Below are 57,671 nucleotides of genomic sequence, written 5' to 3'. Positions count from 1 at the left end.
TGATTTTTAACAAGATTTTATTTTTTCACTACTCTCTTTGTTTCGACCTTATAATTGCATCATCATGTGGAAAATATTAAATTAAATGAAAGTAATTTATAAAAAAAATAATCACCTATCCATTTTCATCTTTTAAAATTCATGTTTGGATAGGTGATAAATTAAACACTAAAGCTATAGTTTAAAACACTTTAATATTTTAAGGTATTTGTAATTTAAATGGCCCTTCAAAGTAAGTCTGATAAGAATCAATTAATTTCCCATTCAAATCATATACACCTATGGTAATATTCTGTTTAGATAGATTCATTTGTGATTCTGGAAAGCTAATGTTGATGGTTCCTTTCGATATTTTATCACGATCCACAATTATTTTACTAGAAGCACTATAATTAATTTCAGCGTGCGCCGGTTCGATAACCTTTATGGTAACAATTTTTTTATTATTTGTTTTATTGAGAAACGTGTAATTATATGTGTTGATAATTTTTCCTTCTTTTACAAAGAATGTACTACCCGCTGGCTTGATAAACTTCGCTTCCATTTCTCCTCGGCTTGATAGAAGAAAACCTAAAAAACCGATCAATAATATCAAAATTGCTGCAAAACCTTTCATTCGACCAGTAAACTTATAAGGAGCTCCTGTCTCAATCTCTTTTTCTGATGCGTATCTGATCAACCCTTTTGGTAGACCTACTTTTTCCATTATTTCATCACATGCATCTATACACGCTGTGCAATTTACGCATTCCAATTGCTGACCGTCTCTAATATCGATTCCTGTAGGGCAAACTGCTACACATTGATAACAATCGATACAGTCACCTTTTCCTGTAGCTCTTCTGTCTTCCCCATTCCTCCATTTGGAACGGTTTTCACCTCTTTTGAAATCGTAAAAAACATTAATAGTTTCCTTATCAATTAATACACCTTGTAATCTTCCATATGGACAAACCAATGTACAAACTTGTTCTCGAAACCATGCAAACACAAAATAAAAAGTGGCTGTAAAAAGAATCATAACAATAAAGTTGGTGATATGCGCAAACGGCCCTTCTGAGATGATTTTAAACACCTTTTCATAACCAACAATATACATAAACATAATGTGGGTGATGATGAGAGAAATGACAATATAAATAGACCATTTTAGAGCCCTTTTCCAAATTTTTTCAGTATTCCATTCTTGTCGATCAAGTCTCATTTGTTTATTGCGATCACCCTCAATCCAAAACTCTATTTTTCGAAAGACCGATTCCATAAAAATTGTCTGGGGGCATATCCAACCACAAAAAATTCTTCCAAAGGCAATAGTGAAAACAATAATGAAAATAAGAGAAGCAATAGCACCTAGAGTAAGAATAAAAAAATCCTGTGGATAGAAAGGCTGTCCCGCAATAAAATATTCTCCATTAATGACATTTAACAAAAAGAAAGGGTTTCCATTAATTTTAATAAATGGAATAGCAAAGTATATAATCAAGAGAATATAGCTTACTAGCTCTCTGTAATTGGTGTATTTACCCTTTGGTTTTTTTGGGAAAACCCATTTTCTCTTTCCTGATTGTTCCATTGTCCCTATAGAATCTCTATAAGTCTCAGGGTTTAAAACTTGTCCCTGTCCGCCGCGAGCGACTTCTTGATTTATTTCTAACATTTCAGTTTAGTATATATAAATTGTAATTTTATTGATCATCACGGAGAGGAGCATGCTCTGCTTCATGATAGAATTTTTTTGGTCTAGTAAAAATATAAAGTATGATAGTAACGAAAAATAATAAAAAAATAATCGTAGATAACGCTTGATAAAATCCTGCATAATCAGTATTTGATAATATGTCTTTAAAGTTTTGAGGAATCATTTCATGTATATTTAATTGTTATCAGCTGTTTTTATATCAGTTGTTTTTATGTCCGTACCTAATCTTTGAAGATAGGCTATAAGTGCAATAATTTCTTTCTTTTCTAATTCACCTTGTGGTCTTTTAGTATAGGCTTCTTTTAAGTCTGTAGCCTCTGAAAAAATGTCTTTTACTATTTTAGATGCTTGATTATCTGCCCATTTGTCAGCTGAATCAATTTCGGCTTTTCTGTAAGGTACATCAAATGTATTTTTCATGAATTTTAGTTTATCGATCATTTTAGAACGATCTAAATTATTTGCTATTAACCATGGATAACGAGGCATAATAGAGCCTGCCGATGTGGACCTAGGATTATACATATGTTTATAATGCCAAGAACTTGGGTTTTTACCACCTTCTCTATGTAAATCTGGTCCTGTCCTTTTTGAACCCCAAAGAAATGGTCTGTCATAAACAAATTCCCCTGCCTTAGAGTACTGGCCATTTTTGCCGTTAAATCTTACAATCTCATCTCGAAATGGTCTTACAATTTGGGAATGACAGGCATTACAACCTTCGCGGATGTATAAATCTCTGCCTTCTAATTCTAAAGGAGAATATGGTTTGACGGCTGAAATTGTCGGTACATTTTGTTTAAGCATCAAGGTTGGTATTATTTCCACAGCTCCTCCAATCGATACTGCTATAAATGATAATACTGTGAATAAGATAGGTAATCTTTCCAGCCAAAGGTGTATACCCTCTCCTTCTTTTCTTTTCTTACTGATATTTGCCAAAGTTGGTGCTACTGCCAGAACTTCTTTTTGGAATGATCCTTTTCTAACAGTAGCCACGAGATTGATAACCATTAAAATAGCACCTGAAAAGTAAAATAACCCACCTAAAAATCTCATTTTAAAATAGGGGATAATTGCCGTTACTGTATCTAACCAATTTTTCCACAATAATGTCCCGTCCGGGTTAAATTGTTTCCACATTAAGCCTTGTGTAAATCCTGAAATATACATTGGTACTGCGTAGAAAATAATTCCTAAAGTTCCTAACCAGAAATGCCAGTTCGCCAACTTAACAGACCATATTTTTGTTCTCCATAGAATTGGAATAAGATAGTAGATCATACCAAAAGCCATAAAACCATTCCAGCCTAATGCTCCGAGGTGAACATGACCTATCACCCAGTCGGTAAAGTGACCGATTTTGTTGATGTTTTTAGTTGCCAATAATGGCCCTTCAAAAGTTGCCATACCATAACAAGTAACTGCAACGACAAAAAATTTTAAAATAGGATTTTCTCGTACTTTATCCCAAGATCCCCTCAGTGTCAATAATCCATTAAGCATTCCTCCCCATGAGGGAGCAATTAGCATAATTGAGAAACCAGTACCTACAGCTTGTGCCCATGCTGGTATTGCTGTATATTGAAGATGGTGTGGTCCCGCCCAGATATATACAAAAATTAATGACCAGAAATGAATAATTGAGAGTTTATATGAAAAAACAGGTCTTTCGGCTGCTTTTGGTAAAAAATAATACATTAACCCCAAAATTGGAGTGGTTAAAATAAATGCAACTGCATTATGACCATACCACCATTGCACAATGGCATCTTTTACTCCAGCATAAGCAGAATATGATTTCCATCCTGTAAATGATAAAGGGACTTCAAGGTTATTGAATATATAAAGCATTGCTACTGCAATCCAAGTTCCCAAATAAAACCAAATTGCAACATATAGATGCCTAACCCTTCTTCTTGAAATGGTTCCAAACATATTAATTCCAAAAATGACCCATGAAAAAGTAAGAAGTATATCGATGGGCCATTCATGTTCAGCATATTCCTTTGATGTATTGATTCCCATGAAAAAAGTAATAAAGGTCACTACTACCATTAACTGCCATGTCCAAAAATGAATCCAACTTAATGTTTTGTTAAACATTTCGGTTTTTAAAAGTCGGGGTATAGAGTAATATACACCAATAAAAAAGCTGTTACAAACAAATGCAAAAATTACAGTATTTGTATGTAACATTCTTATTCGGCCAAATCCGAAGGCGCCATTAGTATCTATTAATGCTTGAATACCTCCATTTCTTAGGATATTAATAGATTCATCATCTGTTCCAAAAATAAATTCGGGTAGTTCAGGGTAAAACAAAAGCAGAGCTGCAGTCAGTCCAAAAACGAATCCTATTAAGGCAAAAACTATTGTTGCATATAGAAATGCGCGCACTATGGTATTATCATAGTAAAATTTCTGTGTTTCCATTACGTCAAAGTTAATATACCACTATTATTTATTTATGGTGTTAATCATCGAAAAAATAGTTATTTTTATGATGATTAAAATATTATAATTAATAAGGTATGAAGGAGGTTTATCCTACATTTGAAATTGAAGGCCTGTCGACGTGTAATTCGATTAATGAAGTATTTACCATTGATAGATTTTCAGAGTTTTTAGACCGAAATCCTGGAACAACAAAAGTTCACCGACATTCTTTTTATCATGTTACCTATTTTGTAAAAGGATATGGTGAAAATCTAATCGATTTCAAAACATATGAAGTAACTCCTGAAAAGATTTTTTTTATGCGGCCAGATCAGGTTCATAGTTGGAGATTGGATGAAAATACAGAAGGTTATGTAATTAACTTTTCAACCACCTTTTTTGATCAACTTAAGATTAATTCTTCGTTAATTGATCAGTTTCCATTTTTTAATCTATTTGAAAGTGATCAAATGGTAAGTATTTCCATACAAAATCAGCTTAAGTTGAAACTTTGTTTTGAAGATATTATTGAAGAAATGACCGATACTCAACCTTGGTCGCAAATTATGATTGCATCCTTAATACTCCAAATTTGTGCACTTGCAGGGAAGGATATTACCTCCAAAACTATCTTTATTAACACGAATTATAATTCTTTAATATTAAAGCAATTTATCGAGATTGTAGAAAGTAATTTTCATCAATATAAATTACCCAAAGATTATGCTACTTTTTTAAATATAACCCCTAACCAATTGAATTTCATTTGTAAGCAGCAAATTAATTTATCGGCGGGTGAAATTATTAGAAATAGAATTATTCTGGAAGCGAAAAGACTTTTGGTAAATTTTGATTTATCAATTACAAGTATTGCTGAAACATTAAATTATTCAGACCCGTCCTACTTTGTTAAATTTTTTAAGAAATATACATTATTTACTCCCGATGCTTTTCGAAAGCAGTATTATAATAAGTTTTAAAAGTGATTCAATAATATTATAAATTTAATAATTTACCATTAATAAAAATGATTTCTGAAAAACATATAAAAAAATATAGTTATAATATCGCACAGTATAATAGTGGGGATTTTATCTATGAGGAAAACTCGACTTGTAACAGTTATTTTCAAATTATATCAGGAATAGTTAAACTTAATAATTACAGTGAAGATGGAAAAGAATTCATTCAGAATATTATTAATGCACCACAAGGATTTGGCGAAGTCTTATTATTTATTAATGAAAAGTATCCAACTAATGCTGTAGCCTTAACAGACTGTAAGATTATACAGATTTCTTCTAAAGAATTTTTTAAGCTGTTGGCCGAACATCCTGAATATGCGATAGAAATTAACAAAAGTCTTTCACGCAGACTATATTATAAAATGATTATGTCGCAACATATATTTTCTAATGATCCTAGTATGAGACTTAAAACGTTAATGAATTATTTTAAGAATATCTATTGCATAGAGAATGATCTAGATTCGGAATATATTATTCCATTAACACGCCAACAAATGGCTAATCTAACCGGATTGCGGGTAGAAACTGTTATACGAGTAATTAAATTAATGGAAAAAAACAATTTACTTAGGATAAAAAAAGGATTAATTTACTATTAAATAAATTAAACAGTTGTGATTGAAATCATAATTAAAATATAAATATTCGGGATAATTTTAAGTAGATAAAAGTTATTTTTAAAACTTATACTATGGACGAACTTCTTAATGAGCCTGGTTTACAAATTACAATTGTTCTTTTTTTACTTCCTATCATTTTTGCACTTATTCTTATTTTAATAAGAGTAAATCGGATGATTTCTGATACGTTGAAAAAAAAAGAACTTAAAAGAATTTATGAATACGTCAATCATCTTCAACCTGGAGAGATTTCTACATTGGAAGAACGTAAAAAAGAACTCGAATTTCAACTTTCAGGGAATGAACTATCATCTAATAAAATAGTAAAAGACCCACGAGGCTTAGTAAATCAAGCAAATGAAATACATGATATTCGTTTTCTACAAACTAAAAGAGAAGAGGGACGAAATATTAAAATTCTTGATGATGAAAAAAAATTAATCCTTTGGTTTCTTGGCTGTAGTGTATTTTGGCTTTTTATGGGGACCACTGTGGGAGAATATCTTGGAGTTAAGTTTGTTGCTCCAGATGCAGACCACGTTAGCTGGCTCAGTTTTGGAAGACTTAGACCTGTACATACCAATATGGTTTTTTGGGGGTGGGCATCTATGGCAATGATAGGTTTCTCATATTATGTCATTCCAAGAGTGGGTAATACAAAGATTTTTAATCTTAAGATTGGATATGCTACTTTAGTATTAATGAATTCTGCTGTATTTCTTGGTAGTATTTTTTTAATGGCGGGGATTAATAATAGTGGTGGAGAATATAGAGAATATATTTGGCCCATTATGCTCCTTTTTGCCACAGGAATTATTATTAGTATTTATAATCATATCAATACTATTGCGTTCCGAAAAACAGAAGAAATTTATGTTTCCAATTGGTACATAGTTTCGGCGATGATGTTCGTGGTAGTTATATTATTGGTTGCTTATTTTCCATTTTGGCAAGATGGTTTAGGCGAAACTATTACACAGGGATATTTTATGCATCAAGGTGTAGGGATGTGGTTTATGTTTTTTAATTTGGGGTTGATGTATTATTTTCTTCCACAAGAACTAAATAGTCCAGTGTATTCTTATAGTTTAAGCATACTTGCGTTTTGGACACAAATTTTATTTTATACTCTTATTGGAACTCATCACTTTATTTTTAGCGCTATCCCTTGGTGGATGCAGACTATTGCTATTGTTGCGAGTGTGGGAATGGTGATTCCCGTAGCTGCAGGAAGCATTAATTTTATGATGACTATTAGAGGATCTTGGCATCGTTTGAAATTGAGTTATGTGTTACCTTTTTATGTAGTTTCTATTATTTTTTATTTTACAGGTTCACTACAAGGTACAGCAGAGGCGTTTAGAGCTACCAACTTGTTATGGCATTTTACGGATTTTACAGTAGCTCATTCGCATTTAACAATGTATGGGATTATTACATTCATGCTATGGTCTTTCACTTATACCTTAGTGCCGAGACTTACTTCTTATGAACCACCAAGTATTACCGTAGGATTACATTTTTGGTTAGCTTTAGTTGGGGTTTTAGTATATACCGTTTCATTAATGGTAGGTTCTACAGAAAAAGGAATGATGTGGATGGAGAAAAAACCATTTATTGAAGGAGTTGTACATATGATGCCTTTCTGGCTGTGGAGAGCAATCGGAGGAACAATGATGTGGTTGTCACATATCATCTTCGCCTATAATTTTTACAGAATGATAAAGCCCAAAAAAGAAATAAAACTTCCTCAGACACCAGACGAGATTTTAGAAATCATTCACAATAAACAAGTAAAAGCATAATGGATTTTTTTAGTGACCATAAGAAACTTTTTTCTTCAGCATTGGCATTTTTCCTTTTTCTGACCCTGTTTATATGCATATTTCCTGCATTGAACAACCAAAAAGTATATCAACCTTTACAGGGAAGTAAACCACTTACAGAAGAAGAAAGTCGGGGAAAATCAATTTATATTCGTGAAGGCTGTGTAGCATGTCATACCCAGCAGGTTCGTAATGTAGATATGGATCAGGTGTTTGGTAATCGTCCAAGCTTGGCTGTAGATTATGCCAGAAACAAGAGGCTCAATCTTTTCCAGAATACTGCTACTCTCATGGGAACGGAAAGAACAGGTCCTGATCTTACCAATATTGGAGCTCGACAATCTAGTAAAGACTGGCAATATTCTCACCTATTCAATCCTAGATCTGTAGTTCCCCAATCTATTATGCCTTCTTATAAATGGCTATTTTTAGTTAAAGACCAGCTTGATCCCGGAGATAAGGAAATCAGTCTTCCTGACGCATTCAGAAAAGGAATTAAAGGAAAAATTGTGCCGTCAAAAGATGCCAGTGATCTCGTTGCATATCTACTCAGCCTTAAACAGACTGAACTTCCGAAGAGTATTCCGGCAAGAGAATTTCTGTATAAAAAAGAAGAGAAAAAAGCAGAAGGAAATGCTGGAGGAGATAACCTTCCTGATGGAGAGGCTTTATTCATAGCCAATTGCGCTACCTGTCATCAAGCAACTGGAGAAGGAGTTCCAGGAGCATTCCCACCATTGAAAGGCGACAAAGTGGTATTAGGAGATAATCTGGAACTGTATGTTACTATTATTATGAAAGGATATAATGGTCTGGCTCCTCAATTTGGAGAAATGCCAGCGGTAGGAACCAATGCTAATTTCAAACCTGAAGATGTGGCTGCCCTCATTAATCATGAAAGAACAAGCTGGGGAAATAATGGCAAGAAAGTAACAGTTGAGGAAGTAAAAATAATCATGGATAAAATAAAATAAAATAAAATAAAATGAAATGAAAAAATTAAAGTTTATAATTCCTGTTTTTGTCTTTTGGACTGGATATGTTCAGGCTTGCGATGCGTGTAAGCTTCAGCAACCCAAAATAACACAGGATTTTACGCATGGTACTGGCCCGGAATCAAACTGGGATTGGGCTATTGTGGCAATTATTGCAATAATTACCCTTGGAACATTGTTTTATTCTTTCAAATTTTTAATCAAACCAAACGAGAATAACAAAAAGCATATCAAAAATAATATATTGGATTTTTAAATCTTAGAAAATGTCAAAACATAATGCCATAGTCTTTTTATATATTGATGGGGAATCGAATCCTATTGCAGAACTTCAGACTCCTATTGTTTTCAATCTCGACACTACAAAGTTGGCGGACGGAGAACATACTTTAAAAATTGTCAGCAAATTTGATAATAAAGAAGGTCTGAAAATCATACGTTTTAATGTGCGCAATGGACCGATTATTCATATGGAGGGGTTATCTGACAATGAAACTGTCAACGGGACATTGCCATTAATGCTCAATGCATATGATACAGGTAGGAATCAAAGTTTCATTATAAAAGGAAGTGAAAATCCACGAACGATTCCAGTTTGGGTTTGGGTTATTGCTTTAGTATTTATAGCTTGGGCAGCTTTTTATATTGTTACGAATTTTAGTCTTTAGATTATATATGTTCAATTTTATTAGCCTTCTCAAGAAAGAAATTTGATGATATTTTTAGAATCTATCTAACATTAATAATACAATGAATGAAAATAAAACTTAAAAGAATCTATGAAGCTTATTCTCCCACAGATGGATACCGCGTATTAGTTGATAGGTTATGGCCTCGAGGAATTTCTAGAGAAAATGCCCATATAGAAGAATGGAATAAAGAGCTTGCTCCTTCTTCTGAACTTCGAAAGTGGTTTCATCACGATCCAAAACTTTGGAAGAGCTTTTCAGAAAAATACGAAATCGAGCTCAAAGAAAAAGATCCTGGAAAAGAATTTCTAGATCGAAATAAAAAACAAGATCTCATCACATTGGTCTATGGTGCAAAAGATGAACAACATTGTCATCCATTGATACTAAAAAAATATTTAGAAAATTTGATTTTAGATGATAAAATATCATAAAGCTTTTTTTTGAATCTATTTATCCAATACTTAATTTTGTGAAAATTTGAATTTATATTGGTAATGAAAAGAAAAAGTATACAAAGACATCATTATTTCAGATTAGTGTTAATTTCTATGTTAATAAGTATCTGCGCCTCTTTTTTAGGGTATTCATTAAAGTTAATTACTGAATATTTTCAAAAACTCATATTTCATTTTGCGGAAAGAGAAAATACCTTAAGTTTTGTATTTTTGCCGACGATTGGAATTACAGCAATCTATTTTTTAAGAAAATACCTTTTCTTGAATAGAAAAAATAAAGGAATCACCGAAATTTATAAAACTATTGATCAAAGAAAAGATCATTTACCTTTTTTCAAAATTCCATCACATTATTTTAATGGATTTCTTACTGTAATCTTCGGAGGCTCCACAGGAATTGAAGTATCGACTGTCGTTGCAACAGCAACTTTAGGAAACTCAGTATATGAAAAACATTTTACTGCCAATATTTACAAATTGGAACTTATTAGCGCAGGAGTTGTTGCCGGAGTAAGTATATTATTTGGAAGTCCAATTGCAGGGTGGCTTTTTGCTATGGAAGTAATTGCAAGAAAGTTTAATAAAACCCTTTTTATAAGCTGTACTGCGTCAGCTATTATTTCCGCTATTTTTCTTTATTTTATAAAGAGTGAACCATTACTCTCTTTTGAAATTATTGGATGGAAATGGTCTGCACTTCCTTTTTTTGTAATCTTAAGTTTATTTGGAGGTGTTTTATCCGTTTATTTTACAACTTTAGTTATTAAGATTAAGGATTTTTTTTCAGGAATTTCCAATAATTTTTTGAGGGTAAATTTGGGAGCTTTAATTGTAGGGGGACTAATATTTTGTTTTCCGTTTTTGTATGGAGATAGTTATCATTCTTTATCGGAAATTCTAAACCATCCCAAAAGTTATTCTTTTCTTTTTCTTCTTTTTCTAATCTTACTAAAACCATTGGCTTCTTCTCTAACTCTTGGAGCTGGAGGAGATGGTGGTGTCTTTGCACCTAGTATTGTGGCAGGCGCATTTTTAGGATTTACCTTTGCGCTTTTTTGCAATACTTTTTTTGGAACCTCTTTAATTTATGTAAATTTTGTGTTAGTTGGAGCTGCTGCTACTTTATCGGCATCTATTTATGCTCCTTTAACTGCACTTTTTCTGGTGTGTAATCTAGTGCCTAATGGATACGTGTTGTTCTTTCCAATATTATTAGGATGTTTGATTTCGAAAAACTTAGCTAAGAGAATTATACCTTACAATGTATATACATATAATATTAAAAGTTAACAATAATACCAGTGAGTATATTCCATTCTAAAAAGTGTTTAAACTAAGTCACTAAGGTCAACCTTTCAAAATTTTATAAAGTTAAAAGATGGTTTCGAAAACTATAAAAATCAAAATTGATTAACTAAATTTTGGTTGTTAATAAAAATAAAAAGCCCCAAAAGTATGAGGTTTCACACCAAATCACGTAATAATTCTTGTTAATTATTATTACTCAAGTTTACGATTAATTTTCTTAAATAGTAAAACTTTTGTATTTTAAAATAGAAACTTAGACTTTTATCGGATAACATTAAGAGAAAATTAACAAAAAATCCCCCAAAATTTATTATTCAGGGAATTTATTTTGAGGTTTTTGACAGCCTCATAGCATTTTAAGCTTAAATTTAGATAAAGTTATGGATGGAAATAAAATTATTCTCTTGCAATTTACGTATTTTTTTAATTTTGGAGAGATTTGAACCGTCTTTTTAAATCTCTTTTTCTATAAAGTTGAAGTTTAGGCTACCCACTAAATTACTCACTTTGAAAATGTAGAATTTTGATTATCTCAGAAAATAGATGTAAATTCGTACCATTATGTTTTTAGAAAATAGAGTAGTCACTTTTGGAGAAAAATTTAACTATGAAAATTTTTTTTAGCATATGTAATGAACAATAGAGATTACTTGGAATAATAACTGAATATTTGTTAAATTCCCTCATATCTGAATTATTTGAATTGAACACATTAATAGCTTTAAGTAAAAGCTTTAATTTTAATGTTCAAATAAACGGGTTAAGACATCCTCGAACAGAAACTTTAAATGGTAGGTATATGCGATCGGGAGAAGATTTTAATGCTTCTTTCGTAATACCATATTTAGAGTTTCCCACAGGAAATCATTTTTTGATAGATAATAAGGGTTATGGTATTTGGCCTGATGAAAATTAAATATATAATGACTGAATATTATGTTGTTTTTGAAGTTCTAAAAATTGAACAGGAATTAGAACAAGGCTCTAAAATACGAATAGGAGAAAGATTCGTAGGGCTTTATTATCCTGATAATAAAGAAATTTATTTTACCGATGATAACGGTCAGGAGTGGATTTTTTATGATGGCGATACATGCAGTATTATCAGCAAGATTTAGCCGACCTTTAAGAAAGGGCATTGAAAGAGACGATTTATATTCATCAAAAACCAACTGAACACGGGTCAATTTTAACAGATTGTACAATTTATATTTTAGAAGAACTAGAGAGCAATTTGCTCTCTAATTCTTTTATCATTATTCCCATAAATTACTCGCAGTCTATTTATCTATTAACAAATAACAGAATGGTTGAAATATAATTATGGAATTTACTAACTTTTTTTAAGCATTTCTTCTCTGAATTTACTAACATCTCTTTCCGAAAGCTTATCATAAATTTCAGCAAAATCAATCATTGTATAACCCATTGACTCAACAATAAGAACAATAGTTGCCATAGTTGACCTTTTCTTTCCGCTAAAAGCACCGTTTACTGTAGCTTTGGTCAGTTCTGAATTAGAGTTTGCAGCTATTTTATCATAACTATTGACTATGTCCATACTACCATCCGATTTTGCTGAGTAACTCTTATTGTTACTTAGCATTTTACGCAAAGTAATCGCAGTTTTTATAATTATAATTTTTTCACTTTCTTTAATCATACATGCAATTAAGCACATAATGAAAAATATTTTGGTATAGTTTTGTATACCGAAATATTTTTTCTTATCTTTGTAAAAGAAGTTACTTAATTGTAATTTTGCGAAACTTCAAAAAATATTAGAAGCTATTCGCTTAGAATCTTGTATCAGAAAACTGGCACTTTTCATTTTACCACAAGACAATAAGCAGATTGCTCACGTTCTAAGCGTGGGCTCTCTTATTCGTGGTAAAGGGTATGCCAGTACCTCTGATACGGTAGGTAGAGTTCCACGCTGTTTTTTCAATGATGTCCGCCTTCTCTACATTTCTCTAAGCTGCTTTTACTATAAAGATTAGATAGGATACAATGGCAGCGCATCCATTGGAGCTTTACAGTTCACACTCGAGGTTAATTTCATTCATATTAATTCTTTATGATGTGTTTAGGTTGGAGGTTTTGTAATCTCCCAAAACTTCCTCCTAGACAATATTTAAAAACACAATGTAACCATAAAAGACCATCAAATGAAAATAAGCAACACCTATTATAATGATACTTAGTTATCTTTTTGTTACAGAACAATAAGAAATAAAAAAGCCCTTTCCGCAAAAGTTGACAGCTGAGGCAGGAAAGAGCATTAATAGTTATTAACCATTAACTTTTACAAAAGTATGAAAAAATCCTATACCAGCATTGGGGGCATCCCTTGTGTCCTTATGCTGACGGTAGCAGGAAGCTCTTTTCCGGCGCAGGTACAGAACAATTCGGATATGATCTCCCGAAAGAATACCTCTGAAGCTTCCATACTCAGGACAAAATCCGATACCTTATCACCTTCAAACAAGCTGGCTTTAGAAAAAGTAAGCCATATTGAAGAAGTGGTACTGAATGCAGGGTATTATAAAGTCAAAGATAAGGAGCGCACTGGAAGCATAGCAAAAGTATCGGCAAAAGATATCGAAAACCAGCCTGTATCTAATGTACTGTCTGCTGCCCAGGGAAGGATGTCGGGGGTAAGCATTACCCAGAATACCGGAACTCCGGGAGGTGGATTTGAGATCCAGATCAGGGGAAAGAACAGTATCCGACGTGAGGGTAATGAACCCTTATATATTATAGACGGGGTTCCACAGGCTTCCGAGACCCCTTCGCTATATTCTAATAAAATCCTTCCGTGGTCCTCGATAAATCCCCTGAACGCTATCAACCCAAACGTTATTGAAAGCTTTGAGATATTAAAAGATGCAGATGCCACAGCTATTTACGGATCAAGAGGAGCCAACGGAGTGATCATTGTAACCACTAAAAGAGGAAAGAAAGGACGATCTGAGCTCAAACTTAATACCTCGTATTCCTTAAGCAGGATTACTAGGCCTATGGAAATGATGAACACGGAGCAGTACATCAGTATGCGTCGCCATGCATTCCAGAATGATAATGTAGCCTATCCCGCTACCATGTATGACATCAACGGAACCTGGGACCAATCCCGATACACCGACTGGCAGAAAGAACTGATCGGAAACATGGCAGATGCCTACGGCGTTCAACTGTCGATGAGTGGCGGCTCTGAAAACTTTTCTTACCAGATCAGCTACGGCCATAATGAGCAGACCACTGTTTTGCCGGCTGACTTCAAATATAAAACCAATAACATCAATGCCAATTTCAGCTATTTCACCCCTGACAGAAAACTGGAATTTAACCTGGTAAATACCTTCTCTTTTCAGCAGAACAATGTGCAGAATGATGACCTTACGCTAAAGAGTATTATGCTGAGCCCCAATGCGCCGGCACTTTATACTGCAGACGGGAGCATCAACTGGGAGAACGGAACATTTAACAATCCGGTGGCTTCGCTTCTGAGCCAGTACTCCAATAAGACCGCCTTTTTTAATAACGGCCTTAATGTGTCCTATAAGCTGTTTCCTTTCCTTTCATTAAAAATGAATGCCGGAATCAGCTATCAGAATTTCGAAGAACGCTCGATAAAGCCCCATACAATAAATAATCCTTCTTTTGGACAGACCAGTATGAATTCCACCTCTTCCCGGAATAACCAGGTGAACTTTTCCTATATCCTCGAACCCCAACTGGTGGGCGCTTACAAAACCGGAAATCACCAGTTTGAATTTTTACTCGGAGCAACCCTGCAGAAAACACAATCGGAGCAGGGAGCTATTCAGGGAAAAGGCTTTGAGAGCAATGCTTTGATTGATAATATTGGAGCCGCTAGCGTAAAGACCATTTCTGATCAGGTTCGGAGCCAGTATAACTATACGGCAGTTTTTGCCCGTTTTAATTATCAACTGAAGAAAAGATATATTGTGAACCTTACCGGAAGGCGTGACGGTTCTAGCCGATTTGGTGCCAATAACCGTTTCGGGAACTTTGGAGCAATAGGCGCGGCATGGCTTTTCTCGGAAGAGCCCTTTCTGAAAGAGGTAAAATGGCTGAGCATGGGTAAACTCAGAGGAAGCATGGGAACTACAGGAAACGATAAGATAGGAGATTACCAATATCTCAATACCTATATTATTTCATCGGGTATATATAACGGGCAGACCGGTTTAAATCCGGCGCGGCTGTATAACCCTAATTTCAGCTGGGAGAAGACTCTGAAAAAAGAATTGGCCCTGGAAGTAGGACTCTGGAACGGACACTTTAATTTTTCAGGTGCCTACTATGAAAACACCTCTTCCAATCAGCTGGTAGGAATTCCCCTTCCATCCACCACGGGCTTTCCTTCCGTACAATCCAATCTTCCGGCAAAGATCAGGAATATAGGCTGGGAATTTGATACCTCGGTTCAGGTTTTAAGAAAAGGAAAATTCAGGTACGAAACCTCTTTTAACCTGAGCATTCCCAAGAATACGCTTGTAGAATTTCCGAACCTCGAAGGTTCTACCTATTCCAATCAGTATATGATCGGATACCCTACGACTATTGCTAAGGTGTACCAGTATGAAGGCATAGACCCTGCCACCGGATTGTATAAGTTTACAGATTTCAATGGTGACGGTAAAATTACCTCCCCTGACGATAATAAGGCAGTAGAAAAACTGGGCGTCCGATTTTTTGGCGGATGGTCAACTCAATTCAGGTGGGGAAACTGGTCAGCATCTTTCCTGTGGCAGTTTGTAAAACAGAGAAACTGGAATTACAACCGCCAGATGCTTCTGCCCGGAGCACTCAGCAATCAGCCTGTAGAAGTATTGGACGCATGGTCTCCATCTAACCCAGGAGGCAGCTATATGGAATATTCAGCAGGGTACAACCCCCAGAAGCTTTCCCTGCACGGGTTCTTTCAGAACTCAACAGCGGCAATAAGTGATGCTTCCTATATCAGGCTGAAGAATGTACAGCTTAACTACCGCATTCCCATGCAAAAGCTGGGCATCAAAGAAGCTATGATCTATGTGCAGGGACAAAACCTTCTGACCATCACCAATTACTTTGGAATGGACCCGGAGTTTTATCTCGTAGGCTACCTTCCACCCCTAAAAACCTATTCCCTGGGATTCCAGGTGACTTTTTAACGATTAAGATTGATGATTAGTGATTAGTGATTAAAAATTAAAGATAAAGATTTGGGATCATTAACGATTGAGATAATTGATGATTTTATATGTAATAACTTTTAGCAACTAACAATGAAAAATATTATAAACGCTATAATAGCGCTTCTTTTGATGCTTTATGCTGCTTTAAGCGCAGTATCGTGTGAGAAATTTATAGAAACAGATTTTCCGAACAACCAGCTGGCCACAGAACAGGTATTTGAAGATGAGAAAACCGCAGATGCGGCGCTCGCTGGACTGTACTCGGGACTATGGACCGGTTCCGTGATCAGTGGCACGACAGACGGTTCCGGTGCTTTACTCGGAAATTATACCGATGATATTACTTGCGTTTTCACCAGCGCCGGAAACGGGATCCTGGATATCTACCATAACCAGCTGCTGGCAACCAATGCTACTGTGAGCCAGGTATGGACTACGGCTTATCAGCAGGTGTATATGGCCAACAGCATTATAGAAGGTGTGGAAAAATCCAAAAGCCTTTCGGTATCAGCAAAAAGCAGGATAAAGGGAGAGGCAATGCTGGTCCGCAGCCTTATTTACTATTACCTCTACCAGATGTATGGGGAGATTCCCTACACTACTACAACAGATTATGTCTATAACTCGACTTTAAGCAGAATACCTAAGAATGAATTCCTGCCAAGACTAGAAGCCGATATATCGGAAGCGGTGAACCTTCTGCCCTCAGCATACCGGAATGCAGAAAGGATTTATATTAATAAGGCAGCAGGCCTGGTTTTACAGGCTAAAATGAAAATGATGCTGGGAAAATGGCAGGAAACCGAAGTTTTATGCCAGACGATTATTCAGAATGCTGACTATGTTTTTCAAAATGACCCTTCTAAAGTATTTCAGAAAACAGGAAAGCATATTATCTGGCAGCTGAAACCTAAGAACAATACTGACCCGACAAGTGAAGCCGTGCTCTATAACTTTGTGGGCGCGCCTACTTCATTTATTTTGAATCCGGATCTTATAAGTTCTTTTTCAGCCACCGATCTTCGACGGCAAAACTATTTTACTCCGGTGGTATTTGGTTCACAGACCAATTATAAGCAGACCAAATATAAAATAACTACCGCTACCAATACGACAGAATATTCTATCATCTACAGGTTAGAGGATGTATGCCTGATGCTGGCAGAAGCTTTAACCATGCAGAACAAAACAACCCAAGCAGTTCCTTTCATCAATCAGACAAGACAAAGGGCGGGGTTAACACCACTCAGTACTTCCATTTCGCAGGCTCAGGCGATGGAAGAAATTAAAAATGAAAGAAGAAAAGAATTTTTTGCAGAACATGGAAGTCGGTTTATAGACCTGAAACGGTGGGGACAGCTGGATCTCTTACAACCGGTAAAGCCTAACTGGAAAGCGACCAATCAATATCTGCCGTTGCCGCAGAAAGAAATGCTTTTGAATAGTCACTTAACACCACAAAATGATGGATATTAAGGCGTCACATATTGATTGTATCACTTTCAAATCTTTCCTAAGGCGAAATTTCTCTGTAGTAGTATGGATATTATGGATATTTCTTCTCATTATTATACCACAAAACCTTTCTGCCCAGCGGTATGAGCATCTGGAAAAGCTGATTAAGGATATGGAAGAAATGAAATTTCCCGAGGCTTCTGATAACGGTAAATGGCTGGCATGGTATATATTCTCTGTTGACGGGACAAAGAATATGATGCTGCAAAGAACAGGAAATAAAGACCACAGAACGGAAAGAAAAAATATTGATTTTATCATTTGGGTGGGAAACGATCTCGCGATACAGACAAAAGATACATTGGAGTATCTTTATCCCGAAACCGGAAATTCCCGTTTTTTTCAACACGTAAAAAAGTTTATCTACAATAAACAGCAGCATGCCTTTATGGTGCTGTATACTGAAAAAGATGAAAGCAGGCTGGAAGTTTATGATACTGATCTTAGCCTTCGACAAAGTATTTCCGGTATTCAGCATATCTATTCTGAAGGGGATGAGACCATCGCCAGGAGAAAGACAGGTGATCTGATTGAAGCATTAATTTTAAAGAATGGAGTTTTTGAAACAATCTTTTCGACCCATGATGAGCTGAGCAATATTTTGCCTTCAGGAATGAACAAGAAAGGCTTTGTGATTCAGACCCGAAAGAAAGGCAAGACCAACCTCTATTATGTTTCTCAGGATAAAAAACAATATATTTTTGATGGAAGCGGGTATGATGGCTATGATCAGATGATGCTGAATCCTTCGCATTCTGATAATAGTATTGTCCTAAAATTGGGAAAGAGAATCCCGCCTGCAAAAGGAATGGTTGATATCTGGTACGGGACTGACTTCGATCTTAAAAAATACGTGAAGCCGGTATCCGAATTTATCCAGGTGGAATGGGAGCCGGTAAGCGGTAAACAGGTTCTGATAACCCGTCCCGGATATTTTGGGGAGACTGCTATCGGCAATTCACGCTACCTGATGTATGAAACTGACAAGCAGCAGGTGGATAAAATGGATAAAGCGGGAGGAAATAGCTTTGACAGGCTGTATTTGTGGAATGCGGTAACCGATACCTATACCCTGATTACGGATGTGCGGAAACAGATGGTAATCTCACCGTCAGGTCAGTACCTGCTAATTCAGAGGGAAAACAACTGGCAGCTGTACAATACGTTAACTCTGGTGATGGAAGATGTAAAGGTTTCTGCGGCTATGGTTCCTTATTTTACTTCTGAGAAAGAAGTTCTATGGGTAGGAGGAAACAGGATCTCTGAATATAATCTGGCCACTGAGAAAATGAAAGAAATGTTTACTGCAAATGATGATTCAGAAATCGAGCTGGTGGATTTTACAAGAACCAGTACGGAATTAGGATACGGTAGAGACTTCAGGACCGTAGATATCAAAAAGAGCTTGCTGTTAAAAATCACTGATCCGAAGACCAGTCATATCATTTATGCCGGTTTAAGAAACAGGAAGCTAAATATCATTCAACAACCGACCCCTGATGAGATCACGGCATTTAAAAGGCTGAATCAGGGTGAAAATTATTACTGGATTGAGGAAAACTATAATAAACGGCCAAGGCTTGTAGTAAAGAAAGAGAAGGAAAATCCAAAAGTTCTTTATGTTTCAGATCAGAAGAATCAGAAATTTGAACAGGCAGAGCTTATTAAAATTTGCTACAAAGGTTCGGACGGTGAAACCATAAGCGGAGCTTTGTATATGCCGCTGAATTATGACCGCTCAAAAAAATATCCCGTTGTTATCCATGTGTATGAGAAGCAGGATTATATGACCAAAAGATTCCTGCGACCTTCCTTCTCGAATCCCACAGGGCTGAATATCCCGCTGTTGATGGAGGAGGGCTTCGCCGTACTGCTTGCTGATATCTCGCAATCTGACAAAGGAGCAGGAATTTCAGCACTGGAAAGCATTAATAATGCCTTAGACGAATTACAGAAGATTAGGAATGTAGATATGACAAAGATTGGACTCATGGGACAGTCTTTTGGCGGTTATGAAACCAATTTTATTGCGGGTCATTCAAACCGTTTTGCAGCCTATGTCTCAGGATCAGCAGTTTCTGATGTGGTACGGACTTATTATGCGTACAATTATCATTTTAATGCTCCCGACTATTACAGGTATGAAGGGCGCCAGTACTGGTTTAAGGCTACGATGGCAGAAAATCCTGAAAAATATATCAAAAATAATCCGATAATGTTTGTTCAGAATGTCAGTGCACCCATGCTGTTGTGGACGGGGACTGATGATGGCAATGTAAGCCCGGAAGGAACCAAATCGATGTTTATTGCATTAAGAAAATACCGAAAGCCTGTTATTGCCCTGTTTTATGATAAGGAAGGCCACAGTTTAAGTAGGGCTGAAGCTCAGAAAGACCTTACCCTGAAAATTCTGGATTGGTTTAATTATCATTTAAAGGATGAAAGAAATATCCCCTGGATACAGAAATACATAAAGGGTGCTCAATAAAGTGCACCCTTCTTTTAGTAGTTAGTAATAGCTAACAGTTAAGGAATTCTGAATAATTCTGTTTCGCAACTGGATTCATACAGGTCATGGACACCAGAAGCGTCACTTACTGTACAGACAATACCAGTATTATCTGTCGTACAAAGCTGACTTGTCATGACACAAGGCTGTTCCGGATTTTCAAGATCAATTTTCCATCCAGGAATATCAGCTTTTTTAGTCTCTGATGCTACATTGGTAGCATACGCGCTGCCTGCTCCGATTAACAGGATAGCCAATGGCAATGCGATTTTTCTCATTTTTTTCATTGTTATAAATTTATTATTGGTGCCTACTCTTTGTACAGGTTTTCGGCTTCCCCTGAAATGAAATGTTGAGTGATGTTTTGCGCAAAACGATATCTGATCAGTTCATTTTCTATCATTACATACAATTTGTTTCCCTGTATGATAAATTGTACACGTTGCTCCTTATTCCTGTTGGGAATACTGATACTGCCAAGGTATTTCTGCTCTTGAATAGAATAAAGATCAAGTATAATGGCTTTATTACCCCTGTCTTTTTCCAGCTTTCCTTTGCGGTCCGACTCCACAAACAGAACCCCTTTATAGGCAATTGACCTTTTGTTGACCACCAGCGGATTGTTAAGCTTTCTGCTGCCATCGGCTAAGTGGGAAAGACCTAGCCGCGGGATGCTGACGGTATCAATAGTCCTGAATACATGTTTTGATTTCAGATTTCGATCAGTAACTACAAACATGTTCTTATAATGGTAAACATAAACAACCTTACCAGTGAAAGAATCATAATTTAATTGCCCATCGGGTTCAAAAAAACCTTCTTTATTCTTTTCCAAAAGCTCTGGATTAAACCTTACAGAATCCTTGCTTCCTTTACTGATAATCCCCAGACTCTGAATCTGCTTTTTGCGGTGGAAAGCACCTATGAGAAAGTTATTATGATCAATTCGTTTGATTTTCCTGAAATAGGTCTTTCCAATATTTTGCTCAGGGAGCTTATTGCTCCCGGTTGTTCCTTCAAAAATGATCGGGATTGTTCCGTCATACAACGTGATAAGACCGTCTGTAACTTCAAGCAGGGGAGACCTGAAACTAATGTCTGTACGGCTGAGTTGCAGATTTTTTCGTTCCATTCCCGTAAAATGGGTAATCTTTGTGAGTGAGAACGGTGCTGTGTAATTCCCAAGATATAGGGTATCGCCTGAAAAGCCGGCAAAATAATAGGAGTTCAGTTTTAAATCATACGTACCATTTTTAAGGATAGGATGCTGTAAAAATCTTCTTTGAAAACCATTATCTTTCTTAAGAATATATTCTGACTTTTGATACATGATGAGCATTCCGGTGATACAGAGCCCTGCTGTGATTAGAAGGCTGAAGAAGAGCTTCCCTTGTTTTTTGTGGTTTGCATACGTGTCAATACTAAGGGCAACTACAGCAACTAGGACACATATCAGATTAAAAATGAGATGTGTTTGCCAATCCATTTTTTCAAGAATCCCCCCGCAGGAACAGGGAATAAACTCACTATAATTGAGGATAAGATAAATATAGATACTAAAGAGAACCATCAGTATGTAGGAACCGTACAATCCAATGAATCTCATTTTATCAAATATCAAAAAGAAGCAGACCAAAAGTTCAAGGAAAAGTATTCCATAGGTAATTATTATAGCATAAGCGCTTAACAATGGAGACTGGGCAATTTGAACCTGAAAGTTTTCAAAATCAAATATTTTACTGATGGATGCGTAGCAAAACAACAGGATAAAAAAATAAGCAATCCATATGGCAAGTTGTGTCAGTTTCTTTTTCATAATAAGATTTTAACAATGGTATAACAATATCCAGCGTACTTTTACGCCACAATAGGTAGGCATAGCAGATTTTTCATTTACCGTGATGGTAGTAGTAAGAGGTCCTATGGTTTTCCATATTCCACTAACGGGACAGGCCGTTCCCGATTCAATGATGAGTGGCACCTGAGTCTCCATGTTGGTTCAAAATTTGGTTACTTACTGGTTTTCCAGTTGTCCCGGTCCTTTGGCGGATCTTTTTCACTGGGTTCCAATTCTTTTTCAAGTTGGGTAGTGTCTGCTTTTGAGACCATTCTTTCAGTCGTAATGACAGGCATCTCCGGATAAGGAATCTCCGGAAGGCTTTCTTCACGACAGGATAAAATAACAAATGAAAGTAAAATTCCTGCAACAATATGCAGTATTAATATTTTGGTTTTCATGATTTTGGGATTAAATAATTAACAATCCCGGCCGGTAGTTTTTTAGAATTCTGAAAGCGAATTTAGAGCATGAATTTTTCGAAAAAAAAGGTTGATGGAGCCCATTTATAAATTTTTAGGAGCCTATTTATAAATAGGCTCAATATGTAGTAATGATATAATTGATTGTAAATCAGGTGTTTTTATTGGATTTGTTAAGTGTAATTCCTAAAGTGCAGAAATAATTTTTTGCTTGGTTCATTTTGCTTAATTTTGAATTATATTTATAATATCATTGACATTATATGGTTAAATTGTTTTTATTTTGAAAATAATATTCTGTTTTTTCACGTTCTTTTGCTTTTTAGTTAATGGTCAGGAATATTCTGATTACAGAGTTCGTTATGATAATTTTGAAGAAAACGATGAACGTGCCCTGGAGTTTGTCAATGCATATATTAAAGAAGCGAAAGCATTTAAAAATTATAAGGAGCTAACCCAGGCGTATCGGGACGCTGTCAGCTTTTCGAGGAATAAAAAAATAGAATATGCAGATAGTGCTGTATGGGCCGCCTCCCAAGCAGGTGACCCCGATCTTATTGGAAATTCCTACCTAACAAAAGGAAGTGTTTACTACTTTACCTACAGAAAATATCAGAAGGCTCTTGATGAGTATCTGAGGGCTTGGCAATACTTAAGCAAAAGTAAGGATCCCTATCTGTATCATAAAAATATGTACCATATAGGAGTTGTCAAAAGTTATCTAGGATATTATGAAGAAGCCTTTACACTTTTTTCAAAGTGCCGATCTTATTATAGAGATACAAGTGTTTCCACAGATTTTCCCAATCTTCGATACAATATGAAGAAGGGATATTTGAACAGCCTTCATCAGATGGGTATCTGTCTGTTTTATCAATCAAAAATAAATGAGGTTTCCGATCTTATTAATGAAGGATTGGAGGCTTCGGCCGAGGATAAAAATTTTTATATAGAAAGAAGCTATTTTTATAAGCTGAGTGGGATTCTAGACTATCTAAGAGAAAATGACCGAGAGGCATTGTCGAATTTTAATATTGCTTTGGCAGGCATTGAAAAGAAAAGTGATTTTACCAATGCATCGCTGATCTATTTTTTAAAAGGTAAAATTCTATTAAGAAATCACAATGAAAATGAAGGTATTAATTATTTAGAAAAAGTAGATAGTATATTTCTGGGACGAAATTTTGCACATCCTTCAGTAAGGGAAGCGTTTGAGCTACTTATCATACATTACAAAGATAAAAATGATAACAAGAAAGAATTGTATTATACCAAACAATTACTGCGGTTTGACCGGATGATGCATAATGATTTTAAATACCTCTCAGGAAAAATCATTAAAGAATATGATACCAATGACTTGCTTACATCCAAAAAAAGATTGGAATCCTCAGCATTTTACGGATATATTGTGGCCGGGATTTCTTTCGGAGCTTTGCTTTTAATTTCTGTAAGATATTTCAAGGTGAAAAAAAGGGTTAAAAAGTACCAGATTGCAGGTGATCAGACTTTAGGAGAAGAGAACCATAAAGATACGGTTTCGACCAAACTATCCAAGTTGCCTGAGAATCTGACAAACGAAATATTGGAAAAGCTCAAAATAATGGAACAAAACAAATTTTATTTAGAAAAAGGGCTTACCCAAAATGAGCTTGCAAAAAGGCTAAAAACGAATACTGCTTATTTATCGGCGGTTATTAATGAATATAAAGGAACAAATTATAATACATATCTCAATAACTTGCGGATTGAGTATGTTAAGGAAATGCTAAGAACCAATGCACAATGGAGGAAGTATTCTGTTGATACGATAGCTGATGAATGCGGATTTGCCAACAGACCCAAATTTTCTAAATTTTTTATAGAATTAACTGCTTTAACTCCTTCAGAATTTATTCAAAAAATCAATGATGAGACAGGTGATCCGTAGACTTATTTATATTTAATAACAGCTTTATCATTTTTAATACTTAAAAATTTCTACTTTTTATTTAAAATATGGATGCTAACTTGTTTTTTAAAAAGTGTAAGCGATTACAACTGAGTTTAGAGAAAAGACTTGAACAGATCGGCTTTGAACAAAAAAATGATCCCATTGATTTATACGAGCGTTCCTTGATGGAGATAGATGTTGCAATAAGAGCCATTAAGCTGGATGTAAGCTCATACCAGTTTTCAACGGTTGCCGACGAAGTTTATTTCTTTAAGGAGATCAAGCCCGTTTTCATTTCGCAGTTTATTTATTTTTCGAAGCTTTTATCAATTGAAGCGGCTAAGCCTAATGCGGGAGAGTTAAGCCTCAAAGAATATTATGAATGCGAATTGGAATTGTTGAAAAACTATTATGAAAACCACACCGATTTTTACGAGTATTATAGGCGTAAGGCTACCTATCTTGATCAAAAATATTTCGTCCGGAATCAGTTTGACCTGAAAACCAAAATAGAAGCCGGCCTTTATGATTATGACGAAAAATTTGCCACTTCACATGACCACCTTATTTCCCAAATTATGGCTAATGACCGGTTGGAAAAATATCTTTTGAGATCCATTGCAGAAATTAATGTGTATGTATACGAAAAGATAACCGATAAATCCCCGCTCCAATGGTCGGCCTCAAAATCTGCTTTGGTGGAACTCCTATATGCGCTCCACAATACCCGTTCATTTAATGGCGGCAATATTGAGTTTAGCGAGATTATTAAATTTACTGAAAAATCACTCAATATTAACCTGGGAAACTTTTATAAGACACTTCATGAGATAAAAAGCAGGAAAACCAACCCGACTAAATTCCTTCAGTTGCTCAGTGACCATTTGAATCAATCATTCCAGGATGGTGATCAATAGGCATTTTTTCTTGTTTTTACACTATAAATCAAATTATTAGTGTTTTTTCAATAATTCCTTTATTGATGGAGAGTATACAAAAATCTTTCGGTAGTACCGAAGACCTACCGAAAGAAATCCGGTCTGATTTCGAAAATTTGTCAAACAAACAATTTTTGAAATTATGGCAATATCCATTATCACCAAAGAAGACCTTCAGCAATTCAAAATAGATCTGCTGGAAGGGATTAAAGAATTACTTCAGGTAAGAACGACAGAACAAAAATTATGGCTCCGTACTTCGGAGGTCAAAAAGCTTCTGAATATCTCTTCCGGGACCTTACAGAATCTTAGAATCAACGGAACCCTGTCTTATACGAAGATAGGGGGGATCTTGTATTATAACTACAAAGACATTGAGAAGCTGCTTACGGATTCTAAATAATCACAGAAAACAGGAAATCATGAGTCAGACTAAAGATATCATCAATTTTTTTGCGCATGTGATTAAAGATAACCGGCTACATCCATCCCATATCAGTATTTATGTTGCACTTTTTCAGTGCTGGAGCATGAACCGGTTTCAAAGCCCCTTTCGTATTTATCGTGGTGAGGTCATGAGATTGGGTAAGGTAAAATCCCTTGGAACCTATCATAAGTGTATTAAAGAATTACATCTGGCAGGATTCATTATGTATTCCCCCAGTTACGACCCTTATATTGGAAGCCTGGTTGATATTGTTGACTTTGAGGAGTCTGGAATTTCTGTACATAAAGCATTCCCGGAGCAAGAATTATTACTACCAAAAGAAAACAACTTTTCTGCACCTGAATTTCATGAAGTAGAATTATATTTTAATGAACGTGATCTACCTTCTGCTCAGGCATATGGGTTTTATTCGTTTTATGATTCTCAGGGTTGGAAATTAAGTGACGAGAAATTAATGAACAGCTGGCAGGCTGCTGCAAGGAATTGGATTTCTAAGGAAAAAAATAGGTAGCTAAAATCAATAAAAGAAAGTAAATGAAAAAGATAGATCCGCAAACACCCCTTTGGAAGCTGACGGTCGAGGAATTTTTGGAAATTATCAAAAACCTCAATTCGGAAAACAGGCATGAATACGGGCTCAAAGGATTAGCAAAAGTCCTGGGATGTTCCGTTTCAAAAGCTTCGGAAATAAAATCCTCCGGAATGCTGGATGAAGCCATTATCCAAAAGGGGAAAATTATCATCATTGATAAGCAAAAAGTACTGGAAATTTTTGGCCGGAAATAACGATGTATTATCAGGAGCTTATACAAAAATTTTGGGAATCTGGCGCAAAAGCGCAATTGGGTACCACTGCTGTTGCAATATACCTGTATTTACTGAAATTGGCAAATGATAATAACGGATACGATGTTACTGTTTCCGACGTAGCGATTGGTAATACACTAGGACTAACAAGAAAAACGGTAAAATCTGCAAGAGAAGCGCTGCGGAACTCAGGGCTGGTCCGGTACGAAAGTAAAAATGGGTACTCCTGTTCTTACAGAATAGTTCCAGATTATCCTTTATCAATCCAAAAGGATAAAGAAGACCAAAAGGCAAAAAGAAAAAATAACCCTCGGATTCCGGTAATAGAAAGAATTGAAAATTTACCATCGGTTGGTTTATCTATAAGTATTCCTGAAACTACCGGGCAAAAAGAGAAAGCATCTTTTGATAATGATGCTCCTCATCCTTTTAAAACAGTAGTCGGTAATCCTTCTTTAGAGGAATTTATGGCATACGCCTATACACTGAGTGGTTATGAAGAATCTATGGAATCTGATATTAAGGAAAAATATGCTTTGTGGGCAGATCAAGATTGGTGCAATAATTTAAGAAAACCGATAACTAACTGGAAATCCTCATTGAAAAATCTTTTGCCCTTTATAAAAAACATGACTGATAATGAACAACTGTCTTTAGAGTCAATACCTGTTATTAAACCTCCAAAGTGATCCTTAAAAAATATAAGTGTTGATGGTTATCTATTTAAAATTTTAAAACGGTAAAAAATGAAACTATCAGAATTAAAGCCTGGACAGAAAGTAAGTCTCAATGGAATTCTTCCCGAGTATCAGGGAATTCAAAAAGTTAGAATACCCAATTTCGGGAAAGTAGAGAAAAGAGTTTTCAGAACCGATGAAACCGGAGATTATCTGTATTATAATCTTGCTGATGGATCAAAAACATTAAAAAGTGAGAAAATTAAATTGCTGTAAAGATCTTTCGATCAGAATGAAGTTACCCTAAGCAGAACAAAATTAAAGCACACTAAAAATATAAATTATGGCTATTCCGGAAAAAGATGTAAGGCTTGTCAGAAAGATTTTTGAAGATAGAGATGAGAGAATTTCAGAAAGAATACGCCTGGGTAATCATTTTGTGGACGATTTTATTTTTGAAGACCAAGAGGCGGCTGATATTCCGATCAATGCACTACGTGTTATTTTTAACATCATTTCGATTATCAGTAGTGAGCAGTTCCGTCCGGAAGACCGTCCGAAGCAGCTCTCTTTATTTGATGAAGAATTTGAAACCGAAAATAACATTTTTGCCTCCATTAAAATCCGGAACAGCAAGATCTCACCGAGTGGCTCAACCAAACAGGTTGTGGAAGCGTATGAGTTTCTTGCCCGGTTCAAAATGGGCTGGTATAAATCGGTTAACTCAAAAGGAAAAGAGATTAGAACATTCGGAGGGCTGATTTCGACTCCAACATATGACCAAAGAGGGTATACTTCTTTTCTTATCAGCAGTTACTGGCTGAAAAAGCTGATGATTATTCCCGAATATAACTACATCCTGTATAATCTGGTATATAATATCAGAAACAACAAGCACATTATTTTTGCCATCTGGCTTTCAAAACTTCCCGAAGATGGAACCATGATGAAACTTTCATCACTGAACAAAAAGTTTGGACTGAATTATAAAACCGCGAATGATTTTTGCTTCAAGTTTCTCAAAACTGCAAAAATAAATTTCAACAGATACAATACCCTTTCATTCAATTATCATTATAAAGGTGATTCTATTTTCATTCATCCTTTTTACAATAAAATGGTAAGCGGTACCGATATGTCGGAGCACACAGCAGAGAAATCAAAAATTGCAAAGAGGCTCTATTATTTTCAGAAAAGGTATGGCTTGGGACAACGGGAAATGCTTCAGTTTTCGTACCAATACAAAACTATACCGCAAACCCGTGGGCTTATAGAAATGGCTTTCAGTGAGTTCATAAGGATTAGCAGGTTGAAAGGGGTAGAATCCACGAATTATCAGGGAACGGCTTTTTTAAACAAAATACAGGAGCTTATTATACAGCTATACAGGGAAACAAAAATGGGGGAAATACTTCCCAACGGTTATCCCGTGATTCTCTGATTTCGGAATTGCGCTTATCTGTATTTCGGATTTGTACTCATTCGGAATTCGGAATTGCGCTCGCTGAAGTTAAGGAATTGTTGAAATTTAGAATTTTATGAAGCTGATTTCGGAATTGCACTCATTCCGATATTGTAAAGCCAGTGAAAATGACAGATACGCTAAAAAGAAATGATGAAAACATAGTTCAATTCGGATTTGCGCTCATGCGGTAAAGGGCATCTTTTCGGAATTGCGCTCATCTGTATATCGGATTTGCACTCCTTCGGAATTCGGAATTGCGCTCATTTGAAAATCATTGCAAACGCTTTGTGACAGGCAGATACCACGAACTACTAAAAGTTAATTTAAAAGATAATAAAAGTCTTTTTTTTATTAAAAGGGAAATCCAGGGTAAAAAATTGCTTTAAAAAGAAAAAAAATGAATTGCGAAAAAATCAAACAGAAAGTCGGAATCAGGACGGTTTTAGAATCCTTCAATCTTTTTCCCGCGAAAGAAAACGGGAAAACAGCCTTTTATTTTGCGCTCGACAGGGAGGAAAAGATTCCCAGTCTTTCTGTTGATTTTATTAAAAATGTTGCATTTGATTTTGGAACAGGAAAGAGTTATGATGCCATTTCCATTGTTCAGCAGGTGACTCAATGTTCTGTTTCGGAAGCTTTGAAATACCTTGGGAAATTTGACTTTTCAATACAGGATCAAAAACAAAAGGAAGAGGTTACAACACGGCCTCATTACAGGATATTGGAATTAAAAAGAATCGGGCATCCGGTTTTAATTCAATATCTTAAAAGGAGGAAAGTTTATCAGCAGAGAGACTTGGTTAGAGAACTGCATTACGAATTATACGGGAAAAATTATTTCGGAATTGGTTTTAAAAATAATTCAGGTGGTTTTGAAATCCGCAATCCTTATTCTAAAATCTGTTTAGGTAAGAAAGATGTGACTTTGATTCAGGACGAACAAAATAATAAGGAAATCACGGTATTTGAGGGGGTTTTAGATTACCTGACTTTCAAAAATATAGAAAAAACTAAAAATTCTGATTATCTGATCCTTAATTCAACAGTAATGCTTTTCAAAGCAATAAAAACACTTGGTGAATACGATAAAATTTACCTGTTTCTTGATAATGATTCTAATGGAAATATCACTAAAAACAAAATATTAATGAAATATAAACATGTAGAGGATTGTTCTCTAATTTATCGAGATTTTAAGGATCTTAATGAGTGGTTTTGCCAAAAGATATAATGACTAACTGATTCTCTAAATGCTCATTATAGAGCGTTACAAAAATAAAGCTCCCTCCATCTAGAGGAAGCTTTTGACTATTTCTTGCTTTCCTCGACGGAAATTTTTCTGAAATCTTTTAGAATCTTGGCTAATTCCAAAGCTGCTTTTCTTGCTCTTGTTCCGGCTGCTTTGTTTCCTTTTTCAAGTTGAAGGTTGGAGTCTGTTTTAAAAGTTTCAAATTCTGCGTTAATTTTTTCTAATAGTTCTTTCATAAAAAATGGATTTTAAGGTTGCAATTATAGAATAATCTTGTTTGTTTCCATATTGCAAATAATTTACTTGTCATTTTTTATATACCGGTCTTCTAATTCAGGAGGTAATTTCATGAGTTGAAAATTTTTTTCAAATTTATATACCTAATTTTTTCAGGTTCTTCAGCTAACAAAAATATAAAACCTTCAATAAAACTGTTAATTTTTAGAATTTCGGTCTTGAATGTTGATGACGGTCATAAGAAAATAGACTTCAAAATCACATCAACACAAGAAAAAATCCAATTATTCATTATTGTTTTTAGATCATTCTAGGGTTAAATATCACCTATTCAATTCATATATATAACTGTGGTTTTTCACTTTTTACTGTAGCAAATGTAGTACAGGTCATTCACTCAAAAAAATCTTTTTGGGTTTCTACAAAAATTCTCTCCGCTTCGCTCCAACAATTTTTCCAGACACTCCTGAATCCTTCGGACAAAAAGATTTCGGAGCCTTCATTTCATTTTTTTTCCATTCAGGTTTTAAGTGCCTGATCCTGTACTATGGTCATTTAGCAAAGAAAAAGTCGGAACCTCAGTTATACGAATCAAACAGTCGCTCTTTAACATAAGAATAATCAAACAAAAAAATAAATAATGCTTTTCCCATTGGAAAAGGTGAAAAGAAAGAAGCCGAGTGTCCTCGATACCGAATCAAATCACTCGAAATTTTACAACTGAAAAAAGTAATGATTAACAATTAAAACAAAATATTATGAACACAATTATCGGTAGAATTACCAGAAACGCAGAAATCAATACATTGAAAAACGACAAACAGGTCGTGAACTTTTCAGTAGCCATCAATGACAGCTACAAAACCAAGCAGGGAGAGCGCAGGGAGCTGACCATCTATTACAATTGTTCGTACTGGATAAGCCCGAATGTTGCCAAAATCCTTACCAAAGGGACGGTGGTAGAATTAACAGGCAGGGCAAGCTCAAGCGCATGGATAGGCAAAGATGGAGAAATCCGTTCAGGATTGAATTTTCATACTTCATACATTCAGGTTTATGGAGGTGGAAGAAATGTTGAAAACGAACCGAAGCAAAATGCAATGCAGGAATCAAGTAACCCTTTTGCAGGGGACACAGATGATGATTTACCATTTTAATAATTAACCCAAGAATATCTTAAAAAAGCATTTATGGAATCACAATATAATTTTCAGATGAAGTCCCGAAATGACCGAACAGAATGGGAGCAGGTATCAATATACTTCAAAATCCATTGTGACAGGACAACAGCGATACACTATGCAAGAAACTTGTCACTAAAATTTAACAAGGAAATCCGATTGACACAGGGTGCAGACCCTCTCAAAACAAGTGGAACATATATTTATGAAAATCCCTGAAAATGAAAACAAAATCAAGAACCGAAGCCAAAAAACTGGCAAAAGCGTATAGCTATAATAAAGAGTACGCAGATGTGCCTGTATATATTTACTGTAACCGATCAGAAAAGTATTATGTAGATACAAACAGCCTGATACGTCTTTGGGAAACACTTATCGGCTACTACATTAATGGGGTTTTTACCTCTGTAAAGAATAATTCATAACATAAAAAAACAAAAAAATGAAACGATCTGATATGCCAACGGAATATTTACTTGTAAAAGCAAAAACCAACAGTGAATGGGATGCTTGCGACTTTGCTATTATCAACATTACAGGGGAGTGGAAACAAACCCAAAAGAAACGCCTTGAAGTTATAAAAATCATTGAAACTGATGAAGATATAAAGTCTCTAAACTATTTCGACACCCATGTGGAGTTCTTTAGATTTTCGAAAGTATATTATCCTGTGGTTGAAGAATGGCTCTCTGAGAGAAACAGAGTTTTCATTGAATTAGAGAAAGAGGATTTAAAAGAACTGAAACAACCTAAAAATAGTCTGTGTCATTACCAGATGCAGATATCTAAGGATGGGAATGCCATTTATAAAGCCTATGGAAAGCCTACGGAAGAAGAATTTAGGACAGTGGAGTTTTCATTATGGGAACTAATAGACTTCAATACTCATTTAGTAATTAATCCATAACCCAACAAATTATGCAAACCAATTTTTTCAATCTGATAGCCAAAATGGATATTAACAGTAAGCTGATTCTAACCATTACCAAAGCCAACGAAAGCCAAATAGTGGCTTCCATATTAGTACAAAATGATGGATGTGGAGATAAAGCAAAAAATATCATTCCTCCTCTTAACCTTAAAGGAACGGCAGACGAGCTTGATGCCGGATTTTTTGAACACATTAAAGCCCCATTACAAACCGCTTCGGGACTGATGGTCGGTATGGAAAGCTTTATGAAGCAATTAGAGGAAGCCAAAAAGCAGTCGGCAATGGAAAAGGAAAAATCCGACAAAGAGAAGAAGGAAAGAGAAGCCAAAGAGAAAAAGTACAAAGATGCTTTTCAAAAAGCCGAAGAACTTAAAAAAGAAGGAAACTACAAAGGGGCATGGTCAGCACTTCCAAAGGCTTCTGAATATCCCGACTATGCAGAAACTATCCGCAAAAAGCAGGATGAATATGAAAGGCACTTTGCACATAACCTTTTCAGTGAGGAAAAAACGCCTACCACAACCATTAATCCACAGCTATGATTATAGAAACCTATATAGCAACCTTACAACATGACAAAGGTAGAATAAGACTTCAAATAAATTCTATGAGCGGAAAACAGGGAGCCATACAACAGATAATGGCAATAGAAAATTGCCCAATGAGAGCCATTATCGGACTAAAGATGAAGGGTAGGAAAATAGTAAAAAAATAGGTCAAATCAGAAAATTAACAATTATGTTACTTGCAACCCAATTAGAAAGAGTTTTTATCCTGAAAGATAACGGACAGGAAATCCGATTGACAGACCCCGAGCCCAAATGGAGCGTAGAAGCGGTCATGAATTTTTATGCCAATACATATCCCATCCTAACAACTGCAAAAGTATCCGCACCACAAATCAGGAATGACACGGTAGAATACCGTTTTGAAAGTGTAATGGGAACGAAAGGCTGATAAAATTTTGTGGTTGGGTTTACAGTAATCTTCTTTACATCCAACCACTATTTACCCAATATCAATCACTAAATTATGATGAATGCAACGAAAAATCATATCGGGAAGAATACAGCTTCCCGAAGAGAAAAAACAAAAGCAACTGCACAAACAGTTGGGAGAGTTCACCCATTGGATGCAAAGACCAAAGGATGCAGGAGAAATACAGAAAGACAAAATGAAAGCAGTACCGATAGCCATGCTACCCATGCTTTTTTAAATTGTTCGTTTCTGCCTAAGCTGAAAGACACACCATCCCCACAGGATGAAAAGAAAACAGACAAAATGGAAAGGGATTTTTATCAGTCCCTTTCCCAATTGACCGAACATTATGGAATCACACCTGCACCGTCAAAACATTTAGGTTTTCCTTACAATATTGCTTTTGGTTTGGAAGATATCAAAAAACAGTTAAAAATTAAAATAAAGAATTGGGAGAAAATCCGTTTGGTGCAGGATAAAAAGAAAACGTACTTGTTAAGTGAAGAAGGATATAATACAGGAGCAACTTTATATTATATTCCAATAGTTCCACTGTACCGATTATCTAAAAACCCCGATTGTCAAAAGGCTACACAGCTTTTACAATCTGTATGCTCATATTTGTATCACGTTGCAGATGTCCCTTATTACAGACAGCAGGACAGCTACCTGTGCTGGATGTACGAAATGATTTCGGAGTGGCTCATTAATGATGAAACCGAAGATACCCCTGAATATTTACGTGAAATAAAGCAAAGCGAGTGGATTGGTGATTATGTGGAGCAAAAAATATTCAATCATCAGAATTTAGCCCGATTTAAAGAGAGAATCAATCGTTTTGAAAACAGAGATTCCTTTGAAACCGATTGTCTTTTATTAGCCTGTGATACCCTTGCCCTCTATGAAACGTTTCCCGATGCTACTATTTACAGAAATATTCAGCGGAGCGAAAGAAATACAGCTCATGACGATTATGATGAGGATTATCATGAAAGAACCATCACAATGGAAAAATATGTTTCGTTCTGTGCAGATGATAAAGGAATATTATTTCAGACTTTATTTGATTCTGTTAATGCTGAATTTCAGGAATGTACGGAAATAGAAGAACCATCCACACAAAAAAGATTTGACGGAACAAATGTCAGCGATGATAACCTTGATTTTGAAAACTGCATTTTTCCCCTGATAGAAAGATTAATTGATATTCTGAACAGCATTTAAACTATAATACCATTTAAATATAACATCATGAAAGATATAACCCATCATTTCGGAACACTGTATCATCCCGTTTCAGCTCTGGTCATTTATCAGACCAAAGACGATGATAAAGATACTTATGTAGAACATTTTGATATGGATAAAGACGGAAATCCCATTAATGCCCATCCTTTAAGCGAAAGGGAAGCTAAAATATTTGCAAAGTCCCTTAATACGGAAAAAGAAAAAAGCAAAGCATTTTTAAAACCTGAAAGTATTCTGCCCACGAATGTTCTATATATCAATCCGACCGAAAAGGGTTCGGTGATATGGTATACCAAAGCCAGAAAAGTAAAACTATTCTTTACCGAATCCCTTGAAATCCCTAATGGTGTAGCACATACTCCACCTATGCTGTGGATGGCGACTAAGCAACATCTTACCGTATTTGCTCTCACTTCAGACAAAAGACCTACAGAAAAAACAGTTTTGTATCATGCTCCTTTTTTTAATGTTTATGAAAACGGAAGTGTCTGTATGGGAACAGTTGGTGTGGATATTAAAAATTCAGCATCGGTTGAGGAATTTATTCGCGCTTGGGAAAACTATTTTTTTAACAGCAGGTTCAGCCATTTAAACCATAATCCTACCAATAGCAACTGTGTAAGCATTTGGAAAGAGCTCGTTAATACAGACAAAACCTTTCCAAAAGAAATATTAAAAAAGACCAATAAAACCCTTAAAAATATACTGCCATGACAAGCGAAAAAACAAAAGTTCATTTTACAGACAATTACCTGATTAATCCGACCAACCCTGTAACCATTAACCTGATCGGTGCAGGGGGAACAGGCTCAAAAGTATTGACAGCATTAATGGAAATGAATCACAGCCTGATTCAATTGGGACATGCAGGGCTACAAGTGCGGTTGTGGGATGATGATCTCATTACCGAAGCAAATTTAGGGAGGCAACGTTTTGCAGAATCGGAAGTAGGATTATACAAGTCCGTTGCCTTAATCAACCGTGCTAACCGTTGGATGGGAACGAATTGGAAAGCAGAAACACAAAAATTTAAGAAGAATGAATCGGAAAAGTTTTCCGAAAATATTCCTGCAAATATTTATATATCCTGTGTTGACAGTGTAAGTGCAAGATTTGAAATTGCTGATATACTGAAAAGGTTAAATAATGGTCGTTATTATGCTGACCGTCCCCTGTATTGGTTGGATTATGGGAATAATCAAAATACTGCACAGGCGATATTAGCTACTGTAGGAACTATCAAACAGCCCAATTCCGAGAAATATGAAACGATAGATCATTTACCTTTTGTCACTGATGAATTTGGGGATTTGTTAAAACAATCCGAAGAGTCCGATGATACACCAAGTTGTTCACTGGCAGAAGCACTGGAAAAGCAGGATTTGTTTATCAACTCAACATTGGCACAAATGGGAAGCTCCTTGCTGTGGGGCTTGTTCAGAAACGGATTAACCGAGAATAGAGGATTTTTCCTTAACCTTAAAAACTTTCATTCCCAACCCATAAAAATTGCATGATTTCTGCCGTCTGAGAAAAATCGGGCGGCAAAAATGCATTTCCTCCCTTTGGTCGGAAACGCATTTTTGCGGAAAGCGGTGCAACCCCATTTCTAAAACATTGCCGCATTTTAGCAGGGTATGTTTTTGAAAAAAGGTTGCGGGATTGATTTATAGCAATTATTCCAGATTAAATAAACTATTCTTTAATCGGACCATTTTTGAGAATGAAGTAAAACATTTCTTAGTTCCATCGGATTTTCAATAAAATATGAATGGGTTACTTCTCCAGTAGTTACAACCAAAGTCCCGTAATTCAACATCTTTCCTAAAAAGCTTTGATTAAACTGCATTCCTTCGAGTTTATTCAATGAAATATCGGAAAACGTTTTTCCTAATATACCTGTAGAGAACGTAAGATAATTGTCTGTAACATAGATTTTCGTATTTTTATTCCGGATTATTTTGATGATACCTTTAATGAAAAGAAAAATAAGAAATAGGGAAATAATGCCCATAAATCCTAACATAAATTTGTATCCGAGCAATAGAAAATAGAGAACTCCCACAGAGCCAATTACTGTAAAGAAAACAGGAATAACATAGGAAATCCAGTGGACTTTTGCTTCATAATTTATAGGTTCGCAGGATGTCTTGATATCAGTAAGTAAGTCTTTCATAGTCAAAGATTTTCTTAGAATAAAATTATCTCAATTTAGTGAAAAATAATGAAAAACGCTTGATTTTATGAAAATTGAGAAAATGTAAAAGTTAGCCAACTTTCTGTCATTTACATTAGCAAACTAAAAGAATCCGTCTCACAACTGAGGCGGATTTTTTTTGGTAATTATTGAGGGTTTTTGTATATTTATTCTTGATAATCAGATAGTTGTTTATGAATTTCAAGCATTATAATCAAAATCAGCTCTTGCTGTTTCCTTATAGTTTTGAGGAGTTGATTCCCGAAAACCACCCTGTCCGGATCGTGAATGATATTTTGGAGAAATTGAATATTGACCCACTTCTCAAAGCCTACAGCAAAGAAGGAAATCCCAGTTATCATCCCGTGATGATGCTCAAGGTGATGGTTTTTGCGTATATGAACAATATATATTCATCTCGAAAAATAGAGAAAGCCCTTCGGGAAAACATCAATTTTATGTGGCTCTCCAACATGAGCATCGTGGATCATAATACGGTGAACCGTTTTCGAGGCAATAAGCTGGAAGCAGCCTTCAAGGATATTTTCTCGCAAGTAGTTTTGCTTTTGGCAGAGGAAGGCTTGGTGAATTTGAGACAGGTTTTTGTGGACGGTACCAAAATCGAAGCACAGGCAAACCGCTACACTTTTGTTTGGGCAAACGCCATTAAAACCAACAAAGAAAAAATGCTCCGACAATTGGAAAACCTCTGGAAATACGCCCAAAGCGTTGCCAGAGAAGAAGACAAAGACCCGGAACCGCCGGAATTTAAAGAAATCAGCAAAGAAAAAATTCAGCAAACCGTAGAAAATATCAATGCCAAACTGAAAGGCAGCAACGGCAAAACCGGTCAGGACAGGAAAGCCAAAGCCAAGCTGAATTACATTAAAAATAATTTTGAGAAAAACCTCGACAAATACGAAGCTCAGGAAGCGATTTTAAAAGAAAGAAACTCTTATAGCAAGACCGATCAAGACGCCACTTTCATGCTGATGAAGGACGACCACATTATGAACGGACAACTTAAGCCCGCCTACAATGCGCAGATTTCCACCGAGAATCAAATTATTGTAAACTACACGATTCATCAGCAAACCAACGACTTCAACACGCTGGAGCACCATCTTGAAAATTTTGAGAAACTGTATGGCGAAAAAAGGCTGGCTGAATTAGAAGAACTCACTGCTGATGCAGGTTATGGGAGCGAGCAGAACTATGAGTTACTGGAACGCAAGCAGATTACCCCCTTTGTAAAATACAACACCTTCGACAAAGAGCAGGATGCCCATTATCAGGCGAAACACAAGGCCTTCAGCAAAGAAAGCCTGCACTACAGCCAAGAAGAAGATTATTACGTATGTCCAATGGGTCAAAAGATGGAGAAAACGCACGAAAGCACTCGAAAAACCAAAACGGGTTACCTACAAAAACTCTCGCATTATCAGGCAGAAAACTGTGAAGGATGTCCATTGCGAGGCGTTTGTCACGGTTCCAAAGAAAACCGCAGTGTAGAGCGAAACCATCATCTGGAGCAGTTTAAAGAGAAAATCAGGGAACTCTTAAACAGCGAAAGAGGCATCAGAAAACGCAAACAACGCTCGGTTGAGGTAGAACCCGTATTTGCACACCTGAAACATTGCAACAATTTTAAACGCTTTACCCTGAAAGGTCTGAAAAAAGTAGAATTGGAGTTCGGATTGCACGCATTAGCACACAATTTAAGAAAGAAAGTTGCCTAAAGAGGACAACTTTTTCCTTTTCCAAAACAATGAAGATTGGTACTGAATTAAAAAATCCGCCTCAATTTTAGTTGTGAGACGGATTCTTAACATTTCTGAAACTCGTTAATGTTTCATTTGTACATCAATAGCAATTTCCTCACACCGTATTTCATATTTTTTTTCAGGCTTGGAATACACATTTACTGATTGATGTGTAGTTGCAAAAGAATTATCATAAATATATGTACTTGAACCTAACAATTTTTCTTCAACAATCTCTGTTTCATAAACAGAGATTCTCCCTGCTGAATACTGGTTTGCCAGTCGCTCAATTCTTTTGATTCGATAAAGATTTTCAATGTCTTGGGTCATGTCATCTGGCATTAAAATAAACAAATAATCTTTTGCTCTACTAATAGCTACATTGAGAATATTTTGTTTATTTAAAAACATATTTTGTGACTTACCAATACTGTAAGGTGGATTAAATACTGAAATTATAATATCGCATTCATCACCTTGAAATCCGTGAATTGTGCCTGTCAATAACTCCGCTTTTTCATCATCGTCATGTAACCTTGCCAGTAGTTTTTCAATCATTGTAGCTTGGGCTCTATACGGACAAATAATACCAATTTTGAACTTATCTTTATGGTTCAAGCGAATTTGATCAACAAGTTGCGTAGCAAACTCCACAGTAAACAGTGCTGAATAAACCTGATAGTTTGATTTGTTCAATGTATTTGGCTTGTATATACTTTCATATTTCTGCACTGGAAACTTTATAATATTTATATCCCTAAAATCAAGACCAGAAATATTTAATGCCTTTTGACTTGATCGATCTCTGTAATGATTTAAACAACCGCTGTAAGTAAATTGACTAAATACTTCACCTATCGTAGGCAAACTACGATATTGTGTACTAAGATTTATTATTTCAAATTGATGTGGTACAGTTACAGGATTAACGAATTTAGTGAGTTGCACCATTTCATAAATATTCAAATCTTTCCACTGATCTATCTGGGTTATTGGCTGAATTTGAAAAGGGTCTCCCGCAATAATAAATTTTGAATTAGACTTTTGATAAAGTACATATGCAATACTAGCAATAGTTATCATTGACGCTTCATCAATGACAATGTAGTCCCATTCTAAGAATTTCAAATGCAACCTTTCATCAAATACATCAGGCTGAAAGTAATCGTATGCAAATCTTGCAATAGTTGTTATGGTTGTATTTTTAGGCTTTGTTCTAATGTCAAAACTTTTATCAACAACAAGACCACTATTTTCTAATTCCGTATCGCATGCTGTACCAAATCTTAATAACCAATTGTGATAAGATTTGTCTCCTTTCATTTTTTCCACAATACGATTCGTAAGTACATCTGCTGCTTTATTAGTAGGAGTAAGCACTAATACTTTCAAATTCTCATTTTCTTGCATTAGTGGTATAATTTCATCAGTTGCCAAATAAGTCGTTTTTCCTGTACCGGGAGGACCAAAAATAAATCTTATTTGTTCTGTAATATTTTGCTGTAAATTATAATCATCTTCAAACCCCAATCGGTAAAAAGCTTTTCTAAGTTCTTCTAAAATGAAAACAGGATTTTTAATATCGATGACAGCACGGCTAACTTTTGCTAAATCTATATCAGAAATATCAGCAGATTTTTTAAGTTTCGCCCTAAGTGTATATTCTTTAACACTTACTACTTCAACAGTTACGGACTTTGTTTCATCTCCTTGGTATAGACGTATTTGCATATCTCCAATATCTTCTATCGACTGCGGGATATATCTATTTGGATGTTTTAAAACTAAAGTCCTCTCGGTTCCTTTTTCCTGTTCAACTTTTGAAAATTGAATGGATATTTGTTTACCTGATGAATTAGACTCTGAACTATTTAGATATTCTAATTCTAACAATGCTTTGAACCAGCCAAATGAATACTTTTCAGAACTGTCTGCCAATTCTGTAAGCTTTTCTATTCTCGTTAATTCTTCTACCTGAGCTTCTGCTTGCAATTTCAGTTTTTCTATTTTCTTCTGTAGATTTACGGAGGGTTTTGTATAATCGTCCTGATCTATCAGAAACTCTTCTTGTTCCACAAAATCTATATTGGACTGAGACGGAATTTGATTTTTAAATTGGTCAGTTTCATTTATGTTTAATTCTAGCCTTTGCTTCCGGTTTTTCTTAATCCCTTTATTGATATTCGATAATGTTTTTTGGAAATCATGTTCTGTTACCGGAATTTCATTTGTTGGAAAGAGTGTTCCTGCAGGCTCAGCGGCACTCTTCTTCCGTGCCATTTCTTCAATAAAAGCACTGAGTTCTTCAGGAGTTATATTCTCGGCTAACAATTTTTTGCCTAATTCATAGGCTTTCTTTTGTTCATCTGTTAAATCAAGATCCGCATCAGGATTAATGATACCTAAAAATTCTAAAAGAACATGTATATAGGGATCATCGTGGTTGTAGCACTCATTCAAATCTTCAATGGATAGTTCACTTGCTGCAACAAATTCTTCATCTTTATTAAGGAGCCATTTATCATTTTGAAGTATTGATGAAGTGGTGGAGATAAAACTCATACTGTTTTCGTACGAACCGCTTCTGGGATAGTAAGTAAACCTTCCTGAAAACCTTCCTTTGAGCAATGCAACAGTTTGCCCTTTAGCGAAATGTAATAAATAATCCCAAATAACAACTGATAGTTCAGGAGTTATATTGCTTACTGCTTGATCAAGTCCTTCTAACTCTTTATCTGTTATTTTTTGATGCTCATGATATTTATATGAAGTCAGGATGTTATCCAAACCAAACATTTCCTTGGTTTCCACATCGGGTTCCAATTCTTTGTTTTTAATTCGTGGATATAAGGAAACTCCTAATTCGGAAAATAACTTTTTAGTAATTTCAGCTTTGGCTCCACTTAAATATTCTATGTAAAAATCATCATCAACAAAATAAACTTCTAATGTATTAGAGTGGTATTTCACTAACTTTTCATCGTTAAAATAAATTTCTTCCGGCTTAGCAAAAAATCTTGTGTCGGGCTTTTGTGGATTATAACAAGCGATTAAAGAAACCTCTTTAAGCTTGGTAACCAGTTCTATTTGATGTATTGCTGAGCAGGATTCATAATAATTCAGAAATGTTTCAAAATGCTGTAATATTTTGACAGAATCATCATAATTAAACGTTTCATGGTATTGTGGTATAATATCATTGAAAATCTCTGCTTTTATATCTGGTTTTCCAATACCTATAGCGGTGATAAAAGCCAAAGCATCAGGATTATCAACTAAGGGCTGATAGACGGTATCATAACTCGAGACTCTTTCTAATGGTAAGAATATTTGCGGAGCAGTTAAATCTTTATTAAAAGGAATAACTGCTTTTCTACTTTGGTTTAAAAGAAGTGGTTGCTTTATTGCAAGTTTATCATTATCATTCCATAAGTACTTATGGTCTGCCAAATAAGCATAAAGCTTTATCAACCAATCGTCGGATTGTTTCTCTATGAAAGCAGGTGTAAACCTCCTGATTAATTTTTTAGCATCTACAGATTCTGAAATAATACTATTAATGTAACTTTCTAAGGCTTTGTTTGCCTGATTCACTTGTTTTTGACCTTTTGAAACAAAGACCCATCCTGAGTTGGGATTGTCAAATAAGTCACTCAACTGTTCATTGGTGAACAATTCAGATAATTCTGGATCAGCAGCCCAATAGGCTTTTGCTTTAGGAAAATATTTCCCGTTTCTACCTGGTAAAATGGGATGATTTTGCAAAGCCTTTTTTATCTCGGTGAAAAAAGGATAAAATGAAATTCTGGAATTAACACCTGTTTGGCTATAAACTTGTGCATTATAAGGTATTATATCAAGAAGTGTATCATCAATTAAATTACTGCTATTTTTTACGCCAATATCTTTAAGTAACTTGATCGCTTCTCCTGACAATTCTGCTAATAATTGAATGAGGAAAGTATTCCAATCATCATTTGTTTTAATACCTTCACGGCTATCTGTCAATAAAAATGGTGCCTGTACAATAAAGCCTAATTTGGTGTCTTCTTTGGTCGGGAAAAAACAAAATGCTTCATAATTATAACCGGTTTCTAATTTTGTGTTGTTTTCTAAAACAAAAAAGCCTGTACTGATTTTAAATGTAGCCTTTGAGGAAGTTTGAATGATTTGTTTTGTGAAAAGCCAAATTTCTTCGCTGATCACTTTACCATTTTCATTACTTATAACCTCGAAGAGTTGGGCGGTAATATTTCCAAACTCTTGAGTGTCTTTTTCTTTTTTGTTATAAATTCCTTGATTGTTCTCTGACTTCCATTCTATTTTTTCAAGATTACTTAAAAATAAAATAGGTTGAAATAAATTATCCAGTTTGGTTTCTATTTCTTTATAAGCATCTTCGGGAGCTTTTGATTTATGATTAAAAGGAAAGAAAAATAAAGTTTCTCCACTATTCCTCTCTTCTCCATTGGGAGTTATTTCAACCGGAACAATGTAATTTTCTAATTTGAATGTAAAGCTATCATCATATACATGCGGAGTATTACTATATGCAAATACAGCTTTAAAGCCAATTCCGAATTTACCTATTTTCTGCTCATCAATGTTTCCGTCTGATTTTGTAGAATTTCCAATGGAGGTAATTGAATTAATGTGCCCTAATGTCCCATTTTCAGAATCAAACTCTTCGTTTTCAGGATCAGAAATAGTAAACCGTACAGAACCGTTATGTTTAAACCATAAACCTTCATTTTTTAGGTAAAATTGAACCCAGGTGGCCTGGGTATCATCTGCGTTTTGCAGTAGTTCATAAATAAAGTGGGCAGAATCTGAATATTTTTTGATTGCCGTTTCCCAAATTCCACGATAAGATTTTTTAAGTAAAACCTTTACATCGGTTTCTTTTATTTCCTTTAAGGCTGCGAAGTATTGTTGATTCATAATTTTTAGTTTGGGGCTATATTAAATTATACTTTTAGATCGCTTACCGAGCCTACTACACGATAATTAACCTGATCTATTACAGCAAAGTGCTTTTCTGCACATTCTATCTTCATCCGCTCTCTATCTCTTAATAAGGACCTGTCTTTGGCTGCTTTGGCATCTTTAGTTTCCGTTACAAAATAAATTTTAGTTTCTTCGCCGTCCTCTTTCTTAATCAACGCCCAGTCTGGATTGTATGATCCAATAGGTGTTTTGATTTGGAACTTGGAAGGAAGTTTGACATAGAACAAAATATCATCTCTGGTTTCACAATCTTCCGCAAAACGCTTTTCAGGACTGCTCAAAGAATCAATTAAAATATAGTTGTAAAGCGTTTTTATCTGTTTCTTAACTTCTACTAAATTATCTAGGTATTGTTCTATTTCAGCCGTTTCAAACAATTTCATTTCGTAGGTTTGTCCGGCTATTTTTTCATATTCTATACCATTTATTTTAATTCTGTCAAATTCATCTATGATAATCTTCACTACAGTATCCATAAACAATTGTGGATTATTGAAGATTTCACCTAAACGATTGGATTGTAGGATAATCTTGGTAATGGTATCTCGTGTAAGTTCCGTTTTGGATTGAATATATGCTACAAAATCAGGAATATTATACTGTGTATCTTTGATTATCTTTTCTTTAGATCCTTTTTGTTCCCCGCCTAATTCCAGCAAATTGCCTTCTTTATCTCTAATGAATCTGGCAATATTTTTTTCACGATAGATAACAGGTTTTTCTATTGAAGGCATTTTTTTGAGTGCTGCTACACAATTTTTAATAAGTTCAGCTGTACTGTAATCTACTTTGTACTCTGTACAATATTTTATTTTTTCCCACAGTTCCAAAAATAGTGAATCTTCAAGCCATTTGTCTTTTAACTGTACTTTTTTACGCTCTCTTGCATTCTTAATACGACCTTCAAATTTAACTCCTGTATCTTCTTCAATTTCAGATTGCAATGCTTTTGAGAATGCTTCGTATGACTCATTGGCAATTACAGTGAGACGATTAACAGAACGTTCCAAATTACGTTCACCACTTTGGTCAACGCATAATCGCAAGCCACGTCCAATTTCCTGACGTTTTTTCATTTCTGATTTGGTTTCATTTAATGTGCAAATTTGAAATACATTTGGATTATCCCAGCCCTCTCTTAATGCGGAATGACTAAAGATGAAGCGCAAAGGAGTATCTATATTCAATAGTCTTTCTTTGTCCTGCATGATGAGTTTAAAGGTTTCGTCATCCGCTTTGGTGGATTTACCCTCTTTAGAATCCTTAAATTTTCCTTTGTCCTGACTAAAATAACCGTCATGTACATCCGAAATTTCAAAATCATACATTCCTTTATATGCAGGCATATTCTTCCACTTATTAAAACTTTCCTCAAACCACAAAGCAAATTTCCCTTTTACAGCATAGTTTTGTTCATCATAGGTTCTGTAATTTGCTACCCGATCAATAAAGAAAATGGATAATACTTTTATGCCTTTTGCCTTCAACTCCTTTTCTTTCTTAAAATGATTTTCAACAGTAGCATCTATCATCTCCTTTTGTATCTGATCTGTTAATCCGCCTACAGCTTCACCTTGATATACTATTTGCCCGCTTGAAAACTCAATATAACCATTCTCTGCATCCAGTTCATTGATTACATAACCGTCTTTATAAATATCCCAGCCTTTTGACAATTTATATAGATCATCTCCAATTTTGGCTGTAACTTGTTTTTTGTTAACACCACTTTTATCGTTTACATATATTGAAATTTTAGCCGTGATAGATTGCTTTTTCGAGATAAAATTATCTATACTTATGAATACTCCGGAGCTATCATTTTTCGTTACTACAGAATCTACTTCTATTTGTTTTACTAATCCTAGATCATAAGCCTTTACGGGGTCTAACTTATAGATTAGATTGTATGGGTTTTTGTGCGTAGCAGAATATCTAAGAGTAAATAATGGGCTAAGATTAGCAATAGCCCTTTTACGAATATCTGTTTCCATATTCTGTGGCTCATCAATAATCACTATTGGACTAGATTTTTGCAGATATTCGATTGGCTTAATACCGGTTTCTCTTATTTGATTAATGACGTTAGCATCTTTGGTAAAGCTATCAATATTAATAACCAATATCTGAATAGCATTACTTTTAGCAAAGTTTCCTAAATCTGCCAAACGGCTTGAATCATATACCTTAAATTCAGCAGGCTGATTTTCGTACAATCCTTGGAAATGGTCAAATGTTATAGAAAGGCTCTTAAGCACCCCTTCACGAATAGCTACAGAAGGTACTACAATTACAAATTTTTTAAAACCATACACTTTGTTCAATTCATAGACAGAGCGCAAATATACATACGTTTTACCGGTACCAGTTTCCATTTCTACGGAAAAATTCGGAAATGGAGCTGCTATGGCTGTATTTGTGATATTACCTTTATTATCAGCTATCTCATTGTACCATAGTTTTTCTAATGTAGCAGATATTTCATCTGTTCCAAGGCTGTTAGCGATTTGCACCTTATTGAGATTAACAAAAATTTGCTCTTCGGTAAGCGTTAAATTATTACCAACACCAGTTTCAGTAAATTTAATACTACCACTATTTTCAGAAGTAAAAGAGAATTCAAAGTCCGAACTGTTCAAATTTTGCCCTTCGAACAAATCAATCACGGATTGAATTGCTTCCAACTGGTAAGCTTGTTTGGAATCAAATTTTAATTTCATAAATTTTTAAACTAAGTGTTAAGAGTTTTCTGATTCTTTAATTAGGGTTAAAATATCCTTGCAATCTAAAGCTCTGCTGAATGGAATTACTCTGTAAACTGATTGAATTTCAGTATCATTTATATCGTCCTCAGGAACTAAGTTTTTTTCTATTGCAACATTATCATCGGCCATCATATCCCAAGAAGCTCCACCTGTTAAGTACACAGGAAATCCATCTCTTTTAAACATTGTCAAAAAACTTATCGGAGTCGGTACATGAAAAAGTACACGTAAATAAAAATCTTTTTGAATTTCATTTGGTTTATAATTGTTTTTATACGGACCTAATATATCAAATTGATAATTTGGACTACAAATAGCAAACTCAATTCCGTTACGTGGAAAAGAAGAACGAACTTCTATAGTTTTGTTATTTTTTAAAGTTTCTAAATCAATCTGTGAAGCTGCTTGTTCAAATGATGTTTCCTTGACAAGTAACTCCAAACTATTTGCGTTTATAAAGTGCTTCCAACAGTATTCTGCTAAAACACCAGCTATAGCATTACTTTGTTTTCGTTCATTTGATCGTCTTCTTGTTGATGCATTGGCAGCGTTATCATTTACAGCTTGCGCCAATCTTAATCCTTCAGCTTCTATAAAGTCTAACACTTTTTTATCAAATGATTCAGACTCATAATTAAAAATATACTTGGCTATCCAAAATGGGGTTGCTCTATTAGAAGCCTTGTATTGATCAATGTTCCTGCATTGAATATTATTAACATTAATTAACATAAAGATAGTAGCTTTTAAATTGAATTAAAGTAAATTCCGTCTTGTTCAAACTTGAGAATTGCGTTAGTTTTCATACAATCATCATTATTGAAAACAGAATCTAATGCTATCACTCGTTTGGGTTTGGAGCTAATAATATCTTTTTGAATACTATCCGTAAATTTTGAAGTAATAACCGCTAAATCATTATCTCCCACTACATAATATTTAGAATCACCTTTGTCTATTTCAGAAATAGTTGCTGAAAGACTGTAACCGTTCTTTATAACTAATTCCCAAATGATATTTATAGATTTAGTATCATTTTCAACATTTTCAGAGAATAGTTCAGCCTGCGCAATCAACTCTTCTTCATTTGAAATTTTGTCAGATCTCCATATTTTGAAATTTGAAGGGGTTAGTTTAAAGCTTCTATAACCAAAATCCTTTTTAACATCAGAATAGCTTAGCTGAACTTCAGATTTTGTTTTCCAATACGATATAGCTTCTTTGATTCTGCTTCTTGTAACTTCAGAGATGTATCTATAGCCTTTAGGATATGCTATATGTTTTTCGTCAATTTCTTCAGGTAGCTGAACGGTTATGAAATTTATAGATGAATCATTTTCTTCATTATATTCAATGATTGCATTAGCCGTAGAACCACTACCCGCAAAAAAATCCAATACGACACCATCCTTTTTTTCACCTAAACCAATTGAAAATAATAATTTTAACAAGTCAACATTTTTTGGGTTGTTAAAAGGAACTTCTAAATATGAAGATTGTTTTGAAGCGAAAATATCCTGCCACAAAGTATTTCTTAAAATTTTATCACTAGGCGCAATCCAATGTTCTACACCTTTATTCTTACCTTTTCCCTGTGGATTTCTTTTAATAAATTTTTTATTGGAGCCTGTTTTTTCCCAATATTCTTCAAGTGTCATCTTATCTTTAAAATCTTTAAGATAAATTTCATAATTCTCTACAGCTTCCTTGGCGACTTCTTCTTTCCACTTCCATTGACCTTCTGATATTTCTACTCCCAATAACTCATACTGCATGGTTTTTCTCTCAGCATCATTCCAAAATCCTTTCCAATACCCTTGACTTTTCCTTTCTTCCGACGATTCTCGAAATACTGCATTCATTTTGGATTCCGAGTTTTTTGAGTATATAAGTACATATTCTACTCCTGTATTAAAAGTTTTTAACCCTTCACCTAAAAATTGCGTGTTAATATTTTTATCATACCTGCGAATTAGTAAAATGTTGCGAAAATTTTCTTCACCATAAATTTCATCCATTAGCAGTTTTAATGAAGATAACTCGTTATCGTCTATAGATATAAATATAAAACCATCGTCTTTCAAAAGATTTCTTGAAAGATATAATCTTGGTAACATCATTGACAGCCAATTGGAATGGTATTGACCGTTTTCTTTTCGATTTGCTCTAAAAACCCCCTCTCTTAACAGCTGTCCTTCAAAGTCTTTTTCTCCTGCTAATTTTTGATATTCTTCTTTTGTTATAGAAAATTTATCCGGGTATATAAAACTGTCAGAACCTGTATTATAAGGCGGATCAATGTAAATAACGTCTACCTTACCAAAATAAGATTTTTGCAATACCTTTAAAACCTCTAAGTTTTCACCTTCTATAAAAACATTTGATGAGCTATCCCAGTTTAAAGAATTTTCCAATTCAGGCTCAAGAGTAGAAGTTGTAGGAGTTTGTAAAGTTTTAAAAGCATCTCCCTTCCCAGCCCAATTTAACTGGTAACGTTCAATATCAGTATTACAGCCTTCGCCTAATAACTGTTTTAATTGATCTATATTGAGTTTGTCCTCTGTAAATGCTGCAGGTACTATTTCCTTCAACTTACTGAGTAGGTCTTCTGTTATATTCAATGACTTACCGTCCATATTGTTATTTGTTTTTTAATCTTTTCTCCGAATTTTTAAGTGCCTCATATGCCAATGGTTCTTCTTGCAGCATATCCACAATTTTGTCTGAAAGCCACATTACCAAGAGTTCATTTGGTTCTATTTCTAATAATTCAGCAAACTTATATACCTGTTCTTTGCTGGCTTTCCTTTCTCCTCGTTCTATCTTACTCACAAGGGCTGTATCCACCTCTAAAGTTGCTGCAATCTGTCTAAGCAACAATCCTTTATGCTCTCTTAATTGTCGAATCTTAGTGCCAAAATCTCTTTGTCCCATTTTAATGACTTGTCACGTTTTGTCAAATTTAATGTTTTTTTTCATATTTTAATATTACCCCATAATTGATTTACAGTAATAAACTAAGTAAAAATGTTACCCAATTTGTGTCTTGTAATTAATAAAAATGGTTTGATTGTACAAAGTGAAAAGAAATGAAAGAATTATTACCAGAAAAGAATCTGTAAATGAATTGTAGGATTAAGGACAAGAACTGTGAACTTTTTTAGGACTAGACAATATGTAATATCGAATCTGGGCAAAAATTACTTATGTTTTCTTTTAACCTGTATACTATTTACCCACCATATTGAAATACCTGCACAAAATAATATCAAGTACATTTTGATCTTAAATGATCAGGTTAAAGTTGAACCTGTGTGATAAAAATTACCCATGTTTTCTTATGTACTGAGTATTTTTTACTCACCTTATTGCAGGACGTGCGGAAAATGGTATCAGGTACATGTCTGATCTTAAATAATTACAGGCAAAAATTGGAACCTGCGTAAAAAATACCCATATTTTCTTTTCACCGGAGTAATTTTTACCCACCTTATTATAAGACCTGCATAAAAAAGTATCAGGTAGATTCTGATCTTGAATATTAATTGTCAAAGCTGCAACCTGCGTAATAATTACCCATGTTTTTTCCTAACCTGAGTAAATTTTACCCACCCTATTACAGCACCTGTGTAAAAATGTATCAGGCTTTCTACTTACCCTGAGTAAAATGGATACAGGTTCGTTTATTCTCCGCACTTCGATATTTGCAATGTTTTTTCTTTCAACAGCAAAAACCATATAAATGAAATCAATATCCTGGTTATTAGTATTTTATGGTTTCGTGAGGACGCTTTTCAGAACTCTGGAAAAAGTGAGCGACTTTATATAGCAAGATGTGTCTTTGTATATACAAACTTTTCAAGTTGTATGATCCAAAGACGATCTTGCCTTTTTTGCAAAAAGGGGAAAAAACTTCGGAACTCGTTTTTTTTATTTTGGGAAAATCAGGTACAATCATCCAGAATAGCCCAGTACATTCTTTTTTAATCTCCAGATCTTCCAGATAAGTCCAGCGTGTTCTTTTTTAGCCCACGCCCCATGAATACTATTGCTTTCAGTGTTTTTATGCCCCAATTTTGCAAAAGAAATTTTAATCAAAACAAAATGAAAACACTGATTTATTTTTCTGTCATTTTTTTAAGGGACAATATTACCCCTTACTTACCAAGAAGCGAAGAGCTATTTTTTTGATAAAATCTCGACTATTTATTTACCATAGGAAAAACTAGAAATGGAAAAAGATGGAAAAGAAGACCTAATTATCATAAGAATCCAAAAATCCAGAAAAGAAAACTGGAAAAGGATCTGCTCAAAAAAGCAAATTTCCCTGACTAGCCTGATTACCCATTCGGTAGAGAACAGAATTCTGAATGATGAAAGGCGAAAGGTAATGGCTTTCATTGAAAAACAGGATAATATTTTTATCAAGATAGAAACCAATATTAACCAGATTGCAAGAATCGTAAATGGACAAAAGTTTATTTCTGAAGAGGCATTGAAAGATTTCCTGGATAAGCTTTCTGAAATTGAAAAATTGAAGAGAGAGCAGAATATGATCTTTTCCAAAATCTATTCAATGCTTGCAAGATGATTGTGAAGATCATGGAACCTGCGGGATCAGGTTTTCCCGGAGTGCAGTATAATGACAAAAAAGTAGAGAAAGGGTCGGGAGAACTGATGCTGATGAAAAATTTTCCTTCTTCCATTAACGAAAACAGTAGCCAGCAGGATGTTCGGGACTATTTGAAATCTGTTTCAAATAATGAAAGGGTAAAGAAGCCTCAGTTTCATGCTGCTATTTCCACGAAGTTTCAAGAGCATACGAAAGACGAGCTCACGAGTATTGCAGAAAATTTCATGGATGAGCTGGGATACGGGCAGCAGCCTTATATAGCGGTATTCCATAATGATACTGAAAATAACCACATACACATTATTTCAACCCGTTTAGACAAGCAAACGGATAAGAAAATTAATGACAGTTATGAAAAGCTTAAAGCCCAGAAAGCATTAAGCCAGGTTATGGAAAAGCTGTATGGGGTAAACTCGCAGGAGCAAATAGGAAAATTACTAGGTTACCGATATGGTTCTCTTAAGCAATTGGAACTGCTTTTGGAAAGAAACGGATTTAAGCTTATCCAAAACAAGAATGATGAGAATGCTCTGGATATTTTGAAAAACGGAGTTCGGGAAAAAACAATTAATACTGCCGAACTAAACTTAAGTAATCATAAAAATGATTCCAGAGCGAAGCAGCTTAAGGCGATTTTCTCAAAATACAAAGAACTGTACTCGTGCAAAGTGTTTAAGATTGAAGACCATAGAGCACAAGAGGCTATGTTACCGGAGGAAAAGCTAAAAACAAAAACGCTCCCTAAAATTGAATTTGAGAGTGAGCTTCAGAAAAAATTGAGAGATGTCTTTGGGGTTGATATTGTATTTCATATTTCTAATAAAGAAAAATCAGCTGTCGATCTTAAACCTTTCGGATATAGCTTGATTGACCATAAGACAGGATCGGTGTATAAAGGAAGCGATATTTTGAAAATGAATGAGCTGTTTGAATTTACTGCTGAAACCATAGATAAAAAACTTTTTGAAGGGCTAAAGGATTATAATATAGCTGATGAAGCTTCTAAAGAGGTCCTGATAGCATATTTAAAGCGCCAGAATCCTAATGGTGTACCAGAAGATTTTATGCTTTTTGAAACTAAGAAAAGTAAGAATAGAGAAGTGTTTGGCTCTATTAGGAGGGATGTAAAGCAGTATGTTAAAACACAGAGTCCAAAAGATGTTCATATTATAAAATCCAAGGACGATAAATATTATGCTATTCACTCAAAATTACATTATGTAGGAGAGCTGGAACAGTTAATAGGAGAGAGGGGTTATCAAAGGTTTTTAAATCCAGATCTACACCAGCAGCAGGTTTCGGTAAGTCAAAATGAAAAGCTTACAAAGGAGCTGAGTAAAAGTATTAATGATTTGATTTTTCAATTCAGTAAATCTTCAGGAGGATCTGGAAAAGATCCTGCGGAGGAGGAACTTAAGAAAAGACGTAAAAAGAAAAATCAATAAGCCGGCCGGCCGAGGTTCGGCTTCCAATAAAAAATAAACCAGCAACAGACAACCATACTATGATTATCACGTTCGCAACCCAAAAGGGGGGAGCGGGGAAAACCACGCTTGCCTTAGCATTTGCCAATTATCTAACCATTGTATCTGAAAGAAAGATCAATGTGTTTGATTTTGATTATCAGAAGTCCTTCTTTAATAAATGGAAAGAAGATGAATCTTTAGAGCTGCCCAAGCTGTATGATGTGGAAGTTATAGGAGATGATGATGAAGAGCAGCCTTTTGCAGATTTAGAAAAAATTATTGATTTAAAGGAGAGTAAAGAAATCTACCTGTTTGATCTGGCGGGTACACTCGATCAAAAATACAGTGATCTACTCATTTACAGCGATTTCATCATTATTCCTTTTGAATATTCTGATGTATCTGTAAAATCTACCCTGGTATTTAAAAACCTACTGGGACTTCTTGAAAGTGAGGCAGAGCGGATCTTTATCCGTTCCAAATATGACAAAGGCTATAAATATCTCAACCAAAAGGAAATGGATATAGAAATTTCAAAATACGGAACCCTGATTGAAAGCCCTGTGTATAAGAGAAACTGTCTACAGACCATTGATACCCGAAAGCTGACTTATGAACAAAAATATGCTATAAAAAAGCCATTCAATGAAATCATAGACCAGATTAATGAAGCACTACAAATTACTCTTTAATGCTAGTCATTTAGTAAAAACAAAATCAAAAATAAGAAATGATAAAGTATTCACTAATTCTATTGGGACTTTATTTCCTGTACTATGCCGGAAATATCCTGTATGATCTGTTTTTAAGGAAAGAGAAAATCATACATGTAGATTTAACTGAGGAATTTTCACTTGGTGATTTTTCCAAGACTCGGGACCAGATTCCGACTTCCATCGGAATTGAAGATGTTGAAAACATCCGAACTCCCCAATCTTTTTTGAAAAGGGAACTTAACCTTCCAACACAATCCTCCAGTGAAGAGCAACCGGATTTGGAAGACTTAAGGAAAAGATTTGAAGCTGAACAGGATATTGATGATATGCCTTTACCAGCAAAAAACAACAGCGCTCCGGCAGTAGAAGAAAGAAATCAGCCAGATCACGCCAACCCATCTCAGCCTGTATCTAATATGTCAGATCAGGATTCTAAGAGCGAAAAAAAGGAGAAAACTAAATCCCACTGGAAAGAGCTCCTGAATTTATCGGAGACAACTGTTCAAATGGTCGCTAACTACGATGGACAGAAAGTCTACCACTCTATAATTTAAGCAAAAAACACTTCAAAAATTACCCTGTATGATCCTTAACCCATGAGGATAGCATACCCCTTATGCCCAATTCTAAGCATAAAATCTAATTCTGATAATAAAATTTAATCATTATGAATCACAAATTTAAATGCCATCAAGTGGTAAAAAAGTTATTGACAGCCTGTGTAATTCTTCTCGCTATCACTCCTGCATTTGCTCAGGGAGGAGCAACGGCTATATCAAATGCAGCCAGTGATATTAAGGACTATTGGGACCCCATTAAACTGATTTTAAAAGCCGTGGGCGGATTAGTAGGCTTTATTGGAGGTCTTAGAGTATATAACAAATGGACCAATGGAGACCAGGATGTGAACAAAGAAATCCTTGGTTATGGCGGAGCGATGATCTTTCTAATTGTAGTACCGGAATTCGTAACCTCATTCTTTGCATAAGTCATGGGATTCTACCTATACAAGGGGCTGAAAAAGCCTCTTGTATTCTTCGGGCTCAAAGGCAAATATATTTTTTATGCCGTGGGTGTTATCGGAGGCGGGGTCATTGCAGCTCTCATATTGTCCAAGTTCGGACTATTAGGCTCTTTACTGGGGCTTTTAGCGACCGGAGGCGGTGTTTATCTGATCTTCAGAAGACAGGACAAATACGGACTGTACGATAAGACTAAAAATAGTAATCAAATTTTCATTTTTCCAAAAAGGATAAACAATAAAAAGCTTTTACAGAAAGGTTAAGGTATGTCCAATAAAGAATAAATAATGTTATATGAAAACAAAAAAACAAGCATTTACTATTCCTTTCATCGGCTGTGACTATGGGGAAAATTATGATTGGAGTTTTGATGTTCTGTTCGGGCAGTATGGAAATCCAATTATAGGGATCAGGCTTAGAAATATGGTGGAGCAGTACTCAGCAGATCCGGATCATTATCTCCATTTCCATACGGTTTTGAATCAGGTAGTATCCATTATCGGAGAAGGAAGAATTGTTCAAAAGCTTGATATTTTCGCCAAAAAAAGATACACAGCTGAGAAATCCAATCAGTTTTTGCAACAGAAATACTCCGAGCATTTTGAGGGGAGACTTTTCAAAACCATTGATACAGTTTTACTGTTTACAGATATTATTAATGATAAAATAAAGAAAAACGGCCGGTCAGCGACCGGTGGCAATATAACAGAAAAGAGCTATAAAGAACTCCGGGACAAATGCCAGAAGGTGTTTATGCTTTTAAAACAAAATAACTGTGAGCCGGAGTTCTTATTTGAAAAAGACTTTGAGTATTACCTGTCCGGAGTTTTATCCATGCAGCTTAGAGATACTCCGACTTATGATAATATTAAAAGTACTGAGGAGTATTTGCAAATAGGAAGCAGGTTTGTTAAGAATATTTCTTATGTCGATGTTGAAAAGATTGATTTACCCTCTGAAATAGAACCATATTCTCTATTGGGAGGTAATGGGGCAGCCGGAGAAACGGCAGTAGATAATTTCACTTTTATAGGTGAGCTGGAAGATTACGAAACGATTATCTACAACCAGGTCATTACCATTCCACATCAGGCACAGCAGCAAAGGGAACTTGATAAAAAGAAGAAAAAGCACGAAGGTGCTGCTAACAATTCTCCTTCCAATGCCATTATTGCTGAGGAGATTCAGACGCTGCTTCATAATATCGCTATAGACGGTCAGTTAGTAGTCAATGCCCATTTTTCCATTTTGTTTTCAGCGCCTACGCTGGAAAAAATGGAAAATATCCAGTCTATGATTGAGAACAAGCTATTCACCAAAGGAATTATTGTTTCGAAGAATGCCTACAATCAGCTTGAGCTTTTCAGGGCCGCCCTTCCGGGCAATGCTACAGAGCTTAGGGAATATGATCTGTTTATGACGACAAGCGAAGCTGCGCTTTGTTTTTTTTTTAAAGAAAGCTACCCTTTGAATGAAGAAAGCAGCTTCTACCTAAGATTTACCGACAGACAGGGAGTCCCTATAAAAGTTGATCCTGCGGATTTACCGATGAAAATCGGAAGAATCAATAACCGGAATAAGTTTGTGCTGGGACCCAGCGGATCAGGCAAGAGCTTTTTAATGAATAATATCGTAGAGCAGTATCTTACTTATAATTATGATGTTGTGATCGTGGATACAGGAGATTCCTACTCGGGAACATGTATGTACAAAGGTGGGCGATATATTCAGTATACAGAAGAAAAGCCAATTACGATGAATCCTTTTCTGATGGATAAGAAAGAATTCAATATTGAAAAAATAGAGTTTTTGACTAATCTGATCTTTCTCATCTGGCAAGGACCGGATGCTATGATGACCTCTGCACAGAAATCCATATTGGACAATGTACTGATGTCCTATTATCATACTTATTTCAATTCCGGAACAGAATGGTATAAGCATAAAAGCTCTGAAGAATTAATGCTCTACTTAAGTAAATATAATATTCATGAAGAAGATATTCTTGCAGACTATGAGGAAGAAATGTCGGATAGACATAGTTATTATGATGTACTGGGAATAGCTTTCGATGCTGATTCTGATGAAGTTAAAGAAGCCTTTAGAAAATTGGCGATTGAATATCATCCGGATAAAAACGTGAATAATCCTGATTATGACAGTGAAAAATTCTATAAAGTCTATGAGGCTTATGAAATTTTGAGTAGTGAAGAAAAGCGCAGGGCTTATAATGAAACCCTACTGATGATCATTCAGGCTAATGAAATTATAAAAAAGCCCAACGATCCGAAGGAGTGGAATGAATCTTTTAAAAAGACTCTCATTAAAAAGATTAAGGAACTGGAAGAGAAGCTTAATACAGGAGAACTTTCCTTCAATGGATTTTATGAGTACTGCGACAAATTTCTGCCTCTTTACCTTGGGAATAAAAAGCACAGAATAACGGAAAGAGAATTTAATTTAAGGACCTTCCTGTTTGTTCTAAGGGATTTTTACAAAGGCGGAAGATATGAAACTACACTCAATGAAAGTGCTGACAATACACTATTTGATGAGCCTTTTATTGTTTTCGAAATTGATAATGTGAAAGATAATCCCAAGCTTTTCCCCATTGTAACACTTATCATCATGGATACTTTCATCCAGAAAATGAGACTCAGAAAAGATCGTCGTAAAGCCCTTATAATCGAAGAAGCATGGAAGGCGATTGCATCAAAATTAATGGGTGGATATATTTTATATCTCTATAAGACAGTAAGGAAATTCTGGGGTGAAGCGGTGGTGGTAACCCAGGAACTGGATGATATTATCGGAAATGCTGTTGTAAAAGACAGTATTATCAATAATTCCGATACGTTTATCCTTCTGGATCAGACCAAATTCAAGGACAATTTTGATCGTATAGCGGCTTTATTATCCTTAAATAAAGTAGAGCAGAATAAGATTTTCACGATCAACAACTTAAATAATAAGCATGGACGAAGCCGTTTCAAGGAATTTTATCTGAAACGAGGTTCTAAAGGAGAAGTATATGGTAACGAGGTATCTCTCGAGCAGTATTTAACCTATACTACGGAAAAACCTGAAAAATCGGCTGTTGAATATTATGTACAAAAGTATGGGAACTATGATAAAGCTCTGGAAATTTTTGTAGACCAGGTGAAGAACTTCGGTGATGAAATGGGAAGTATGGTCTCTTTAGTAAATCTGTATAAAAGACCTTTAGATCAGAAGGTTCTTAGGTTCTATCATGAGCTTAAGAACAGGAAGGAGAATGCCGGTAAAAATATCTTCAAAATCATTTCTCAGGAATTAGAAGATTATAACATCAGTTTTTCGGAATTAGTCAACAGAGAAGTCTATGAATATGAAAAAGTTTAGTTTATTTTTTTTAGGATTCGGAAGCTTACTATATGCCCAAAATACCTATATAGATCCTACGGTAACAGCAGCGATGA

Annotated in this window: 53 protein-coding genes (1 of these 53 cut by a window edge); 39 read left to right on the top strand and 14 right to left on the bottom strand. The window is 35.2% G+C overall.

The annotated features are described in order from the left end of the window. Window positions 1–199 precede the first annotated feature (199 nt). Window positions 200–1,657 carry a cytochrome c oxidase accessory protein CcoG gene (ccoG, locus tag C7D53_RS12070; RefSeq protein ID WP_106916680.1) on the bottom strand — a complete coding sequence of 486 codons (1,458 nt, stop codon included), beginning with the start codon at window positions 1,655–1,657 and terminating at the stop codon, window positions 200–202. A 216-nt stretch (window positions 1,658–1,873) separates the two neighbouring features. Further along, window positions 1,874–4,135, bottom strand: coding sequence for a cytochrome-c oxidase, cbb3-type subunit I (ccoN, locus tag C7D53_RS12060; protein WP_071447163.1), 2,262 nt, complete (start codon window positions 4,133–4,135; stop codon window positions 1,874–1,876). 98 nt (window positions 4,136–4,233) lie between these two features. Here ccoN and C7D53_RS12055 point away from each other — a divergent pair, with 98 nt between their 5' ends. The 9 genes from C7D53_RS12055 (at window position 4,234) to C7D53_RS12010 (ending at window position 12,180) form a co-directional block, all read left to right on the top strand. Beyond that, window positions 4,234–5,118 (top strand): AraC family transcriptional regulator, encoded by an 885-nt coding sequence (locus tag C7D53_RS12055; RefSeq protein WP_071447165.1) that lies wholly within the window; start codon window positions 4,234–4,236, stop codon window positions 5,116–5,118. Between the two features lie 47 nt (window positions 5,119–5,165). Beyond that, window positions 5,166–5,765 carry a Crp/Fnr family transcriptional regulator gene (locus tag C7D53_RS12050; RefSeq protein WP_071447167.1) on the top strand — a complete coding sequence of 200 codons (600 nt, stop codon included), beginning with the start codon at window positions 5,166–5,168 and terminating at the stop codon, window positions 5,763–5,765. A 92-nt stretch (window positions 5,766–5,857) separates the two neighbouring features. Continuing rightward, window positions 5,858–7,591, top strand: a complete 1,734-nt coding sequence (locus tag C7D53_RS12045; protein ID WP_071447169.1) for a cbb3-type cytochrome c oxidase subunit I — start codon at window positions 5,858–5,860, stop codon at window positions 7,589–7,591. Beyond that, window positions 7,591–8,586, top strand: coding sequence for a cbb3-type cytochrome c oxidase subunit II (locus tag C7D53_RS12040; RefSeq protein WP_050022328.1), 996 nt, complete (start codon window positions 7,591–7,593; stop codon window positions 8,584–8,586). The genes C7D53_RS12045 and C7D53_RS12040 overlap by 1 nt, the downstream gene beginning before the upstream one ends. Before the next feature lie 16 nt (window positions 8,587–8,602). Further along, a complete protein-coding gene (locus C7D53_RS12035; protein WP_050022327.1) occupies window positions 8,603–8,863 on the top strand; it encodes a hypothetical protein in 261 nt (86 codons plus the stop codon). Window positions 8,864–8,873: 10 nt separating this feature from the next. Next, window positions 8,874–9,275 carry a cytochrome C gene (locus tag C7D53_RS12030; RefSeq protein ID WP_071447172.1) on the top strand — a complete coding sequence of 134 codons (402 nt, stop codon included), beginning with the start codon at window positions 8,874–8,876 and terminating at the stop codon, window positions 9,273–9,275. 86 nt (window positions 9,276–9,361) lie between these two features. Further along, entirely contained in the window at window positions 9,362–9,730 is a 369-nt protein-coding gene (locus tag C7D53_RS12025; protein WP_071447174.1) for a DUF488 domain-containing protein, read from the top strand. 63 nt (window positions 9,731–9,793) lie between these two features. Next, window positions 9,794–11,044 carry a chloride channel protein gene (locus tag C7D53_RS12020; RefSeq protein ID WP_071447176.1) on the top strand — a complete coding sequence of 417 codons (1,251 nt, stop codon included), beginning with the start codon at window positions 9,794–9,796 and terminating at the stop codon, window positions 11,042–11,044. A 941-nt stretch (window positions 11,045–11,985) separates the two neighbouring features. Continuing rightward, a complete protein-coding gene (locus C7D53_RS12010; protein WP_162926160.1) occupies window positions 11,986–12,180 on the top strand; it encodes a hypothetical protein in 195 nt (64 codons plus the stop codon). Between the two features lie 215 nt (window positions 12,181–12,395). Here C7D53_RS12010 and C7D53_RS12005 read toward each other — a convergent pair whose 3' ends face one another. After that, window positions 12,396–12,725 carry a hypothetical protein gene (locus C7D53_RS12005; protein WP_069214539.1) on the bottom strand — a complete coding sequence of 110 codons (330 nt, stop codon included), beginning with the start codon at window positions 12,723–12,725 and terminating at the stop codon, window positions 12,396–12,398. A 652-nt stretch (window positions 12,726–13,377) separates the two neighbouring features. On the opposite strand from C7D53_RS12005, the gene C7D53_RS12000 reads away from it, so the two are divergent. From C7D53_RS12000 to C7D53_RS11990, 3 genes are all read left to right on the top strand, one after another. Then, entirely contained in the window at window positions 13,378–16,245 is a 2,868-nt protein-coding gene (locus tag C7D53_RS12000) for a SusC/RagA family TonB-linked outer membrane protein (RefSeq protein WP_106916678.1), read from the top strand. Between the two features lie 114 nt (window positions 16,246–16,359). Then, window positions 16,360–17,745, top strand: a complete 1,386-nt coding sequence (locus C7D53_RS11995; RefSeq protein WP_228422310.1) for a RagB/SusD family nutrient uptake outer membrane protein — start codon at window positions 16,360–16,362, stop codon at window positions 17,743–17,745. Continuing rightward, window positions 17,732–20,272, top strand: coding sequence for an alpha/beta hydrolase family protein (locus C7D53_RS11990; RefSeq protein WP_106916677.1), 2,541 nt, complete (start codon window positions 17,732–17,734; stop codon window positions 20,270–20,272). Before C7D53_RS11995 ends, C7D53_RS11990 begins: the two co-directional genes overlap by 14 nt. A 38-nt stretch (window positions 20,273–20,310) precedes the next feature. On the opposite strand, the gene C7D53_RS11985 is transcribed toward C7D53_RS11990, so the two are convergent. Genes C7D53_RS11985 through C7D53_RS11975 form a run of 4 tightly spaced genes read right to left on the bottom strand, consistent with a single transcriptional unit; the run spans window position 20,311 to window position 22,531 of the window. Then, window positions 20,311–20,580 (bottom strand): DUF6520 family protein, encoded by a 270-nt coding sequence (locus C7D53_RS11985; RefSeq protein ID WP_050022320.1) that lies wholly within the window; start codon window positions 20,578–20,580, stop codon window positions 20,311–20,313. 23 nt (window positions 20,581–20,603) lie between these two features. Continuing rightward, entirely contained in the window at window positions 20,604–22,109 is a 1,506-nt protein-coding gene (locus C7D53_RS11980; protein ID WP_106916676.1) for a MauE/DoxX family redox-associated membrane protein, read from the bottom strand. A gap of 9 nt (window positions 22,110–22,118) precedes the next feature. Then, a complete protein-coding gene (locus tag C7D53_RS20930) occupies window positions 22,119–22,286 on the bottom strand; it encodes a hypothetical protein (RefSeq protein WP_157837397.1) in 168 nt (55 codons plus the stop codon). A gap of 17 nt (window positions 22,287–22,303) precedes the next feature. Then, window positions 22,304–22,531 carry a hypothetical protein gene (locus tag C7D53_RS11975; RefSeq protein ID WP_050019633.1) on the bottom strand — a complete coding sequence of 76 codons (228 nt, stop codon included), beginning with the start codon at window positions 22,529–22,531 and terminating at the stop codon, window positions 22,304–22,306. A gap of 304 nt (window positions 22,532–22,835) precedes the next feature. Here C7D53_RS11975 and C7D53_RS11970 point away from each other — a divergent pair, with 304 nt between their 5' ends. The 9 genes from C7D53_RS11970 (at window position 22,836) to C7D53_RS11930 (ending at window position 30,051) form a co-directional block, all read left to right on the top strand. Next, a complete protein-coding gene (locus C7D53_RS11970) occupies window positions 22,836–24,482 on the top strand; it encodes a helix-turn-helix domain-containing protein (protein ID WP_071447183.1) in 1,647 nt (548 codons plus the stop codon). Window positions 24,483–24,550: 68 nt separating this feature from the next. Continuing rightward, on the top strand, window positions 24,551–25,402 hold the full coding sequence (locus tag C7D53_RS11965; protein ID WP_106916675.1) for an RteC domain-containing protein: 852 nt from the start codon (window positions 24,551–24,553) through the stop codon (window positions 25,400–25,402). Window positions 25,403–25,565: 163 nt separating this feature from the next. Further along, entirely contained in the window at window positions 25,566–25,826 is a 261-nt protein-coding gene (locus C7D53_RS11960) for a helix-turn-helix domain-containing protein (protein WP_105704245.1), read from the top strand. A gap of 19 nt (window positions 25,827–25,845) precedes the next feature. Beyond that, a complete protein-coding gene (locus C7D53_RS11955) occupies window positions 25,846–26,382 on the top strand; it encodes a hypothetical protein (protein WP_106916674.1) in 537 nt (178 codons plus the stop codon). Between the two features lie 23 nt (window positions 26,383–26,405). Continuing rightward, window positions 26,406–26,657 (top strand): DUF3853 family protein, encoded by a 252-nt coding sequence (locus C7D53_RS11950; protein WP_034870081.1) that lies wholly within the window; start codon window positions 26,406–26,408, stop codon window positions 26,655–26,657. A gap of 2 nt (window positions 26,658–26,659) precedes the next feature. After that, window positions 26,660–27,367, top strand: a complete 708-nt coding sequence (locus tag C7D53_RS11945) for a helix-turn-helix domain-containing protein (RefSeq protein WP_106916673.1) — start codon at window positions 26,660–26,662, stop codon at window positions 27,365–27,367. A gap of 57 nt (window positions 27,368–27,424) precedes the next feature. Further along, on the top strand, window positions 27,425–27,631 hold the full coding sequence (locus C7D53_RS11940; RefSeq protein ID WP_106916672.1) for a hypothetical protein: 207 nt from the start codon (window positions 27,425–27,427) through the stop codon (window positions 27,629–27,631). Between the two features lie 67 nt (window positions 27,632–27,698). Next, complete coding sequence (locus C7D53_RS11935; protein ID WP_106916671.1) at window positions 27,699–28,796, top strand: hypothetical protein; 1,098 nt, start codon at window positions 27,699–27,701, stop codon at window positions 28,794–28,796. 421 nt (window positions 28,797–29,217) lie between these two features. Next, window positions 29,218–30,051, top strand: a complete 834-nt coding sequence (locus tag C7D53_RS11930) for a toprim domain-containing protein (RefSeq protein WP_106916670.1) — start codon at window positions 29,218–29,220, stop codon at window positions 30,049–30,051. Between the two features lie 77 nt (window positions 30,052–30,128). Here the strand turns inward: C7D53_RS11930 and C7D53_RS11925 are convergent, their stop codons facing one another. Continuing rightward, entirely contained in the window at window positions 30,129–30,305 is a 177-nt protein-coding gene (locus C7D53_RS11925; RefSeq protein WP_024568772.1) for a histone H1, read from the bottom strand. Window positions 30,306–31,064: 759 nt separating this feature from the next. Between C7D53_RS11925 and C7D53_RS11920 the strand changes: the two genes are divergently transcribed. The 9 genes from C7D53_RS11920 to C7D53_RS11880 all read left to right on the top strand — a co-directional run bounded on the left by C7D53_RS11920 (window position 31,065) and on the right by C7D53_RS11880 (window position 36,161). After that, window positions 31,065–31,463: a single-stranded DNA-binding protein gene (locus C7D53_RS11920; RefSeq protein WP_106916669.1), complete on the top strand. Its 399-nt coding sequence runs from the start codon at window positions 31,065–31,067 to the stop codon at window positions 31,461–31,463. 33 nt (window positions 31,464–31,496) lie between these two features. Next, on the top strand, window positions 31,497–31,706 hold the full coding sequence (locus C7D53_RS11915) for a hypothetical protein (RefSeq protein ID WP_106916668.1): 210 nt from the start codon (window positions 31,497–31,499) through the stop codon (window positions 31,704–31,706). Between the two features lie 2 nt (window positions 31,707–31,708). Continuing rightward, on the top strand, window positions 31,709–31,912 hold the full coding sequence (locus tag C7D53_RS11910) for a DNA-binding protein (protein WP_106916667.1): 204 nt from the start codon (window positions 31,709–31,711) through the stop codon (window positions 31,910–31,912). 17 nt (window positions 31,913–31,929) lie between these two features. Beyond that, window positions 31,930–32,394 (top strand): hypothetical protein, encoded by a 465-nt coding sequence (locus tag C7D53_RS11905; protein ID WP_106916666.1) that lies wholly within the window; start codon window positions 31,930–31,932, stop codon window positions 32,392–32,394. A gap of 11 nt (window positions 32,395–32,405) precedes the next feature. Next, on the top strand, window positions 32,406–32,960 hold the full coding sequence (locus tag C7D53_RS11900; RefSeq protein ID WP_106916665.1) for a PRTRC system protein E: 555 nt from the start codon (window positions 32,406–32,408) through the stop codon (window positions 32,958–32,960). A gap of 196 nt (window positions 32,961–33,156) precedes the next feature. Further along, window positions 33,157–33,375 (top strand): PRTRC system protein C, encoded by a 219-nt coding sequence (locus C7D53_RS11895; protein ID WP_069214556.1) that lies wholly within the window; start codon window positions 33,157–33,159, stop codon window positions 33,373–33,375. A gap of 75 nt (window positions 33,376–33,450) precedes the next feature. After that, window positions 33,451–34,620, top strand: coding sequence for a hypothetical protein (locus C7D53_RS11890; protein ID WP_106916664.1), 1,170 nt, complete (start codon window positions 33,451–33,453; stop codon window positions 34,618–34,620). A gap of 27 nt (window positions 34,621–34,647) precedes the next feature. Continuing rightward, a complete protein-coding gene (locus C7D53_RS11885; protein ID WP_106916663.1) occupies window positions 34,648–35,358 on the top strand; it encodes a PRTRC system protein B in 711 nt (236 codons plus the stop codon). Beyond that, on the top strand, window positions 35,355–36,161 hold the full coding sequence (locus C7D53_RS11880) for a PRTRC system ThiF family protein (protein WP_106916662.1): 807 nt from the start codon (window positions 35,355–35,357) through the stop codon (window positions 36,159–36,161). Before C7D53_RS11885 ends, C7D53_RS11880 begins: the two co-directional genes overlap by 4 nt. 185 nt (window positions 36,162–36,346) lie before the next feature. Here the strand turns inward: C7D53_RS11880 and C7D53_RS11875 are convergent, their stop codons facing one another. Then, entirely contained in the window at window positions 36,347–36,820 is a 474-nt protein-coding gene (locus C7D53_RS11875) for a PH domain-containing protein (protein ID WP_106916661.1), read from the bottom strand. Between the two features lie 215 nt (window positions 36,821–37,035). On the opposite strand from C7D53_RS11875, the gene C7D53_RS11870 reads away from it, so the two are divergent. Then, window positions 37,036–38,580 (top strand): IS1182 family transposase, encoded by a 1,545-nt coding sequence (locus C7D53_RS11870; RefSeq protein WP_106916660.1) that lies wholly within the window; start codon window positions 37,036–37,038, stop codon window positions 38,578–38,580. Window positions 38,581–38,685: 105 nt separating this feature from the next. Here the strand turns inward: C7D53_RS11870 and C7D53_RS11865 are convergent, their stop codons facing one another. Genes C7D53_RS11865 through C7D53_RS11845 form a run of 5 tightly spaced genes read right to left on the bottom strand, consistent with a single transcriptional unit; the run spans window position 38,686 to window position 49,310 of the window. After that, window positions 38,686–43,545 carry a DEAD/DEAH box helicase gene (locus tag C7D53_RS11865; protein ID WP_106916659.1) on the bottom strand — a complete coding sequence of 1,620 codons (4,860 nt, stop codon included), beginning with the start codon at window positions 43,543–43,545 and terminating at the stop codon, window positions 38,686–38,688. A gap of 26 nt (window positions 43,546–43,571) precedes the next feature. Further along, window positions 43,572–46,331 carry a restriction endonuclease gene (locus tag C7D53_RS11860; protein WP_106916658.1) on the bottom strand — a complete coding sequence of 920 codons (2,760 nt, stop codon included), beginning with the start codon at window positions 46,329–46,331 and terminating at the stop codon, window positions 43,572–43,574. 18 nt (window positions 46,332–46,349) lie between these two features. Beyond that, the gene (locus C7D53_RS11855; protein ID WP_106916657.1) at window positions 46,350–47,108 is read right to left on the bottom strand and encodes a hypothetical protein; all 759 of its coding nucleotides are present in this window, start codon (window positions 47,106–47,108) and stop codon (window positions 46,350–46,352) included. A 14-nt stretch (window positions 47,109–47,122) separates the two neighbouring features. After that, window positions 47,123–49,012, bottom strand: coding sequence for a site-specific DNA-methyltransferase (locus tag C7D53_RS11850; RefSeq protein WP_106916656.1), 1,890 nt, complete (start codon window positions 49,010–49,012; stop codon window positions 47,123–47,125). Between the two features lie 4 nt (window positions 49,013–49,016). Next, entirely contained in the window at window positions 49,017–49,310 is a 294-nt protein-coding gene (locus C7D53_RS11845; RefSeq protein ID WP_106916655.1) for a helix-turn-helix domain-containing protein, read from the bottom strand. 1,297 nt (window positions 49,311–50,607) lie between these two features. Between C7D53_RS11845 and C7D53_RS11840 the strand changes: the two genes are divergently transcribed. The 8 genes from C7D53_RS11840 to C7D53_RS11805 form a co-directional block, all read left to right on the top strand. Beyond that, complete coding sequence (locus C7D53_RS11840; protein ID WP_024566470.1) at window positions 50,608–50,967, top strand: plasmid mobilization relaxosome protein MobC; 360 nt, start codon at window positions 50,608–50,610, stop codon at window positions 50,965–50,967. Beyond that, window positions 50,964–52,454 carry a relaxase/mobilization nuclease domain-containing protein gene (locus tag C7D53_RS11835; protein WP_106916654.1) on the top strand — a complete coding sequence of 497 codons (1,491 nt, stop codon included), beginning with the start codon at window positions 50,964–50,966 and terminating at the stop codon, window positions 52,452–52,454. Before C7D53_RS11840 ends, C7D53_RS11835 begins: the two co-directional genes overlap by 4 nt. 59 nt (window positions 52,455–52,513) lie before the next feature. Then, window positions 52,514–53,167 (top strand): ParA family protein, encoded by a 654-nt coding sequence (locus tag C7D53_RS11830; protein ID WP_106916653.1) that lies wholly within the window; start codon window positions 52,514–52,516, stop codon window positions 53,165–53,167. A 38-nt stretch (window positions 53,168–53,205) separates the two neighbouring features. Continuing rightward, the gene (locus C7D53_RS11825; protein ID WP_024566558.1) at window positions 53,206–53,745 is read left to right on the top strand and encodes a hypothetical protein; all 540 of its coding nucleotides are present in this window, start codon (window positions 53,206–53,208) and stop codon (window positions 53,743–53,745) included. Between the two features lie 113 nt (window positions 53,746–53,858). Next, on the top strand, window positions 53,859–54,179 hold the full coding sequence (locus C7D53_RS11820) for a DUF4134 domain-containing protein (RefSeq protein WP_029728815.1): 321 nt from the start codon (window positions 53,859–53,861) through the stop codon (window positions 54,177–54,179). A gap of 3 nt (window positions 54,180–54,182) precedes the next feature. Further along, window positions 54,183–54,476, top strand: a complete 294-nt coding sequence (locus C7D53_RS11815) for a DUF4133 domain-containing protein (protein WP_106916652.1) — start codon at window positions 54,183–54,185, stop codon at window positions 54,474–54,476. Window positions 54,477–54,507: 31 nt separating this feature from the next. Then, the gene (locus C7D53_RS11810; protein WP_106916651.1) at window positions 54,508–57,594 is read left to right on the top strand and encodes a TraG family conjugative transposon ATPase; all 3,087 of its coding nucleotides are present in this window, start codon (window positions 54,508–54,510) and stop codon (window positions 57,592–57,594) included. After that, a protein-coding gene (locus C7D53_RS11805; protein ID WP_024566503.1) for a hypothetical protein crosses the window boundary here: on the top strand, window positions 57,581–57,671 show its beginning. 563 nt of this gene lie beyond the right edge of the window; only the first 91 of its 654 coding nucleotides appear in the window; the start codon lies at window positions 57,581–57,583; its stop codon lies off the right edge, out of view. The genes C7D53_RS11810 and C7D53_RS11805 overlap by 14 nt, the downstream gene beginning before the upstream one ends.

Origin of the sequence: Chryseobacterium aurantiacum (genome assembly GCF_003020585.1) — a bacterium.
GTDB classification, from domain to species: Bacteria; Bacteroidota; Bacteroidia; order Flavobacteriales; family Weeksellaceae; genus Chryseobacterium; species Chryseobacterium aurantiacum.
This window is presented reverse-complemented; position numbering and strand designations above follow the sequence as displayed.

Excerpts from the sequence above, each read along its gene's own strand:
- ccoG (WP_106916680.1), bottom strand. The coding sequence starts at position 1,657 with ATGTTAGAAATAAATCAAGAAGTCGCTCGCGGCGGACAGGGACAAGTT.
- ccoN (WP_071447163.1), bottom strand. The coding sequence starts at position 4,135 with ATGGAAACACAGAAATTTTACTATGATAATACCATAGTGCGCGCATTT.
- C7D53_RS12055 (WP_071447165.1), top strand. The coding sequence starts at position 4,234 with ATGAAGGAGGTTTATCCTACATTTGAAATTGAAGGCCTGTCGACGTGT.
- C7D53_RS12050 (WP_071447167.1), top strand. The coding sequence starts at position 5,166 with ATGATTTCTGAAAAACATATAAAAAAATATAGTTATAATATCGCACAG.
- C7D53_RS12045 (WP_071447169.1), top strand. The coding sequence starts at position 5,858 with ATGGACGAACTTCTTAATGAGCCTGGTTTACAAATTACAATTGTTCTT.
- C7D53_RS12040 (WP_050022328.1), top strand. The coding sequence starts at position 7,591 with ATGGATTTTTTTAGTGACCATAAGAAACTTTTTTCTTCAGCATTGGCA.
- C7D53_RS12035 (WP_050022327.1), top strand. The coding sequence starts at position 8,603 with ATGAAAAAATTAAAGTTTATAATTCCTGTTTTTGTCTTTTGGACTGGA.
- C7D53_RS12030 (WP_071447172.1), top strand. The coding sequence starts at position 8,874 with ATGTCAAAACATAATGCCATAGTCTTTTTATATATTGATGGGGAATCG.
- C7D53_RS12025 (WP_071447174.1), top strand. The coding sequence starts at position 9,362 with ATGAAAATAAAACTTAAAAGAATCTATGAAGCTTATTCTCCCACAGAT.
- C7D53_RS12020 (WP_071447176.1), top strand. The coding sequence starts at position 9,794 with ATGAAAAGAAAAAGTATACAAAGACATCATTATTTCAGATTAGTGTTA.
- C7D53_RS12010 (WP_162926160.1), top strand. The coding sequence starts at position 11,986 with ATGACTGAATATTATGTTGTTTTTGAAGTTCTAAAAATTGAACAGGAA.
- C7D53_RS12005 (WP_069214539.1), bottom strand. The coding sequence starts at position 12,725 with ATGATTAAAGAAAGTGAAAAAATTATAATTATAAAAACTGCGATTACT.
- C7D53_RS12000 (WP_106916678.1), top strand. The coding sequence starts at position 13,378 with ATGAAAAAATCCTATACCAGCATTGGGGGCATCCCTTGTGTCCTTATG.
- C7D53_RS11995 (WP_228422310.1), top strand. The coding sequence starts at position 16,360 with ATGAAAAATATTATAAACGCTATAATAGCGCTTCTTTTGATGCTTTAT.
- C7D53_RS11990 (WP_106916677.1), top strand. The coding sequence starts at position 17,732 with ATGATGGATATTAAGGCGTCACATATTGATTGTATCACTTTCAAATCT.
- C7D53_RS11985 (WP_050022320.1), bottom strand. The coding sequence starts at position 20,580 with ATGAAAAAAATGAGAAAAATCGCATTGCCATTGGCTATCCTGTTAATC.
- C7D53_RS11980 (WP_106916676.1), bottom strand. The coding sequence starts at position 22,109 with ATGAAAAAGAAACTGACACAACTTGCCATATGGATTGCTTATTTTTTT.
- C7D53_RS20930 (WP_157837397.1), bottom strand. The coding sequence starts at position 22,286 with ATGGAGACTCAGGTGCCACTCATCATTGAATCGGGAACGGCCTGTCCC.
- C7D53_RS11975 (WP_050019633.1), bottom strand. The coding sequence starts at position 22,531 with ATGAAAACCAAAATATTAATACTGCATATTGTTGCAGGAATTTTACTT.
- C7D53_RS11965 (WP_106916675.1), top strand. The coding sequence starts at position 24,551 with ATGGATGCTAACTTGTTTTTTAAAAAGTGTAAGCGATTACAACTGAGT.
- C7D53_RS11960 (WP_105704245.1), top strand. The coding sequence starts at position 25,566 with ATGGCAATATCCATTATCACCAAAGAAGACCTTCAGCAATTCAAAATA.
- C7D53_RS11955 (WP_106916674.1), top strand. The coding sequence starts at position 25,846 with ATGAGTCAGACTAAAGATATCATCAATTTTTTTGCGCATGTGATTAAA.
- C7D53_RS11950 (WP_034870081.1), top strand. The coding sequence starts at position 26,406 with ATGAAAAAGATAGATCCGCAAACACCCCTTTGGAAGCTGACGGTCGAG.
- C7D53_RS11945 (WP_106916673.1), top strand. The coding sequence starts at position 26,660 with ATGTATTATCAGGAGCTTATACAAAAATTTTGGGAATCTGGCGCAAAA.
- C7D53_RS11940 (WP_106916672.1), top strand. The coding sequence starts at position 27,425 with ATGAAACTATCAGAATTAAAGCCTGGACAGAAAGTAAGTCTCAATGGA.
- C7D53_RS11935 (WP_106916671.1), top strand. The coding sequence starts at position 27,699 with ATGGCTATTCCGGAAAAAGATGTAAGGCTTGTCAGAAAGATTTTTGAA.
- C7D53_RS11930 (WP_106916670.1), top strand. The coding sequence starts at position 29,218 with ATGAATTGCGAAAAAATCAAACAGAAAGTCGGAATCAGGACGGTTTTA.
- C7D53_RS11925 (WP_024568772.1), bottom strand. The coding sequence starts at position 30,305 with ATGAAAGAACTATTAGAAAAAATTAACGCAGAATTTGAAACTTTTAAA.
- C7D53_RS11920 (WP_106916669.1), top strand. The coding sequence starts at position 31,065 with ATGAACACAATTATCGGTAGAATTACCAGAAACGCAGAAATCAATACA.
- C7D53_RS11915 (WP_106916668.1), top strand. The coding sequence starts at position 31,497 with ATGGAATCACAATATAATTTTCAGATGAAGTCCCGAAATGACCGAACA.
- C7D53_RS11910 (WP_106916667.1), top strand. The coding sequence starts at position 31,709 with ATGAAAACAAAATCAAGAACCGAAGCCAAAAAACTGGCAAAAGCGTAT.
- C7D53_RS11905 (WP_106916666.1), top strand. The coding sequence starts at position 31,930 with ATGAAACGATCTGATATGCCAACGGAATATTTACTTGTAAAAGCAAAA.
- C7D53_RS11900 (WP_106916665.1), top strand. The coding sequence starts at position 32,406 with ATGCAAACCAATTTTTTCAATCTGATAGCCAAAATGGATATTAACAGT.
- C7D53_RS11895 (WP_069214556.1), top strand. The coding sequence starts at position 33,157 with ATGTTACTTGCAACCCAATTAGAAAGAGTTTTTATCCTGAAAGATAAC.
- C7D53_RS11890 (WP_106916664.1), top strand. The coding sequence starts at position 33,451 with ATGATGAATGCAACGAAAAATCATATCGGGAAGAATACAGCTTCCCGA.
- C7D53_RS11885 (WP_106916663.1), top strand. The coding sequence starts at position 34,648 with ATGAAAGATATAACCCATCATTTCGGAACACTGTATCATCCCGTTTCA.
- C7D53_RS11880 (WP_106916662.1), top strand. The coding sequence starts at position 35,355 with ATGACAAGCGAAAAAACAAAAGTTCATTTTACAGACAATTACCTGATT.
- C7D53_RS11875 (WP_106916661.1), bottom strand. The coding sequence starts at position 36,820 with ATGAAAGACTTACTTACTGATATCAAGACATCCTGCGAACCTATAAAT.
- C7D53_RS11870 (WP_106916660.1), top strand. The coding sequence starts at position 37,036 with ATGAATTTCAAGCATTATAATCAAAATCAGCTCTTGCTGTTTCCTTAT.
- C7D53_RS11865 (WP_106916659.1), bottom strand. The coding sequence starts at position 43,545 with ATGAATCAACAATACTTCGCAGCCTTAAAGGAAATAAAAGAAACCGAT.
- C7D53_RS11860 (WP_106916658.1), bottom strand. The coding sequence starts at position 46,331 with ATGAAATTAAAATTTGATTCCAAACAAGCTTACCAGTTGGAAGCAATT.
- C7D53_RS11855 (WP_106916657.1), bottom strand. The coding sequence starts at position 47,108 with ATGTTAATTAATGTTAATAATATTCAATGCAGGAACATTGATCAATAC.
- C7D53_RS11850 (WP_106916656.1), bottom strand. The coding sequence starts at position 49,012 with ATGGACGGTAAGTCATTGAATATAACAGAAGACCTACTCAGTAAGTTG.
- C7D53_RS11845 (WP_106916655.1), bottom strand. The coding sequence starts at position 49,310 with ATGGGACAAAGAGATTTTGGCACTAAGATTCGACAATTAAGAGAGCAT.
- C7D53_RS11840 (WP_024566470.1), top strand. The coding sequence starts at position 50,608 with ATGGAAAAAGATGGAAAAGAAGACCTAATTATCATAAGAATCCAAAAA.
- C7D53_RS11835 (WP_106916654.1), top strand. The coding sequence starts at position 50,964 with ATGATTGTGAAGATCATGGAACCTGCGGGATCAGGTTTTCCCGGAGTG.
- C7D53_RS11830 (WP_106916653.1), top strand. The coding sequence starts at position 52,514 with ATGATTATCACGTTCGCAACCCAAAAGGGGGGAGCGGGGAAAACCACG.
- C7D53_RS11825 (WP_024566558.1), top strand. The coding sequence starts at position 53,206 with ATGATAAAGTATTCACTAATTCTATTGGGACTTTATTTCCTGTACTAT.
- C7D53_RS11820 (WP_029728815.1), top strand. The coding sequence starts at position 53,859 with ATGAATCACAAATTTAAATGCCATCAAGTGGTAAAAAAGTTATTGACA.
- C7D53_RS11815 (WP_106916652.1), top strand. The coding sequence starts at position 54,183 with ATGGGATTCTACCTATACAAGGGGCTGAAAAAGCCTCTTGTATTCTTC.
- C7D53_RS11810 (WP_106916651.1), top strand. The coding sequence starts at position 54,508 with ATGAAAACAAAAAAACAAGCATTTACTATTCCTTTCATCGGCTGTGAC.